Source organism: Acetobacteraceae bacterium, assembly GCA_039613835.1.
Classification (GTDB): Bacteria; Pseudomonadota; Alphaproteobacteria; order Acetobacterales; family Acetobacteraceae; genus Sorlinia.
This window is the reverse complement of sequence record CP154827.1, coordinates 629226-686896: the sequence shown is the minus strand read 5'-3', so window position 1 is coordinate 686896 and position 57671 is coordinate 629226. Positions and strand designations below refer to the sequence as shown.

Sequence of the window (57671 nt, the reverse complement as noted above, 5' to 3'; positions counted from 1 at the left end):
CAAGGCACGTCGCCCAGATGGCCGAACATCAGATTGCGCCGATTGATCTCGTCTGCGTCAATCTTTATCCCTTCGCCGCAACAGTGCGCGCGGGTGCTTCGCCGGAAGATTGCATTGAAAATATCGATATTGGCGGGCCTGCCCTTATTCGAGCGTCCGCGAAAAACCATGCTCACGTGGCCGTTCTGACGGACCCGGCGCAGTATCACGCCCTGATCGACGCCTTGGCGACCGGTGGGACGACAATGGCGCAGCGCCGTCATTGGGCCCAGGCCGCTTACGCGCACACGGCTTCTTACGATGCCATGATCGCCGATTGGTTTGCGGGGCAGGAGGGCACACGCTTCCCGGAGACGCTCACCATCACCGCCTCATTGCAGGAAAGCTTGCGCTACGGGGAAAATCCGCATCAGCAAGCCGCGTTTTACACCACGGCAGAACAACGCAATGGGGTTGCCACGGCCAAACAGGTTCAGGGCAAAGCGCTGAGCTATAATAATCTGAATGACACAGATGCGGCTTTCGAGGCCGTCAGTGAGTTTGATGGCCCCGCCGTCGTGATTGTCAAACATGCCAATCCCTGCGGTGTCGCCATGGCGGAAACCCTTTCCGAAGCCTGGGACCTGGCATTGCGCTGCGACCCGGTTTCAGCTTTCGGCGGGATTGTTGCTGTCAACCGCCCCCTTGATGCCGCCACCGCTGAGAAGATCGCGGGTATTTTCACGGAGGTGATTGTCGCACCTGATGCTGATGCGGCGGCGCGCGACATTCTGCGGGCCAAAAAGAATCTGCATCTCCTCATCACGGGCGGCATGGCCGCGCCCGAAGCGCAGAGCCGCGCGGTCAAATCCGTCGCGGGCGGGTATCTCGTGCAGGATCGCGATGCGGGCCGCGTATCGCTCGATCAGCTCAAAGTAGTGACGCGCAGAAAACCGACAGAGGCGGAGCTTCGGGATCTTCTCTTCGCCTTCAGAGTTGCTAAACATGTTAAGTCAAATGCCATCGTCTTTGCGAAAGAGGGTGCGACGGTGGGGATTGGGGCAGGGCAGATGTCCCGCTTGGACTCGGCACGTATCGCAGGCCGGAAAAGCCAGGATGCGGCGTCCCTGAGTCGTGCCGAAGCGGCATTGACCGTCGGATCCGTGGCCGCCTCTGATGCGTTCTTCCCATTCGCCGATGGGTTGGAGGCGATTATTGATGCGGGTGCCGTCGCCGTCATCCAGCCGGGCGGCTCCATTCGTGATGATGAGGTGATCGCTGCGGCAGATAAAGCGGGGATCGCGATGGTGCTGACCGGGGTGCGTCATTTCAGGCACTGAAATCGTTTAATATCAACGTGATCGTGATGGGTTTATGGGTAGGGACAAGCAAATCAGTGCGCGTATGATAAGTGGCATCGTCGGACTGACGCTGCTGAGTATTGTGCCTGTCGTCTAGGCAGCGCCTGAACGTTTGTTGCCCTCATGTATTTTCGATATCAGCGTCCTCACAACCGTCACGGCCAGGATTAAAGATGTTTATCCCAATATTTCCGGCGGGACGGGTAATGTCATATTGACGGATGGCAGGGAGGTTATCCTTCCCGGTGGTTTCGATATTCTCGGTGTTTCCCTGACGCCGGGGCAGAATTTAACCGTTAAAGGGCTCGTTTCCGACAAAAGCAAAATGATCGCCGCCTTCGCCGTTTCATCGGGCGCGGGCTGGGTCTGCGCTTCAGGGCACATGCCCTCTCTGGCCCTCACACAAAGGCAGCATCGTAACGGACTCATCGCGCGCCTTCTCCATACGGGCCAGGGTGATGTCGGTGGTGTCGTGCTGGATGATGGCGTTACAATCCGCTTCCCCGCTGCTTTTTCGAGGCGGCAACAAATTCCGCGTTGGCGACGCGCTGAGCGTCTCCGGCCGTGGCTTTAATGCGCGCTCCGGGCCGCTCATCATCGCCGAAAAAATCGGGGAAAAAGGCGCGATCCTCTACCAGATCGAAACCGAGTCCTCCGTGCCATCCGGCGCACCGCCCAGCTCAACTGGCTATGACCGGATTGAGAGCGACGAGATCGATCATCTTCTGCCCTGAACAGAAACCCAATCACGCCGCGCCCGCTACGCTTTAGAAAGCCAGATCGCCTCAGCGAGGCTCGCTGCAACGGGCAGGAGGGGACTCAGCGTGCATTGAAAGGCGTGGTAAAGATCAGCCTTTCCCGGGTAAATCTCGCCCGATACCACCCCTTCAGCATCAACTTCGTTGAACCAACTCCCATGGTTGGGGTCAATCATCGTCAGATCAATATAATCCCAAAGTTTCTGATACCATTCGCGGTAATATTCATGGCCCGTCCGGCGGTAAAGGATGTCCGCTGCCACGATCGTTTCCGCCTGCACCCAGTGCGCGCGTGAGGTGATACAGGGTCAGCGCTCCCAATCAAGCGTATAGACGATGCCGCCTCTCCCTTCATGGCACCAGCCCTTCTCCACCGCGCTGCGGAAAAGACCCTCCGCGTCAGGGCACATCCATGCAGGCGTATGCCCCATTTTCGCGATCGCATGGGCTTCAGCCTTGAGCGTCAGATGTGCCCATTCCGGAAAATGGCCCGGTGTCAGGCCGTAAGGCCGCAGCGGATCGGATTTGCGGTCAATATTACAGTCGGGCAGCAGATTCCAATCGGCGTCAAAATGCTCAGCCATGCAATATTCATGCTGGCGCGATAGGTGATGCACGAAACGCTCAAGGATGCGCATGGCGCGATACAGCCATTTGATGTCTCCTGTTGCGGCGGAGAGGGCGAGCATGGCCTCCGTCGTATGCATGTTGGCGTTGGCCCCGCGATAATCCTCCCGATCCTGCCAATCTGCTGAAAAGCTTTCATAGACAACGCCCCCGCTTCGCTCCAGAAATGCGTCTCCAACACGTGTGACGCAGATTTATGGAGGAGATCACCGCCTTCAATGCGCGCTTCCTTGCAGGTCACCCCGGCAAGTGCGATGAAGGCGTGGTAATAGGCCTGTTTCCGGCCCGTGATCTCGGCGCGTTTCTCCCGCCACCCTCAATGCTCGAGGTCATTCAGGCGGTGCAGAAGGCAGTCCACACCATGCGCGCTCATGGCATGACATCCTGGAATGCCGAGAAGAGCGCCGAGCGCGAAGCTGTGAGTCATGCGTGCGGTTAATATTCCGTCCGCTTCGGCTTTCCGCGGTTTTTCTCCCATTCCGTCCAATGCGCAAAAACCGTCCGCGACGCGCGCATTTTTGGAAAAATCCAGAAAGCGCTGCCCTTGATTGAGGGGCCAGAGACGATGCACTTCCGTCGCGATTTGCATTCAAGTCAGTCCTGTTACCGGCACAAGGCCCCATGTGACGGATGCGTCACGGATTCAACAGAGACTTTGAAGGGCAGTTCCCCAGTAAAATCCTGCATGTTGGCGGAAGGAAACGGGTCGGCTGATGACCGACCCGCTTCAATCTATGACGATGAGGGCCGCTTTTTAAACGTCGCTGGCATCCACAATGCGTGTGTGGCCCTTACGGGGCGTGAAACGTTTTTTGCGCAGCGCATACTCAATGTCCTCAAGCGACGCACCTGAAAGCTCTGGCACGAAGCGGAACACAAAGAGGACTGTCAGAACATTGACCGCCGCATAGACCCACATCGCGCCGCCCAATGTCACGAGTTGAACAAGTGTCAGAGCTGTGATGGTCACGAGAAAGTCCGAACCCCATAATGTCGCCGCAAACAGGCTTGTCGCCTGGCCGCGCATACAGAGCGGAAACATCTCCGCGCCCGTCAGCCAGCCGCAGATCTGAATACCGATCGAGTTGCTGGCCATGAAGCTGAGCAGGAAGAAAATCACAAGCCATGCCCCGAAGCTGCCTTCTGCCGGATGCATGGAGAAGACAACACCAAGCCCGATAATGCTTAATACGGAAATCGGCCCCGTAATCAGCATGAGGCGGCGCCGACCAATCTTGTCAACTGTGAGACATCCTAGAAATGTCATGACGCAATAAGTGATGGCTACACCCAGCGAGGCGAGCAGGGCGGAGTTTTTACCAAACCCGGCATCGTGCAGAAATGTCGGCGCGTAATAAATCATCATCTCCAGCCCGCCCACTTGCGTGAAGAAGGCCACACCCAAGGCAGCGATGACGGCAGGGCGCACCCAGGGCTGGGCCAGGCCGCGCCAGCCTTTATCGAGCGGGTCCGTGCTTTCCGCGATTTCATGCATTTCACGGATTTCGCGCAGGATCGCTTTTTTTGACGTGCGGATACGGCTCAATTCAGCAATCGCGGATTTGAGGCCCTCATTTTCAGCCGTCCAGCGGGGACTGCGCGGCAAGAAGAGCAAGCAGAGAAAGACGAAAGCCGCCGGGATCGCCGCGAGTCCAATCATCGGCCGCCAACCCCACGCATCGCGCGCGGCGAAACCGATGATGTTGGCAAGCAGGATACCAATGCCGATCGCGACATTGAACATCGTCACAAGATTGCCGCGCCGTCCCGCCGGTGCGAGTTCCGAAATATACATCGGCACAACCTGCGTTGACCCACCGACCGCGAGACCGAGAAAGACGCGGAAGATAATCAGCTGCGTGACGCTCTGCACGAAACTACAGGCGATGGCGCCCAGTACGAAGACGGCACTGACAATGGTCGCGGTAAAACGACGCCCATATTTCTCGGACATGGACCCAGCAACAAGGGCACCCACCACCGCGCCGATCAGGATGGACGATGCCACCAGCTCCTGCATACCGCTATTGAGATGGAAGTCGGACGTGATGAGAAGCAGCGCGCCGGAGATGATGCCGGTGTCGTAACCGTAAAGGCCCCCACAAATTGCCGCGACGAAGGCCGTCAGGCCCAGCATGATCTTCGCGTTTGAAGAGATTTCAACATGATGCACCGCCGCCTCAGCAGCTTTCAAAGCCTGCTCCGGCGTAACATCCTGAGATTCCTGAATTTCGGCATTGTCTTTATTCACAGACATCGTGGCGCGGCATCCTTCTGCAATTATCGATTTTGCATATCATAACCTGAAAATTTGTTTAAAAGTAAAAACGATGGTTGCATCTTTTATAAATCAAGAAAAGATGATCGGAAATTCGCTATTTAGAAAGCTCAGGAAAATAAAAAACGGAAACGGAATGATGATGCGAGATGTTCCCTAAAAAGCACCAAATCGCGCCTGAAGACTTGAAGAGACGCCATGAGGACGCCACATTGAAACCCGGCTTCGCCGCTGACGGGATGCCGGGCTTGAACCATGCTGTCGCTTAAGGGGCAAAAGAGAAGATCATGAATATCGAAAAACTGACAGAAAGATGTCGCGGGTTTCTGCAGGCGGCGCAGACGATTGCGCTGCGGGAATATCATCAGCAACTCACCACGGAACATCTCCTTAAAGCCATGCTGGATGACCCGGAGGGCGCGGCATCCGGGCTTATCCGCGCTGCGGGAGGTGACCCGACAAAAGCGCTGGCCGGTATCGATGAGGTCGTTGCAAAATTCCCTAAAGTGCAGGGCGAGGGGGCCAGCCAGCCCCAATTAACGCCGGACCTCGCACGCGTGATCGACCAGGCGGAACAGGATGCGCAGCGCGCTGGCGATAGTTTTGTCGCGCAGGATCGCCTTCTTGTCGCGATCGCCAAATCCGCCTCACCTTCGGCGAAGGTCCTGAAAGCTGCCAATGTCACAGCGGCGGCGTTGGAAGGCGCTGTGGCGCGGCTGCGCAACGGGCGTGTCGTGGATGGCGCCAATGCGGAGGCGGGTTTCGACGCGCTGAAAAAATATGCGCGCGATGTCACCGCGGTGGCGCAGTCCGGCAAGCTTGACCCGGTCATTGGCCGGGATGAGGAAATCCGCCGCACCATTCAGGTTCTGGCGCGCCGCACTAAAAACAACCCGGTTCTGATCGGAGAGCCCGGCGTCGGTAAAACGGCGATCGTAGAAGGGCTCGCGCTGCGGATCGTGAATGGAGACGTGCCGGAAGCTTTGCGGAATAAAAAGCTCCTCTCCCTCGATATGGGCGCCCTCGTCGCCGGTGCGAAATATCGCGGCGAATTTGAGGAGCGCCTCAAAGCTGTTCTGAAAGAAATTGAGAGCGCCGAGGGGCAGGTCATTCTCTTCATCGATGAAATGCACACACTTGTTGGCGCGGGTCGCTCAGACGGTGCCATGGATGCCTCCAACCTGATCAAGCCTGAACTGGCACGCGGCGTGCTGCATTGTGTCGGCGCGACGACATTGGATGAATACCGGAAATATATCGAGAAAGACGCGGCTCTTGCCCGACGTTTCCAACCCGTCTTCGTAGGGGAACCGTCCGTCGCGGACACGATATCGATTCTGCGCGGCATTAAAGAAAAATATGAACTGCATCATGGCGTGCGCATCACGGATAACGCGCTCGTCGCGGCGGCCACCCTCTCTAACCGTTACATCACGGACCGTTTTCTGCCCGATAAGGCGATTGACCTTGTCGATGAAGCGGCGAGCCGCTTGCGGATGCAAATTGACAGCAAACCGGAAGCTTTGGATGAGCTTGACCGCCGCATTATCCAGCTGAAGATTGAGCGTGAAGCGATCCGGAAGGAAGATGACAATGCCAGCCGGGAGCGTCTCGAAAAGCTGGAGCTTGAACTCGCTGATCTTCAGGAGCAGTCGGACCAGCTCAGCGCGACCTGGCACGCTGAAAAAAACCGCGTCAATGAAGTGCAGAAATTGCAGGAGCAGCTGGACCAGGCACGTTCGGAAATTGAAGTGGCCCAACGTAAGGGGGATCTCGGTCGCGCCTCTGAGCTGATGTATGCCGTCATTCCGGGGCTGGAGCAGCAGATCAACAAGACACGGGAGGAAAATGAGTCCTCATCAGCGCAGAGCGGTATGGTCAGTGAGGCCGTGACCGACCAGGGAATTGCTTCCATCGTTTCTCGCTGGACGGGGGTGCCGGTTGACAGAATGCTGGAAGGCGAGCGTGCCAAACTTCTGCGTATGGAAGACGCGCTGCGCCATCGCGTCGTCGGGCAAGAGCCCGCTTTGAAAACCGTCGCCAACGCCGTACGCCGTGCCCGCGCGGGATTGCAGGACCCGCATCGCCCGATCGGTTCTTTTCTCTTCCTCGGCCCGACCGGCGTCGGTAAGACGGAATTGACGAAAGCGCTGGCGGAATTTCTTTTTGATGATGACCGCGCCATGTTCCGCATTGATATGAGCGAATATATGGAGAAGCACGCCGTCGCCCGACTGGTCGGCGCGCCCCCCGGCTATGTCGGTTATGAGGAAGGCGGTACCTTGACGGAGGCCGTACGGCGCCGCCCCTATCAGGTGATCCTCTTCGATGAGGTAGAGAAAGCGCATGAGGATGTTTTTAATATCCTCCTTCAGGTCCTTGATGACGGCCGCCTGACGGACGGGCAGGGGCGGCTTGTCGATTTCCGCAATACGATCATCGTCCTGACGTCCAATCTCGGTTCCGACATTCTGGCAAAGCAGGATGAGGGCGAGGCATCTGACCTTGTCGAAGCCCAGGTCATGGCGGTTGTGCGCAATCATTTCCGGCCGGAATTTCTGAATCGTCTTGATGAGATCGTGCTCTTCGCCCGTCTGCAACGCCCGGATATGCGGCAGATTGTCGATATCCAGCTCTCACGCCTGCGGCAATTACTGGCAGAGCGTCATGTCTCACTTGATCTGTCAGAGGCCGCGATGGAATGGCTGGCGGATGCGGGTTACGACCCGATTTACGGCGCGCGCCCTCTCAAGCGTGTCATCCAGCGCACCTTGCAGAACTCGCTTGCTGGTTTGTTACTTGAAGGCCGCATATTGGATGGCGAGACCGTGCAGGTTGATGCTGACGAGAAGGGCCTGACCGTTGCGGGCGTGCCTGTTTCCGAGCTGTAAGGGCCCTGGTGGGACGATTTTGACGGCCGCAATGTGAGAGGTTGCGGCCGCCTGGGCGAAGAGGTTGCTTGAAGATCTCACTGTCATATATTTTCGTTTCCGTTTGAATTTCGACAATTCTCTTCACAAACCGGGTCAGAATCGTTTATGAGGACGCGTCAACGGTGGGGAGCCGCTGGCTTCCCGGGAATTGATGCGGGAGAGTCAGCTATTATGGAAAATAAATCGTCGAGATCGGGGCATGACAAACTCGCTGGCCGCATCCGTGAGGCCCTCGCTTTTGACGATGTCCTTATCGAACCCGCCGAATCCAATGTCCTCCCCACCCAGACTTCTACCCGAACAAAGCTGACGCCGGAAATTGAACTGCAAATTCCGTTACTTTCCTCCGCAATGGATACAGTGACGGAAGATCTCATGGCCATCGCAATGGCGCAGCAGGGCGGCATGGGCGTCGTCCATAAAAATCTCAGGAATGAAGACCATGCAGAGCATGTTCGCCGCGTCAAGCGCTTTGAATCGGGGATGGTCGTCAATCCGATGACTGTCTGCCCGGAACAGACCCTGGCAGATGTGCTCGCCATCACAAAACGCCATGGCATTAGCGGCCTGCCGGTTGTGCAGGAAAAAACAGGGAAACTGGTCGGAATCCTGACCAATCGCGATATGCGCTTCACCTCCGATCCGACCACACCGGTCAAAAACATGATGACACATAAAAACCTTGTCACGGTGCGTCATGGGACGGATGCGGCGACAGCGCGAGAGCTCCTCCATCAACATCGGATAGAAAAACTGCTTGTGGTGGATGATCATGATCGCTGCATCGGGCTGATCACCGTTAAGGATATGGACAAGTCGGAGGCGCATCCGCTCGCGATCAAGGACGGGTTGGGCCGCCTGCGTTGCGCCGCCGCGATCGGGGTTGGAGATGACGGCCTTGAGCGTGCCGCGGCTTTGATTGAGGCTGGCGTTGATGTCATGGTCGTGGATACGGCGCACGGCCATTCTGCTGGCGTTCTGCGTACCGTGGCCGCATTGCGTGACCGCTATCCTGAAGTGCAGATTATCGGTGGGAATGTCGCAACGCCTGAAGCGGCGATCGCCCTAGCCAAAGCCGGAGCGAAATGCGTTAAAATCGGGATCGGTCCCGGCTCCATCTGCACAACGCGCGTTGTGGCCGGTGTCGGCGTGCCGCAATTCTCCGCCGTGATGGAAACCGCTTTGGCCTGCCATGAAAGTGGGATTTCCGCCATTGCGGATGGTGGCGTCCGCACTTCGGGCGATATTGTCAAGGCGATCGGCGCCGGGGCAGATGCTGTCATGGTGGGCTCCCTCCTCGCGGGATGTGAGGAGAGCCCGGGAGAGGTCTTCCTTTACCAGGGACGGTCTTATAAAAGTTATCGCGGCATGGGCTCGCTGGGCGCGATGGCGCGTGGATCGGCCGACCGTTACTTCCAGCAGGAGGTCAAAGACGCTTTGAAGCTCGTGCCGGAGGGGATCGAAGGGCAGGTGCCTTATAAGGGGGGTATGGCCGCCGTTGTACATCAGCTCGTCGGTGGTTTGCGGGCCGGTATGGGGTATACGGGTGCGGCGACAATTGCTGATTTGCAGAAAAACACCAAATTTCGGCGGATCACCAATGCCGGCTTGCGGGAAAGCCACGTCCATGACGTCAAGATCACCCGTGAGGCGCCGAACTATCGCCAGGATTAAGAAAAAAGGTTAGGGGTAGCGAGCGTCATGACCCCTAAAGCACGTTTATCTTCTGCCATTGATCTCCTCTGCGCGATCGAAAATCACCCGCGCCGCCCGGCTGACGCCACGGCCAATCAGTTCTTTCGTGACCGTCGCGCAGTTTCCGGCATTGTGTGGGACGTCCTGCGCAAGTGGAAGCGTCTGCATTGGCATCTGGCACCCATATTGATGGTGGCGCGTCTTTTCGATGGGGATCGCTTCGCGCAATCTCCCTTATCCATGCGGGAGGCGAGAGGGCTGGAAGCCTTGGCCGGGCGCACATTGGATGATGCCGCCATGCCGCAGGATGTGCGGCTGGAATACCCGAAATTCCTGGAAGCCACGCTGGTCGCGCGCTTCGGTGACAGGCTGGAGGAGGAGATGCGCGCAATGGATGCGCCCGTACCGCTTGACCTTCTGGTGAACCTCCTGAAATCAGATCGTACTTCAGCAAAGAAAAATCTGGCGGAAGAGCAGATCCACGTCTCTGAAACGTTCTTATCGCCCTGGGGCCTGCGCGCGCCGTCGCATCTGTCCGTTACCGGGACGACCGCCTTTAAGGATGGATGGATTGAAATCCACGATGAGGGCAGCCAGCTCATCGCAGCCTGTGTCGACCCACAAGCCGGGGGGGGGGGGGGGGGATCGTTGATTTCTGCGCAGGGGCGAGCGGCAAGACGCTGGCCCTCGCCATGTTCATGGAAAATCGCGGTCATATCACCGCCTGCGACGTCTCCGCGCCACGATTGGAAGATGCTATCAAAAGGCTGAGGCGAGCAGGCGTTCATAATGTTGAGCGTCATGTTTTCAAGTCCGATGATAAATGGATCAAAAGGCGGGAAGGGCGATTTGATCGCGTGCTGGTGGACGCACCCTGCTCCGGCTCCGGCATATGGCGGTGTAATCCCGGTGTACGGATTCACCTTTCCAAAAATGACATTGATGAACTTGTCGCCAAACAGACCCAGATCCTCGACACGGCCGCGCGGCTCGTCCGTCCGGGCGGGCCGCCTTTGTTTATGCCACATGCTCTCTCCTGCCGGCGGAGAATGAGGATCAGATGGCTGCATTCTGCCAGCGCCATGACTCCTTCTCACTGATCGCGCCGGAGAGGCTGCGCACCTTCCGCCCCATCTTCGCGGAGAGAAGCAATTCAGCCTGACGCCCGCGATAAACCATACGGACGGTTTTTTCGCCGCGACTTTGGTAAGGAAAGACGCGTAAATTTGGGGCGGGCACGTGGGACCAGTGCCGTGGTGACGGATTTTTACATTTAAAATCAAACTCTTGACGCTATTAACGTGTCATTGAAGGACGGGAGAATTCATGGCCACTGCAATTCTGATAGGATTATGCCTGACACTCGGCGCCAGTGTCGCGGCGCAATGGGTGGCATGGCGCTTTAAACTGCCCGCCATCGTCATACTTTTCTGCCTCGGACTGGCTTTCGGGCCGGGGCTGGGCGTATTGCATCCGTCAGAATCGCTGGGATGGCTCTTCCGGCCGCTCGTCTCGTCTCTGGTCGCCATCATCGTTTTCGAGGATGGCCTGCTTCTTGATTTCCGCCAATTACAGAAAGCGGGTGACGGCGTCAAACGCTTGATCTTCCTGGCCCTGCCCCTCAGTTGGGGCCTTGGCTGGGCTGCCGCCTATGAAGTCGGGAAAATGGATTGGGAGGTGGCCGCTCTTTTCGGTGCGATCATTACCGTAACGGGCCCCACCGTCGTATTGCCGCTTTTGCGCGTGAACAAACTCAGCACGCGGGTCGCCGCTTTCCTCAGATGGGAGGCGATCATCAATGACCCGATCGGCGCCATCCTTGTCGCCGTCGTGTTGCAGATTGTCGTCGCGCCCGTGCCGATCGGGACACAGGGGTTTTTTACGCCTGACCCTCCCGGACCTGCTGGTTTCCTCCGCCCTTTCCGTCGCGGCCGGAATCTTGCCCGCCTATGGCGTGCGCGCGCTCTTCGTGCGGGACCTGATGCCGGAGACACTCAAAACCCCCGCTCCTATTGACGCTGGCATTGCTGATCTTTGCCCTGTGCACAACTTTCATGGAAGGTGCCGGACTGATTGGCGCAACCGTTTTCGGCATGGCGCTGACCAATCTGCATGTGCCCGGTATGGCGCAATTAAGGCGGGTCAAGGAGGCGCTCGTCTCTCTCGTCGTGGCCGTGCTGTTCATCCTCATGACGGCGGATCTGCAACGGGACGTGCTAACGCGCCTGTCATTCTCCATCGTTGCGCTGATGTTGACGGTGTTGTTTGTTGTGCGGCCCGTCGCCATTCTGCTTTCCACCATTCGCTTCGACCTGACCTGGCAGGAGCGCCTCTTTGTCGCCGCTGCGGTCGCTGGCGCGCGTCCTCGGCCTGATATTATCAAATGAGCCCGTCCTCATGCTGGTCGGCGCTTCACCCTGGATGAGCAATCTCGCCGCCACGGTGCATCGGGAAAAGCTCCCCGTCCTGCTCGTTGATTACCGCTCAACCGCCCTGATGCCTGCCGCGAGGAATGGCGTGCCCACGTTGCGGGCCGAAGTCCTGTCTCCCTTCGGGCAGGAGGCGTTGGAGGAGCGGCCCGGTGATTACCTGATCGCCGCCACGCCGGATGCTATTTATAATGGTTTGATTTGCGCCCATCTCGCCCCCGATATGGGGCGGCAACGTGTCTTCCAGATCAGTCCGGGCGTATCACGTATGGATTTCCATCACGGACTCTCCCGCGATGCGCGGGGTCGCCTGATGGGTGAACCGTCATGGAATTACAGTCTTTTCGAAATGCTTTATAAGAAGAGTTGGCGTTTCAGATGTTTTATCGTGGATGAGGCTCTTTTGCCTTCCATTGGGGTCAATACAGCGCAGCTGGACCTGTTTTACGTTAAAAAGGGTGTGTCGATCACCATTTACTCAACAGAAGACGGCCCGAAGCTGAAACCGGGAACAGGCGATCTGCTTTTCAGTTTTGTTCCGCAAAGTCCGCCGGCCACGCAAGAGATCGCGGGCCTATCATCCGCGTCAGAAGAAACGCCGGAGGAAAGAGGCGCGCCGGATGAGGACACGTCATCTTGAAGGATGGACGATGATCCCCCTCGGATTGAGGCTAAGGAAATAACGCAGGTCACGTGGTGAAAGGGCGATACACCCGGCTGTCACACCGCTTTGCGGTTTTTGATGCAGGAAAATCGCTGAGCCCTGTCTCGGCTTGGACGGGTCGTCATTCCAGCCCAGCGCGGCCACGATGTCGTAAGCGTGGTCATCCCGCATGAGCGTCTCATGACGCGCCGCATGGGGGCGCTGGATGAGACGGTTATAGGTTAAGCTTTCAGGATCATCAGACCAGCCATCATCCGGCCTGATGGCGCGGCAGGGCAGATCCATCTCGGAGGGATGGATCCGATCTGCACGGTAAAATACGCGCCGGAGTGAAAGGACTTCTACTGGAGTCGCGAGATCACCCTCGCCTTTGCAGCACGTCAAACCATTTTCCCCAATGGAAGCCGGAAAAAAAATACCCCCTATAGAATAGGCGAGACCGGCAATACCGAGTCCGTAAATGCGCGTAATTGTCGTGAAAAAATCGAAAACTTTGTCGTGTTGTCATTTTTTATCCTCATCTGCAATGTGCTTGATAGGGCATGAACAGGATGTAACATGAGGAGAATATTAAACTTCCTAGTCAAATCTCATTATTGAAGTTAACATAAGGTGCAAAGTGGCGCTGATCATTTTGTTATGCCGCCTGAAATGGTTGAGAAGGTTTTTAATGCCTGGTTTACGCTCCGTTTTGCTTGTCGACGACGATGACTCGCTCCGCTCACTCCTTATCGAACAGCTTCGGCAGGAGGGGGAGTTCGAATTTTCTCAAGCATCGACAATTGCTCAGGCAAGTGCGTTCATCTCATCAGAAAGCGCGCGTGTCGAGATTATCCTCCTGAACGTCACATTGCCGGACGGCGATGGACGTGACTTTTGTAAGCAACTTCGGCAGGACGGGGTCCGAGTCCCGATCTTGATGCTGACAGGATCCGATGAAGAGGGGGACGTGATCCGCGGCCTCGATTCGGGCGCGAATGATTACATCACAAAGCCCTTCCGCGTGGCGGAACTCCTTGCACGAATCCGCGCCCAGCTTCGCTTGTTTGAAAGCAGTGAGGATGCTGTCTTCAGTATCGAGCCGTACTTATTCCGCCCCTCAACGAAACTCCTCCATGATGAGCGGAGTGGCCGCCGCATCCGCCTGACTGAAAAGGAGGCAGCGATTCTCAAATTTCTTTACCGTGCCGGGGCGCGGCCGATCGCGCGACAGATCCTGCTGAATGAAGTGTGGGGTTATAATGCGGCTGTGACGACCCACACACTTGAGACGCATATTTATCGCCTGCGCCAGAAAATCGAACCCGACCCCGCTCAGGCATCGATCCTGGTGACGGAAACAGGCGGGTATCGCCTCGTCACAGCACCATCGGCGCGCCCCCCGCGCGTCTCCTGATGCTGGGAGACGAAAGAGGGTTGAGGTAACGGCTGCGCCCCTTAAAAGAGGCGCGGCACCCTTCCTTACAGGGCGATATCCGCGAAGACGGGCACATGGTCGGACGGACCTGCCGCACCTCTGATATCGCGCAGGACGCACATGGTCTCGAATTGGGCTGCGATGTCATCAGAAACCCAGATATGGTCAAGGCGACGACCACGGTCAGACGCGGCCCAATCACGATTACGGTAAGACCACCATGTGTAGAGTTTCTGATCAGCGGGGACCATGACGCGCATCACGTCGGTGAAACCAGTATTCTGCCAGGCCACGTGGCGTCTGACTTCCGACTCTGTATGGCAGACCACATTCAATAATTGCTTGTGGCTCCATACATCCTGTTCAAGCGGCGCGGTATTGAGGTCCCCAACGAGAATGGCGCGCTCAGGACGGTGGGCTGCGAACCACGCCTTTACTTCATCAAGAAATCTCAGCTTATGGGCAAATTTAGGGTTTTCGACCGGGTCGGGGATATCACCGCCCGCGGGCACGTAGAAATTATGGATCGTGATCGGCTTTTGGGGATCGCCGATTTCAACCGCATTATGGCGACAATCGGATTTCTCGCACCAAATGGGCGTCTCTAATGCACGGATGAAGAGCGTCTTGGAAAGAATTGCAACGCCATTATAGCTCTTCATCCCGGTAAAATGCTGATATTCAAAGCTGAGCGCCGCCAAAGATTCTGCCGGAAAGAGGTCATCAGGGACTTTCGTCTCCTGCAGGCAGAGAATATCCGGCTGATCGCGCATGACGATCTGTTGGAGGAGCGGTAATCTCAGCCGAAGGGAATTGATGTTCCAGGTCATGATGCGCATCGGCCCTGATTGGCGTAAATAAACCATTCACGCAAGGGGGAAGTTGGCCGGGTGCATTCGCCTTGCGCAGGATGCGACATGAACGCCCCGGCCATGCAACATGGCGCCCCCAGATCTCAACCGTGCGCCATGACGGTAATCAGGATAAATGAGGCCGATTTTTCGGGAAGCATCCTGGCCGGGCCAGGGCAATGCACATGTACAGAGGTATGAATATTGCCCTTCCTCACGACTCAAAGCGATTATTATTGAGAATTGTCCACGCCCAATGCGCAACATGATGAGAGAGGTCCTGAAACGTTCATTCTACGTAAGGCAAATTTTTACCTTTGTCTATTTTGTTTAAAAATCAATATGTTAGTAGAGTGTGATTAATTTTTAGGCAAATCGATGCAAAACCTGCTAGGAAGCGCTTTCGGTCAATCTACCAAGTTTTATCCCACAGAGTTTTCCACAGGATCGGTGGATGAAGTTTTGGAGAGGGCGATGGAACGTTCACAGCACTTCGTGCGCTTGCTTCAATTGAAGGTCCGACCAGGTCGATGAGCATTAGCGGCGTCAAAATAACAGCGGCGGAACTGGAAAGCGGTGTCGCCACCGTCCGCGCGGCGTTAAAAACGATCCCGACATCGCCCGGCGTTTACCGGATGCTCGATGCAAAAGGCGCCGTTCTTTATGTCGGGAAGGCGCTCAACCTCAAAAACCGCGTAACATCCTACACGCGTGCGACGCAATTGCGGGAGAGGCTGATGCGCATGGTCTCCATGACGCGACAGATGGAGATCGTCACGACGGCGTCTGAAGCGGACGCTTTGTTGCTCGAGGCGAATTACATCAAGCGGATGAAGCCACGCTTCAATATCCTGCTGAGGGACGATAAATCCTATCCATGGATCATGTTGTCAGGAAATCATCCGTTCCCGCAGGTCAGTAAGCAACGGGGCAAGCCTAAAAAGGACGTGACTTACTGGGGGCCTTTCGCCTCGGCCTGGTCTGTCAACCAGACTTTGAACCTGATCCAGAAGAGTTTTCTGCTGCGCCCATGCAGCGATAGTGAGATGGCGACGCGGACGCGCCCCTGTCTGCTTTATCAAATCAAGCGCTGTTCGGCCCCCTGCGTTGACCGCATCGCGCAGGATGATTATCGCGCCCTGGTTGACGAGGTGCGCCAGTTTCTGTCAGGTAAAAGCACCCATCTGCGAGAAACCCTCGCGACGGAAATGGCTGAAGCGGCCGAGGCGCAGGATTATGAGCGCGCGGCGATGATCCGCGACCGCATACGGGCCTTCTCCGGCTTGCAGGATTCGAGCGTCATCAACCCGGCTTCCCTCCATGATGCGGATATCTTTGCGATCTGGCAGGATGCGGACCAATGCTGCGTCGAGGTGTTCTTCATCCGGGCCGGTCGTAATAACGGCAATCGCGCCCTTTTCCCCGCTCAGACGGATGAGGAAAGTGGGGAAGACATTCTTTCCGCGTTTCTGCTGCAATTTTACGATAGCAAGCCTCCGCCCGAGCTCATCCTTCTGAATCAGCCGCTCAGTGAACCGGCCCTTGTGGCCAGTGCCCTGTCGAAAGCGGCGGGGCACCGTGTGGAGATCATGGTGCCGCAGCGCGGCGAAAAGCGCAGTGTCGTCCTCCATGCAGAGCAGAATGCGCGTGAGGCTCTCGGGCGGCGTCTGGCTGAAAGTGCGGGCACACAGCATCTCTTAAGTGAGACGGCGCGGGTCTTTCATTTAGAGACGCCGCCTGAACGGATTGAGGTCTATGATAACTCCCACATTTCCGGTCGCCACGCTTATGGGGTGATGATTGTCGGCGGCCCGGAGGGATTCCACCGGCGCGATTATCGGAAATTCTCCATCAAATCGGTCCTGACGCCCGGCGATGATTACGCCATGATGCGGGAGGTCATGGAACGTCGCTTCCGAAAAACCAATGACGCGGAGGCCAATCGCAAATATGCGCGGATGCCGGATATTCTGCTGATTGATGGCGGGCAGGGACAATATAATATCGTCAAAAAAGTGCTGGACGAGCTCGGTGTTGAGGGGGTCAAACTCGTGTCGATCGCGAAGGGGCCGAATCGGGATGCCGGGCGCGAATGGTTTTTCACGGATGACCAGCCCCCCTTCCAGCTTCCGGAGAAGGACCCGGTTCTTTATTATCTCCAGCGCCTGCGTGATGAAGCGCACCGTTTCGCGATCACGACTCATCGCGCCAGCCGCTCCGGCGCGATCCGTAAATCTGAGCTGGATCGCATTGAGGGGATCGGCCCCGTTCGGAAGAAGGCGCTTCTGGCGCATTTCGGCTCAGCACGCGCGGTGAAGCAGGCCGGTCTGACGGAACTGACTCAGGCCAAGGGCATTAATATGGAGATGGCGCGCTTGGTTTTCAGCCATTTCCATCCCGACACTGAAATATGAGTCAAAAAAAATCGCGTTGGCCCTGTCTCGAGGTGGCTTTACAGCGTTTTCATGGTATCAGCGAAACTCCAACGTCGAGGGCCTGTGATGCTGACTGACCTTCCGAACCTTTTGACTTTAACGCGAATCGCGACAATCCCATTCCTGGTTGTCAGCATCGCGTTGCAGAACAATGTGGCCAGTGCTGTCGGATGTGTCATTTATATTATCGCCTGTGTGACGGATTACTTTGACGGGATGCTGGCGCGGCGTTGGAAGCAGAATTCCGAAATCGGCCGAATGATGGATCCGATCGCGGACAAGCTTCTTGTCGGCGCGCTGCTGATGGCGCTGGCCGGATATGGCCGGTTGGTGGAGGGCTCCATCTTCGCGGCCATTATCATCCTGATACGTGAAATCCTGATCAGTGGATTGCGGGAATATATGGCCAGCCAGGACCAGACACTCCCTTCCTCTCGCCTCGCGAAATGGAAAACCGGCATTCAAATGATCGCCATTGGGTTTCTCATGGCCGGGAGCGCCAATGGCGCGTGGCAGGTCACCTCATTCGGCTCCGCCCTGCAATTGGGGGCATTCATGTTGTGGCTCTCCGTCATCCCGACGGTTCTCAGCGGGTGGCGCTATCTGACAACCGGTGTGACATATATGCTCGGCGTGACAAACCGGGACCGACTGAGCCGTTGAGGGTGATTGGACAAAAATTCGACATCTGATAAACGGATTGAAGTGATCATTCCCTTGATGGGCCGAGGATTTCGTTAATGAGAAAACTGCTCTTCGTCATCACGCCGCTTTTCTTCAGCGGCTGTTCAGGCCTCGGCACGTTTTTTCATGATACGGTCTCTCTCCCGGGTGCCAACCCCAACCTCCACGCCGGTCGATCAGAGACCATGGCGAAAGTGACCGAAGCACCGGTTTCGGAACTTCCCCTTATGTCGGAAGGAGGAGATATCTGGCCCGGCGCGCCCGACCCGCTTCCCTCGCTTCGGGATGTCTCTCGCTCCTCCCAGTCAATTGCGAAAACCCTTGATGACCCGAACAGCTATTTTGGCCGCATGGCCTCGGGGCGCAAGGAAAATGAAGCTTTGTTTGAAGAGGGAAGTCGCGTCAGTATCGGCGAGGAATTTGCAGTGAAACACGGCGTGATGCGCACGCCGGAAGCCATCACGAGGCAGCCTGTCATTGATCCGTCGAAAAAATATATTGAGCAGGAAAGCGGTATTGTCGAGATCCCGAACGGCGATGGCACATCCACCCTGATTGCGCCTGACGGCACAGTGACGATCCGGAAAAGCAAGAAGAAATGAGCACCTCCGTCGGTTGCGCGGACTAATATTTCCGCAGCAGCGACGTCAATACACCTTGTATCGTGACTCGCTCCGCCGGAAGAATGCGCGTCTCTTAGCGAGGATTGGCAGCCTCCAGCGCGATGGATGGGCCGCGCTTGCGCAGACGCTTTAGTGTCACTTCCTCACCATCAATCAGCGCGACAACAATCTGACCGTTTTCCGCATTCGGTGTTTCCTGGATAATCACCGTGTCCGCATCCATGATCCCGGCACCCTCCATCGAATCCCCGGCGACGATGAGGGCATAATATTGCCCTCTACCCAACATGCTGGCGGGTACCATCGCTGTCTCGCCCGTATCTTTCACCGCTTCAATCAGGACACCGGTAGCGATCCGCCCGAAAACCGGGATCTCAACGGACCCGCCCGATGGGAAATTTTTTGAGGTTTTAAGCGGCGATACGTCCGCTTTACCTTGAAGACCATGCGACGACAGCGGGACGATCTTATCAGCGGGCCCAGGAGGGGGCTTCAGGACTTCAAGCGCCCGGGCACGTTGATGATGGCGCCTGATGAAACCGCGCTCCTCCAAAGCTGTCACAAGGCGATGAATGCCGGATTTAGAATGGAGACCGATCGCAACCTTCATCTCATCGAATGAGGGGGAGAATCCCGTCCGATGAAGATAATCATCGATGAAAGTGAGAAGCTGGTGTTGTTTCCGTGTAAGCATCGTGATCCTCGCTGGGATGGAAACGTAACGCGGCGCTTCTGTTTCCATTTTGTTCTTTTTAAAATTTGTGGCCGTGATACGCAAGCATGCGAGGAATATTTTTGTTTTCACGCTAAAGCTTACGTTAAAGCTTGACGTCGGGCCCACTTCAAGGCAGTTATGCACGCAATCTGACGATGCCACCATGTTTGACCATGGGGCACACCGACACTGTGTTGAGGATCACATGGCTAAGACAAACGTCATCCAGATTCGTCTCGTTTCGACAGCGGATACCGGATATTTCTACGTGACGAAGAAGAATGCGCGCTCCGCCGTTGGCAAGATGGAAGTGCGGAAATATGACCCGGTCGTCCGCAAGCACGTCACATTCCGGGAAGCAAAAATCAAGTAAGCGGGTTGGCACACCGCCCGATCCGGGTTCGCTCAGGTCGGATCTGTGCTGCTTGACGTTCGGCCCTGTTAATAGAGTCGGTCGTTTTTGCCGTAAGGGATCACGAGTTCGTTTTTCTCCGTGAGATTCAACATCACACGGGAGCACTCATCAAGAAGATCCGCATCCAAGGCACGTTCACTCAAACTATTAATACGCTGCTGCCACAACACATACTCATCCTCAGCAGCCTTCTGAGAGGCGATGGCTTTTTGCTTGAGGCCGAGGCGCGCCTCATAAGCGCGCATTCCATGATCGCCCTGCAGCGCATTCCAACAAAAATACGCCGTAAGTCCCAAAAAAACGGTCGGCGGGATGACCAACCGAAAAAACCGACGTATGTGTCGTTGTGCCTGCATATTCTGACCAGTTGGAGAGGCAGCGTTAAGCCGATACTTCGCTGCTCAAAGTTTTAACTCGCAACCTGGGCTTTATTTCGCAATAAGGCCAAAGTTGCACTCTTTACATTATTTAAAGATGGACCGACCTGCGTAAAAACCAGCCGTATCGAGCTCACTCTCAATGCGGATCAACTGGTTATATTTGGCGATACGATCCGAGCGGGAGAGAGAACCTGTTTTGATCTGGCCGCAATTTGTCGCGACGGCGAGGTCAGCAATTGTCGTGTCTTCCGTCTCGCCTGAGCGATGGCTCATGACGCATTTATAACCGTTTCGGTGCGCCAGCTCCATGGCATCGAGCGTTTCCGTCAACGTGCCGATCTGGTTGGGTTTAATCAGGACAGCATTTGTCGTTTTGCCTTCAATGCCTTTGGCAAGGCGCTCTGTATTGGTGACGAAAAGATCATCCCCGACGAGCTGGATTTTATTACCGAGGCGGCGTGTCATTTCAGCCCAACCTGCCCAGTCATCCTCAGCAAGTCCGTCCTCAATCGACCGAATTGCCGGGAATTTGGCGACAAAATCCGCTAGATAACTGATCATGCCGTCAGCATCCAGAACCTTGCCTTCGCCCTGCAGATGATAATGATTGTCCTTGTAAAACTCTGTTGCCGCGCAATCGAGAGCAATCGTGACTTCCTGACCCAGGCGGTAACCCGCAGCCTCGACAGACTGACTGATGAATGTCAGCGCCTCCTCAGCGGATTTGAGGTTCGGCGCAAAACCACCCTCATCTCCCACGTTAGTGTTATGCCCGGATTTGGCCAGATTTTTGCGAAGACAGGTGAAGATTTCGGCACCCATACGCACAGCATCGGACATGGACTTCGCACCGATCGGCTGAATCATGAATTCCTGAATATCGATCGGGTTGTCAGCGTGCTGACCGCCATTGATGATATTCATCATCGGGACGGGAAGCGTGCGGGCGTTTACGCCGCCCAGATAACGATAAAGCGGAACCTCAAGCTCAATCGCGGTGGCCTTCGCTACGGCCAGGGAGACGGCCAATATGGCGTTGGCACCAAAACGGGCTTTGTTTTTTGTGCCGTCAAGGTCATTGATGGCATTGTCGATCGCGATCTGGTCAGACGATTCAGCACCCTGAAGCAACTCGCGGATCTCATTATTTGCAAAGGCAACGGCTTTCGTGACGCCTTTACCGTAATGCCGTGACGGGTCTCCATCTCTCAATTCAACGGCCTCATGCGCACCGGTCGACGCGCCTGAGGGAACAGCCGCTCGACCTTTCGCGCCGGAGGAGAGTTCGACGTCAACTTCAACCGTCGGGTTACCGCGGCTATCTAAAATTTCCCGCGCAACGATATCGATAATGGCGCTCACGATGATGCTCCCTTTGAGTTTGAAATCTTTGCGCAACACAAGTGCGCCTGTTGGCCCTCATGTCAACCAATTAAGAGATATTTAGAGAATAATGACATGGAAAAATATACGGTGCGTCGCCACTATTATCACAACTTGCCGTTTCTTGACATTTGCGCTCTTTACGATTGCGATACAAGTCACGTCGACGCCACTTCTTGGCGCCAAAAGTTTTTGCACCGCGTGGGGTTTTCAGCCGTGCCTGTCAGCCCCGTCCATCTGATGCTGCGTTTTAACGAGGCGATCAATGCGGCTCAGTTTTTCAAGCAGGGTTTGCATCTCAGAAAGCGGCACCATGGTCGGCCCATCGCTGGGGGCGAAATCGGGATTTTCATGTGTTTCGATAAACACGGCCGCCACGCCGATCGCCACCGATGCGGCGGCAAGCGGTGCGACAAATTCCTGCTGTCCGCCTGACGCGCCGCCAAGCCCGCCCGGCTGCTGAACGGAATGGGTGGCGTCAAACACGACCGGATAGCCTGTCTGCGCCATAATGGGCAAACCTCGCATGTCATTTATCAGCGTGTTATATCCAAAACTCGTGCCGCGCTCACACAGCATCAGGCGCTCATTGCCCGTTGAGGCAATTTTGACCGCAACATTTTCCATGTCCCAAGGTGCAAGAAACTGCCCTTTTTTAATGTTGATCGCGGCACCCGTCTCACCCGCCGCCAGGAGGAGGTCCGTCTGACGACATAAAAAAGCGGGTATTTGCAGCACATCCACATAATCGGCGGCGCGTGCGCATTGTTCCGGCGCATGGACATCGGTCAGGACAGGACACCCGAAACGGGCTTTCACATCCGCGAGGATCTGCAACCCCTTCTCCATCCCGACACCGCGCTTACTATTGAGCGACGTACGATTCGCTTTGTCGTAGGAGCTTTTATAGATCAGCCCGATTGAGAGGCTTTTGCAGATTTCCGTCAATTTTTCTGCGACCATCATGGCGTGGTCAGCTGATTCAATCTGACACGGCCCAGCAATTAGCGCGAAAGGGAGCTGATTACCGATTTTGAGGCCCTTAACGTCGATGTTACGCATCGGCTTTCATCCTTTTAACGGCCGCCTCAATAAAGCCAGCGAAGAGCGGGTGAGGGGCAAAGGGTTTGGAGAGATATTCCGGATGATATTGCACACCGATAAACCATGGATGATCAGGATATTCGATCGTCTCCGGCAACACGCCATCGGGTGACATTCCGGCAAAACGGAGCCCCGTCGCCTCAAGGGCGTCGCGATAATGCACATTTACCTCATAGCGATGACGATGACGCTCCCGCACGGTGGTTTCCCCGTAGATCTCCGCGATGCGGGATTTCGGCGTGAGGTTTGCCGGGTAGGCGCCGAGGCGCATTGTGCCACCCAGGTCACCCTGTTCACGCCTTTTCAAGATTTCGTCACCGCGCGCCCACTCCGTCATCAACCCGACAACAGGCTCAGACGACGCGCCAAATTCGGTGGAGGACGCATCCGATATGCCGGCCAGGGTGCGGGCGCATTCAATAACCGCCATTTGCATTCCGAAGCAGATCCCGAAATAAGGGACAGATTTTTCACGCGCATAGCGCACGGCGGCAATTTTCCCTTCAGAACCGCGCAGCCCGAACCCACCGGGCACAAGAATACCATGTGACTGGCTTAACTGCGCCTCGGTCGCGCCGGATTTTTCAAGGTTCTCGGCCTCAATCCACTCCAGTTGGACGCGCACATTATGAGCGATGCCACCATGGAGGAGGGCTTCGATCAGAGACTTATAACTATCAAGTAACGTGGTATATTTGCCCACGATACCGATGCGCACCGTGGCGGAGGGGTTTCGGATCGCGTCAACGACCTTCTCCCATTTACGCAGGTCAGGCGCCTGATCAGCTGGGAGCCCGAAATAGCGCAGAACCTCATCATCCATCCCTTCCGCATGATAGGAAAGCGGACAGGCATAGATCGTGTCGATATCCAGCGCGGCAATCACGGCTTCCGGCTTGACGTTACAGAAATTCGCGATCTTGTGCCGTTCCTGCGATGGGATGGGCCGGTCGGAACGGCAGATCAGCATTTGCGGCTGGATGCCGACATTCTGGAGTTCCTTCACCGAATGCTGGGTGGGCTTTGTTTTTAGTTCACCTGCCGCGGGGATATAAGGCAGAAGCGTGAGATGCACGCACATGGTCTGCGCATGTCCCAGGTCATTCCGCAACTGACGTATGGCTTCCAGAAATGGCAGGCTCTCAATATCACCCACTGTGCCGCCAATTTCGACGAGGACGAAGTCATAATCCTCCGTCCCGGAAACGATGGCGGATTTGATGGCATCGGTAATATGCGGGATCACCTCCACGGTCGCGCCGAGATAGTCACCCCGACGCTCCCGCGCGATCACGTCGGAATAAATCCGCCCGGTTGTCGCATTATCCGCACATGCTGCGTGCACGCCCGTGAAACGCTCATAATGCCCCAGATCAAGATCCGTCTCAGCGCCATCATCCGTGACGAAGACTTCACCATGCTGATAGGGGCTCATCGTCCCCGGATCAACATTAAGATACGGATCCAGCTTGCGCATTCGGACCGAATAGCCTCGGGATTGCAGAAGAGCCGCCAGGGCCGCTGAAGCGATGCCCTTGCCAAGAGAGGAAACAACACCACCGGTGATAAAAACAAATTTTGTCATGGAGGGCTGTCCTACAACGCTTTGGTGTTGAATAGAAGATGGAAGCCCCTGACCATGCTTTAAAAATACCTCACTCTATCTCGAAGGCTTTCCGGCGGGGAAATCCGGCGCGGGATTTTCGGGCAGGGCTGTCGAGGCGGAAGGGCTGGTCGCCAAAATCGAATCGCTGGCATGATGCCCGGCCGCGCCCTGATTAAGGTAGGCGAGTGCAAGGCAGAGCACCATGAACAAACCGGCGAGAATCGCGGTTGCGCGCGTCAGAAGATTGGCGGTGCCCCTGCCGGACATGAAGGAGCCTATACCCTGACCACTCCCGATCCCGAGACCCCCTCCCTCACTCCGCTGGATAAGGATCACCCCGATCAGGGCGATGGTCACAAACACATTTATGATAAGCAGAATGGTCGTCATCAGTAAGTTTCTTTACCTAAATGTCAGTGTCAGGAATTCGGCAAGGCTTGCGACCACCGCCTGAAGCGCCGCCCGTCCGACGCTCTGCCCCGTAATATACGATGAGATCATGATATTGTCATCCGCCAGCGGCGGAAGGTCGTTGCGCCTGCACGTTCAACGATCGCACCGGGCTAGGAGGGTGATCGGTTGATATGGTATCATGACGGGCGATCGTGAGGTGCTGAAGGGGTCCCTGCGGCCTTTAAGTCTGGTCTAATATCTTTTCGCCCTTTATAGGGAGCGCCTTAAGGCTTTCAGTTTCAGCGGGATAATCGATAGAATGATCACCACGCTTAGACACCTCATTGTTGACTCATGGATAGGCCGCATCATCGCGTTGCTTATTTTTGTCGCATTTATCGGATGGGGCGCCAATGACGTGTTCCTGAAACCAGCTTATGATAACCCGAACGTCCTCGCCATGGCGGGCCCATCGAAAATCTCACTTCAGGATTATGAGGCGCACGTGCGGTTAATGGGGGACCGCATCGCCCAGGCCATGGGCCACCACCCCGGAGATAATCTCTCAACGCCGGAAAAACGGCAATTAAGACAGGTTGTCTTCCAGTCCATGCTGAATGAACTGCCAATGCAGGCCCAGGCGCACGCGCAAGGGATGGTCGTGCCGGATAAGATCATCCGGAATAAGGTTTTTTCCATCCCCGCTTTTCAGGATGAGCAACATCATTTCAACCCCGACCGCTTTCATAACTGGCTGCGTAACGCGCAAATGACGGAGCCCGCCTTCATCGATATTGTCCGCCGGGAAGTGGAAAATCTGACGCTGGCCATGGCCATGGCCCGCAACATCACGGCGCCCCATGCCATCGTCGCGCGGTTCGCGGATTATATGACGCAGCGTCATGTTTATGACGTGGCGACTTTCCGCAAACCGGAGGGCGGCAGCCCCCAACCTGCCGCCGATGAGGCCAGTTTTCAGAGATATTACGACAACCACCCCTGGGATTACACAACGCAGGAATACCGCCATGCACGGATCATCCTGCTGGATGCTTCCACATTGCAAAGCGCCGTCACCGCGTCCGCTGCGCAGATCAAGGCACTCTATGACGGTCGGGAAGCCCTATATGACTGGCCCGAGGGGCGTGATATCGCCTATGTCATGGCGAAAGATCACGCACAGATTGAATCCGTCGCCAAAGCCTGGCGGGATGGTGCCTCATGGCAGGACGTGTTGAAACAGTCGAAAGGCGCCATAGCCGACGTGCTGTCCCAGATACCCCAGAGCGCGATCCCCGCGCCGGAGCTTGCCAAGGCCGCTTTCGCCGCCGCGCCGGACATTGTTACGGGCCCGATTTCCTCACCAGGTGGATGGATTGTATTTCGCGTCTCGAAAGTCACGCCCGCACATCATGTCAGCCTTGACGAAGCCAGGGGGGGTCTAGCCAGCGAGATCCGCACGCAGGAGGCCGTTAATCAGCTTCCTGATAAAGTGGCGAAGCTTCAGGATATTGTCGCGGGTGACACGAGCCTTGACCATATCCCCGCTGAACTCGGCGCGCGCCTCGTGGAAGGTGCGCTGACGCGGGAAGGTAGAACAAAGTCGGGCGATGATGCGCTCATCCCGGGGAATGAGGCAGAACGCAAAGCCATCATCGACGCGATTTTCAGCCAGAAACTCAACGCCCCGCCGCGTTTCGTCGCCCTGCCTGACGGGGGTGCCTTCGTCGTCAAGCTCGACCAGGTCGAGCCGGGGCGGCAATTATCTTTTAAGGAATCGCGCGATGCCGTGCTGAAAGCCTGTAACAAAGACGTTTCAAACCGCGCCCTCAACGTCGCGGCCACAGAGTTTTTCACGCAGGCGAAAGAGAAGGGCGGCGTGTCGCACGTGACGGTGCCCGGCCAGGGCGGCCCGCAGATTGAAGCCGGACAGTATGTGACCGTCCAATCGGCTGAGCAGAGTCACGGAGCGTTGCCCTACGCTGTCCTCCAGACCAAAATCGGCGAGACGGCGATGATCGACGTCGATGGGACTTACAAAGTGTTCACGGTAACGTCGCTTCCCGCCGATCCGGTGGCCGCGCACGAGGCCCGTAAGGCATTGCAGAAGATGGCCGATCGGGGTTTGCAGGAGGACGTCATCAATACATTCCGGCAGCGAGCTGCTGAACGGGCGAAGATGCACATCAACCAGCGTCTGCTTAATCAAGTCCTGAGCCGTGAAGGTTCGTAGCGGATCATGGTGAAATGAGTCGCCTTTTCCATGCCGTGATCTCCGCAGACCTGCTCACGCCCGTCGCCGCCTATATGCGTCTCGGACGGCTGTTCCCCGAGCGTTCGGGTGCGGCACCTTATCGCCTGCTTTTCGAAAGCGTCGAAGGCGGCAAGGCGCGTGGGCGCTATTCCGTCATTGCTATGCATCCTGACCTCATCTGGCGATATGAAAAAACTGTCGTCGCGATGAACAAAACGGTTCTTTCCGACGCGAACCGTTTTGAAACCTCAACGCAGAGAGCTTTGCCGTCACTTCGGCAACTCATATGCGATTCCAAAATAGCCCTGCCGGAAGATTTTCCGCCCATGATTGCCGGTCTCTTCGGTTATCTTGGCTATGATTTCGTGCGTGAGATTGAGGACGTGCCCGATACCGGCCTTGATGACCTCCAGGTGCCGGACGGTATATTGATGCGGCCGACCACCTTTGCCGTGTTCGACTCTCTGAGCGACGAGGTTTTTGTCACGGTCATTTCACGGCAGGGTGGTCTGACGGCGGTGGCGGCTGAGGGGCTCTTGGCGCGAGTCCTGACCGCACTGCGCACAAGGCCTGATGATGCGGATGAGCATCTTGAAGCCCCCCCTTCATTGCCCCTCAAGCCGGAACCATCGATCCCAGATGCCGCGTTTGAAGCCAAGGTGCGGGCGGCGCAGGCCCATATCAGCGCCGGTGATGCCTTCCAGATCGTGCCCAGCCGCCGCTTCTCCGTCGATTTCCCCCTCAGTCCGCTGACATTTTACCGTTCGCTCCGGCGCGTCAACCCGGCGCCATTCCTTTTTATAATGGAGCTTGACGGCTACGCACTCGTCGGATCATCGCCCGAGATCCTTGTGCGATTGCGGGATGGCGAGGTCACGTTGCGCCCGCTCGCGGGCACGCGCCCCCGCGGCGCCTCGACGAAAGCGGATCTCATACTTGAGAAAGACCTGCTCGCTGACGAGAAAGAGCGCGCGGAACATCTGATGCTGATTGACCTTGGGCGTAATGACGTCGCACGTGTCTCCCAAATGGGGACAGTGACGGTGCCGCAGCAATTTGTCGTTGAGCGCTATAGTCACGTCATGCATATCTCCTCAACCGTGCACGGCATGATCCGCCCTGAATGTGATGCCGTTGATGCGCTTTGCGCCGCCTTCCCCGCAGGCACGCTGACAGGCGCACCGAAGATCCGCGCGATGGAAATCATCGACGCGTTTGAACCGACCCGACGCGGCCCCTATGCCGGATGCCTCGGTTATTTCGGCGTGAATGGTGAGATGGACACCTGTATCGCCCTGCGCATGGCGGTCATGAAAGATGGGAAGCTGCATGTGCAGGCCGGTTGCGGTGTGGTCTCTGACAGTGTTCCCGCGTTGGAGGAGGAAGAGACGCGGCATAAATCCCGCGCCTTGTTCCGCGCGGCTGAAAAAGCAATGGAAGATGCCTGGGCACGTAACCGATCCTGACAATTGACACCACGAGATAAAGGCACCATGTGCCTATCATGATTCTCCTCATCGATAATTACGATAGTTTCACCTATAATCTCGTCCATTATCTGGGCGAATTGGGCGCGACGTGTGAGGTCAGGCGAAATGATGCCATCACCGTCTATGAGGCACGTGCGCTCGCGCCGGAAGCCATCGTGATTTCCCCCGGCCCCGGCACGCCGGATGATTCCGGTATCTGTTGTGCGCTCGTTGCGGAAATGGGACCTGAAGTGCCGGTGCTGGGCGTGTGTCTCGGGCATCAGGTCATTGGTCAGGTCTATGGTGCGCACGTCGTCCGCGCGCCGCATCCCGTGCATGGCAAGGTGGATCAGATGCATCATGATAGCACGGGCATCTTCACTGATCTCGCCAACCCGACGCGCGCGACGCGTTATCACAGTCTGGTTCTCGACCCGGCAACGATCCCGGCGGATCTCATCGTCAACGCACGCACGAAAGATGGCATCATCATGGGTGTTCACCATCGACATCATCCCGTTCATGGCGTGCAGTTTCATCCAGAGAGCATCGCCTCTTCAGAGGGGAAGTGCCTGTTGGGTAATTTTCTGGCCATGGCGCATCGGGGTCGGGAAGCGCGGCCCTGACACATGATGACGGGATTTATACAAACCTGCCTCATCCAGCTGGCTGAAGGCACACCCTTGACAACCGATCAGGCCCATGACCTCTTCCGCCAGATCCTCTCAGGCGCGGTTGACCCGACGTCACTCGCCGCCATCCTCACGGCCCTGCATCTGCGGCAGGAAACGACGGAGGAGCTGGTTGGCGCGGTGCAGGCCATGCGGGAGGCGGCCATTCCACTTCGCCATCACGCGCCGGAAGCCGTAGATGTATGCGGCACGGGGGGTGACCGGCTGAACACGCTGAACGTGTCAACAGCCGTTGCTTTCGTGCTGGCAGCGATGCAGATCCCCGTGGCCAAACATGGCAACCGCGCCGTCTCATCAAATTCCGGCGCGATGGATGTGCTGTCGGAGCTCGGCATCCATCCCGATGGCAATCTTGATCGCCAGCGTCAGAAGTTGGAGACCCAGAATCTGGCTTTCCTCGCCGCACCCCTGCACATACCGGCCCTGAGTGACATTGCGGAGACGCGCCGCAAACTGGGCTTCCGCACGATTTTCAATATGATCGGCCCGGCCTGCAACCCCGCCAACGTTAAACGCCAGATAATCGGCGTCAGTGACCCGCGATGGATGGTGAAACTGGCGGAAACGACAGGCCGCCTGGGGGGGGTGCGCGTCACCGTCATTTATGGCGAGACGGATCGCGGCATTTCGGATGAAATGACTCTTTCGGGCAAATCCCATCTGGCTGTCTGGCGCGATGGCGGCGTCACGGAATATGAGCTTGACCCCGCCGCGTTATTCGGCCCCCATCAAAAGATCGCGACCCTGGCGGGCGGAACACCGGCGCAGAATGCGCGCGCGCTGATAGAGATGCTGGAGGGCAAAAAGGGTGTCTATCGCGATACGGTCTGCCTGAACGTAGCTATCGCCCTAGACGTTGCAGGCCATGGGGACGTCTTTATTGAGGGGCGCATCTGTCTTGACGCCCTGTCTGAAAATATAGCGCGTGTGGCAAAAGTCATTGACGAAGGCCACGCTCTTGCCGTTATGGAACGAGCGCGCGATATAAATATGTTAATAGCGTAATCACGATGGCTTCATCATCATGGTAGAGGTTATTAAAGCGAGAATGTCGAATAGTTCATCCCATCATCCTGAGTCGGAGCAGGGCGCGGCGTCGCAACATCACGCGCATGAGCCCGACGCGATGGATGTCGGTGACCCCGCAAATACCACGCTTGATCTGGACGCGCCGGCGGAAGTCCCCGATGTGCTCGCGCGGATCTGCGCGCGGATGCGCATTGATGTTGAGCAACGCTCCCAGATCATGCCGCTGAAGGAAATCTCGGCACGCGCGCGGGAGATCGATACGCCAACCCGTGGCTTCGGGCATGCCCTCAAGCAGATGGCGGCCAATTGCCAGGTGGGGCTGATTGCTGAAATCAAGAAGGCGTCCCCCTCCGCCGGTGTCATCCGCCCGAATTACGACCCAGCAATGATCGCGCAATCCTATCAGGCGGCCGGGGCGACATGTCTTTCCGTCCTGACGGAGTCAGCATGTTTTCATGGTGATACGGAGGATCTTGAGCAGGTGCGGGAGGCGTCGACCCTGCCCATCCTGCGTAAGGATTTCATTGTTGACCCGTGGCAGGTCCATGAAAGTCGCATCATCGGCGCCGACTGCATCCTGATCATCTTCGCGGCTTTGACGGATAGTGAGGCGTCGGATCTGATCGCTCTGGCGCGCGGCCTTGACATGGATGTGCTTTGCGAGGTCCACAGTGAGGTGGAACTCACCCGCGCGCTCTCTCTGGACACCGTCCTGATAGGGATCAATAATCGGAACCTGCGCACGCTTAAAACGGACATCCGCACGACATTTGATCTCGCCCCTCTCGTGCCGCCTGACCGTATCGTGATTTCCGAGAGCGGCATCAAGACGCATGAGGATGTGCTGCGGATCGGTGAAGCCGGTGCGTCCGGCCTGCTGGTGGGTGAAAGTCTACTCCGGGAGGAAGACCCTGGCCTTGCGGCGCGACGCCTCATGGGCACGTTGTAAAGTTGACGACGCCATGATGATTTTACTTGGTCAAAACGGCATCGGACATGTCAGCGACCGATGCATATTCAGGAGACGGCCAGCTTGACCCGAACTGCAAAGAAATTGGCGCCTGTTCTGCGCGCCGATGACAATGGTTCACCTCTGAGCCAGGAAGAGACAATCAAAGCCTACCAGCGCATGGTGCTTCTGCGACGATTTGAGGAAAAAGCCGGGCAGCTTTACGGGATGGGCCTGATTGGCGGTTTCTGTCATCTTTATATCGGGCAGGAGGCCGTTGTGACAGGGATTGGCCTTCTCATGAAAGAGGGCGACAAGATCATCACATCCTATCGTGACCACGCGCATATGCTTTCCGTTGGGATGACGGCGCGCGGCGTGATGGCGGAGCTGACAGGGCGGCAGGATGGCTATTCCCGCGGGAAGGGTGGCTCCATGCACATGTTCTCCCGTGAGAAGCATTTTTACGGGGGGCACGGCATTGTTGGGGCGCAGGTCGCGATCGGCACCGGACTGGCCTTCGCCAATAAATATCGCGGCACGCAGGAAGTCGGGATCGCCTATTTCGGCGAGGGTGCAGCGCAGCAGGGACAGGTTTTTGAGAGCTTCAATTTCGCCGCCCTGCATAAGCTTCCCTGCATCTATGTGATCGAAAATAATCGCTACGGTATGGGCACCAGTGTTGAGCGCTCTTCCGCGGCGAAAGACCTCTCACAGCTTGGTCGTCCGTGGCAGATCCTGAGCCTTAAGGTGGATGGGATGGATCTGTTCGCCGTCCATCAGGCGGCCGGGGAGGCCATGGCCCATTGCCGCGCAGGTAAGGGTCCCTTCCTGCTGGAGATGGAGACATATCGTTATCGCGGCCATTCCATGTCCGACCCGGCACGCTACCGTGATCGGGCGGAGGTGGATGAAATGCGCAAGACGCGTGACCCGATTGAGCATATTAGGAAATATCTCTCCAAACAGGGCGTGGCGGATAGCGTGTTTAAAAAGATAGAGGATGACGTCAAGGCGGAGGTCAATGACGCCGCGCAATTTGCGCAGCAAAGCCCCGAACCGGGAATTGACTCATTATGGACCGACGTGTTGGTGGAGTACTGAAGAATGGCGACGACAATTACCATGCCGGCGCTTTCCCCCACCATGACGGAAGGCAGATTGGCCCGTTGGGTCAAGCAATTGGGAGACCGCGTCCAATCCGGCGATGTCATTGCTGAAATTGAGACAGATAAGGCGACGATGGAAGTTGAAGCCGTGGAAGACGGCATTCTGTCGCGGCTTCTGGTGAAAGAAGGGACGAAAAACGTCGCCGTCAACGCCCCGATCGCGATCCTCTCCCAGGATGGCGAGTCTGTGGACGATGCGCTTCCCGTAAATGCTCCACCCGTCACAGAAAGCGCGACTATTTCCTCACCTCCTGCGCCGCCTGTCACTCAAGGGGGTGCCGAGGCTGACAGGGATTGGGGGGCGACTGAACTCATCACGGTGCGTGAGGCTTTGCGTGACGCCATAGCGGCGGAGATGACGCGGGATGGTGATGTCTTCCTGATGGGGGAAGAGGTCGCACAATATCAGGGGGCTTATAAAGTCTCTCAAGGGCTGCTTGAGCGCTTCGGTGAGAAACGGATGATCGACACCCCGATCACCGAACATGGTTTCACAGGCATGGCGGTGGGCGCGGCCTATACGGGTCTCAAACCGATCGTCGAGTTCATGACAATGAACTTCTCGATGCAAGCCATTGATCATATTATAAATTCAGCCGCTAAAACGCTTTATATGTCAGGCGGACAGCTCAATTGTCCGATTGTCTTCCGGGGGCCGAATGGCGCGGCGTCGCGCGTGGCGGCCCAGCACTCGCAATGTTACGCAAGCTGGTATGCGCATGTGCCGGGCCTCAAAGTTGTGGCACCATGGTCAGCCGCCGATGCGAAAGGGCTTCTGCGCGCCGCCATACGCGACCCTAACCCTGTCGTTTTCCTTGAGAATGAGATTCTTTACGGCCAGAAATTTCCGTGCCCCGTCGATGAGGATTTCATTCTGCCCATCGGCAAGGCTAAAATTGAGCGTGAGGGCAAGAATGTCACCCTTGTCGCCTATTCCATCATGGTGGGCGCCGCGCTTGAAGCGGCTGAAAAACTCGCTGAGCAGGGCATTGAGGCGGAGGTTATCAATCTACGCAGTCTCAGGCCGCTCGATACGGCGACAATCATTGAGAGCGTCAGCAAAACCCATCATGTCGTCTCCGTTGAGGAAGGCTGGCCTGTCGCAGGCATTGGTGCTGAAATCTGCGCCGTGATCTGTGAAAAGGCGTTTGACGAGCTTGATGCACCGCCCGCTCGCGTTTGCGGGCTTGACATCCCGCTGCCATATGCGAGCAATCTGGAGAAGCTGGCGCTTCCCCAACCGGATTGGGTTGTTGAAGCCGTGCGTAAACTTTTTTAAGGCGTTTCGATTATGGTGACCTCTATCCTGATGCCGGCCCTCTCTCCCACTATGACGGAGGGGACACTCGCCAAATGGCACGTCAAAACCGGCGACCGCGTGCAAAGCGGTGACCTGATTGCTGAAATTGAAACGGACAAGGCCACGATGGAAGTCGAGGCCATTGACGATGGCATTATCGGTCGCATCCTTATTGCGGAAAAGACGGAGAACGTTGCGGTAAACACTGCCATTGCCGTTCTCCTGGCTGAGGGAGAAGACCCGTCAGCGACCCCCAAAGCCGATGCGCGCGCCCCGGAAGCGGCAAAACAAGCCGGTAAACCTGCCGCTGAAGCACCCGAAAAACCTGCGGCGTCGCAGGCCGAAGCGACCGCCCCGCGTGTCAAAGCCTCCCCTTTGGCGCGACGCATCGCGAAAGCGGGGCAGGTTGATCTCAGCTCCGTCAAAGGCACGGGTCCGCACGGGCGCATCGTCAAACGGGACGTTGAAAGCCACACAGGGGATGCCCACCCCGCCACGCGGCAGGGTGAGCACCCGATCGCGACGGGTCGCAAAGGCATGTTTGAGAGGAAGCCATCCACGTCGGTCCCCCATTCCGGTATGCGGAAGGTCATTGCGCATCGCCTGACTGAATCTAAACAATCCGTGCCGCATTTTTATGTGTCGATGGATGTTGAGCTGGATGCGCTGTTGAAACTTCGCACAGAGCTCAACGCCGTCATGCCCGATGAAAAAGGTGCGGCTGTCAAGATTTCCGTCAATGATATGGTGATCAAGGCCGCGGCCCTGGCGCTCCGGAAAGTGCCCGGCGTCAATGTCAGTTTCACTGAAAATGAGATGATTCAACATCATGTCGTCGACATTTCCATCGCGGTGTCCGTGCCGGGTGGGCTGATCACCCCTATTTTGAGGGACGCAGATCGGCTGAGCCTTCGGGAAATCAGTATTGAGATGAAGCAACTCGCGCAGAAGGCACGCGGCGCGAAGCTTCAGCCTGAAGAATATCAGGGTGGCACCTTCTCAATCTCTAATATGGGAATGCGTGGCGTCAAAGAATTTGCCACCATCATCAATCCGCCCCAATCCGCGATATTGGCGGTTTCCGCCGGAGAGAAACGGGCTATCGTGCGTGACGACGCGCTCGCCATCTCGACGGTTATGACCGTGACATTATCTGTCGATCACCGCGCCGTTGACGGTATTCTCGGCGCGGAATGGCTCGAAGCCTTCCGCCATATTGTGCAAAATCCTTATCTCCTGGTGGTCTAGGCTTATGGATAAATTTGACATTGTGATTATCGGTGGCGGCCCGGGCGGGTATGTCGCCGCCCTGCGGGCTGCACAGTTGAAACTGAAAGTGGCGGTGGTCGAGGAGACACATCTCGGCGGCATCTGCCTCAATTGGGGCTGCATCCCCACGAAAGCTTTGCTTCGCGCTTCCGAGATCCATCATCAGCTTCATAATCTGACAGGCTTCGGATTTTCAGCGGATAACATCCAGTTTGACATTAAAAAGATTGTTGAGCGCTCCCGTTCCGTTTCACGGCAGCTCTCCAAAGGCGTTGCGCATCTTCTGAAAAAAGCAAAAGTCACCGTCTATGAAGGCAGGGGCGCGCTTGATGTTCAGAATGGTGGTGATCACATCGTCGCAGTGACGCAACAGGGCAAGGTGGCGGGTCAAATCGCTGCCCGCCACGTCATCCTCGCGACGGGCGCGCGCGCGCGGCAGCTTCCGGGGCTGGAGACGGGCAGCAAAACAATCTGGTCCTATCGTGAGGCCCTCGCGCCCGATGCGGTGCCGAAGCGCCTTCTTGTCATCGGCACGGGCGCGATTGGCGTGGAGTTCGCGTCATTTTACCGTCAGATGGGCGCGGAGGTGACACTTATTGACGTCGCTTCGCGCATTCTCCCCGTTGAAGATGAGGAAATCAGCGCGCTGGCTGAGAAAGCCTTCACCAAGCAGGGGATCAAGATCATCACATCGACGCAGGTTGGTGCGCTGAAGCAGCAGGGTGATCATGTCACGGCCCATATTGAGGTGAAAGATCAGGCTACCGACATCACGGTGGACCGCGTCATTGTGGCGGTCGGCATTGTTGGTAATGTTGAAAATCTCGGCCTTGAGAAGACGAAAGTTAAACTCGAGAAGACGCACATCGTCACGGATGGCTATGGCAGGACGGCTGAAGAAAATATCTGGGCCATTGGCGACGTTGCCGGCGCACCCTGGCTGGCGCACAAGGCGTCTCATGAGGGCATTATTGCTGTCGAGAAAATCGCGGGCCTCCATCCGGAAAAACTGCATCCCCTCAACATCCCTGGCTGCACTTTCAGCTACCCGCAAATTGCCTCTGTGGGCCTGACGGAGGCGAAAGCGAAAGAGGCTGGTCGTGCACTAAAGGTCGGGCGCTTCCCCTTTATCGGGAATGGCAAAGCGCTGGCGATGAGGGAGACGGAGGGACTCGTCAAAACCATCTTCGACGCGGAGACGGGGGAACTCCTCGGCGCGCATATGATTGGCGCGGAAGTCAACGAGATGATTCAGGGTTACGTCATCGCCAAAACCGGTGAATTGACGGAGGCCGAGCTAAAGGAAACGGTTTTCCCGCATCCAACCATCTCGGAATCAATGCATGAAGCCGTCCTTGCAGCCTGGGGAGGCGCACTCCATTTCTGACTCCGTCATGCAACGCATTGTCATTGACCACCGAAAGGGCAGGCCCCCCGCAGAGCGCCATCCAGAGAAAGCGCATCGGCCGGATAACGCTGTGCAGCGTAAACCGGACTGGATCCGCGTGCGCGCGCCGAGCAGCCCTGTTTATCAGGAGACGCGCAAGCTCATCCGCGACAAATCACTTGTCACAGTGTGCGAGGAGGCGGCTTGCCCCAATATTGGTGAATGCTGGTCGCAACGTCACGCCACCATGATGATTATGGGCGATATCTGCACGCGCGCCTGCGCTTTCTGCAATGTCGCGACCGGACAGCCAGCCGAATTGGACCATGATGAGCCTCGTCGGGTTGCCGATGCTGTGGCGAGTCTGGCGCTGCGGCATGTCGTCATCACCTCCGTTGATCGGGACGATCTTGCAGAAGGGGGCGCTGCCCACTTCGCCGCCACCATCCGTCATATTCGCGCCGCCTCCCCGGCGACCACGATCGAGATTTTAACTCCTGATTTTTTGCGTAAAAACAACGCTTTGGATGTTGTCATTGGCGCAAAGCCGGACGTTTTCAATCACAATATCGAGACTGTTCCACGCCTTTATCCGTCCATCCGTCCCGGCGCGCGTTACTACCAATCCCTGAAATTGCTCGACCGTGTCAAACAGCGTGATCCGGAAATCTTCACGAAATCCGGCCTGATGCTGGGGCTGGGTGAAGACAGGATGGAGGTGTCGCAGGTCATGGACGATTTCCGCATCGCTGATGTCGATTTCCTGACGTTGGGACAATATCTCCAACCGACACCGAAACACACTTCGGTCGCGCGCTTTATCCCGCCGGATGAATTCGACTCCTACGCGGCGGTCGCGCGCAGCAAGGGCTTTTTGCAGGTCAGCGCCAGCCCGTTGACGCGTTCCTCTTACCATGCTGACTCCGATTTCGCCGCTCTCAGAACGGCGCGGCAGCAAATTCTCCAGCGTGACGCGAAAGCCTGATCCATGCCCACTCATGCCGAACAGCAGATCGTCGCCTACACGCCTGAACAACTTTTTGACCTCGTTGCGGATGTCGGTAAATATCCGGCCTTCCTGCCATGGTGCCTGCGTTCGGTCGTCAAATCCTCGACGGAGCAGGAGCTTGTCTCCGATCTCACTGTGGGTTTCGGGCCGTTTCAGGAGACATTTACCAGTCGCGTGACGCTGGACCGCCCCTCCCGTATCCGGGTTCGATATGAAAAAGGGCCGTTTCGATATCTCAATAATGTCTGGCAGTTCATCCCCGATGCGCGCGGGACACGCGTCGATTTTTTCGTGGATTTCGAATTCCGCTCACGCCTGTTGCAAAATGCCATCGGCGTCGTCTTCAATGCGGGCGTGCGATTGATGGTCTCGGCCTTCATACGCCGGGCGCGGGAGATTTACGGCCCCCCGATGATCCCTGTGCGGGATGACGTTTCTAAATAAAGGGCCGCACGCGCATCATGACGGCAATTTCAGGCATCGCCTTGAACTTGCACGAAACTTTAACGTTTCCTTCAACGACCTAGACTAGAACGGAACATGCTTCCGCGATCCTCTCATCCAGTCTCAGAAGGATTTCATGATGAAAAACCTCTATCTTTTCGCGGCTGTCGCTGCTTTCGCGCTGCCGGTTCAGGCTTTTGCAGCACATCATATGAACCATCATAGTAATTGGAAATCTGCGCATCACTGCAAACATAATGCACGCCATTGCATGACGCGTCACGGTGCCACTCGTGGAAGCGACTCCACTGAAGCCCTCAATGCACGCAGCCTTGACCAGGCGCGTATGGGTGCACCCGTCAATCAAACGCCGCCCGGCGCGCCGATGGTAAAGCCGACCCTGCCATCCGTGAACACGAATGACCCGGCTTATGGCACACCCCCGTCAGCCATGGGCCCTTCCGCTTCTGTGCCTCGGTAAATAACGGAATGCGGGCGCGAGCCTGCTGACCCTGTCTTAAAAGGCGGTCCAAACGGGCCGCCTTTTTTATTGGCTGTAAAATTCAGGCTGATTGCGCATCACGCGCTTCGGCCCCGCGGATCAGCAACTCAAGCGCATGTTGGGCGGCCGCCTTACGGACGGCTGTGCGATCTCCCTCAAAATGACGTGTCTCACAAATCGGGCGGGTACCGTCATCATCCGCGAGGCAGAAGCACACCGTGCCCACCGGCTTCTCATCCGTTCCACCGTCAGGCCCTGCAATGCCGCTGATGGCAATCGCGAGATTGGCCTCGACGGCGCAATCCAGCGCGCCAATGGCCATCTCGACGACAACCGTCTCACTGACGGCGCCATCCCTGTCCAATGTGCGGCGATCCACCTCAACAAGATCCTGCTTGAACGTGTTGGAGTAAGTAATCAGCCCCCCCTCCACGACGTCAGACGCACCCGCATGTGCGGTCAGGAGGGACACGACCATGCCGCCTGTGCAACTCTCAACTGCCACGACCCTCAAACCCCTTTTTCGCAATACCTCAATTGTCGTGTCGGCAAGCTTGAGGAGTTCGCGATCATTGACCATTTTCAGCCTCCACTTCGAGAATTTTGAAGTTTTCCATCACACGTTGAATATAGGCGCGCGTTTCCGCAAAAGGCACGTTCTCCACCCAGTCAATCACATCCCCATTACGCGACTCCGGGTTGATCGCCCGGGCCTGCAACCAGCGTTTGGCGCGGGTCGGGCCGGCATTATAGGCAGCGAGAACAATCGGCGGCATCTCCTTCAGCTGGCCGAGCAGGTAACTGAGATAGGCCGTTCCGAGCTGCATATTGAGCTTGGGGGTTTTAAGAGCTTCCGTCGTCAGCTTCCTGGCGTTGGGCACACCAACCTGATGCGCCATGTCGCGCGCCGTGCCCGGTAGCAACTGCATCAGTCCGACCGCCTGGGCAGGGCTGATGATATCAGCGTCGAAACTGCTTTCCTGACGCGCGACAGCCCAGGAGAAAGCCGCCGGAAACGCACCGGGAGGCACGGTAACGTCAGGATGCTGCCACCCTTCCGGATAGAGCGCCACACCCTGCGCACCCGCCCTTCGAGCGGCAAAAACGGCGGGCCGGTAAATCTTCATCCTGACGGACGTCCGGGCAATAGCCACCATCTCAGCCGGGCTTTCAGCATTGACCCATGCTGCGAGGAGAAACACATCCGCATCATCAATACGTCCCTCCGAAGCCAGATAGCGTGCCGCCTGGATCAGATCCGGTCGGGAAGGGGCCGTAGCGGCCACTGGGGGCAAAGCTCTCAAAGCCTTGCACAAGTCGGGGAAAGATGTTTCCGTCAGGCGGAAGTAACCTTCCTCATGATTAAGCGCGGCAATCGCCAACTGGCCATAATAAGTCGTCGGAAAGCGCGCCGCCTTCTGAAGCATCTGCGTTCCGACCCCTTTATCACCTTGCGCCAGCTTGGCCTGCGCCATCCAGTAATCGCCCCGTGCGCGCTGGATGATATTGGTCTGACGCGTGAGGAGGGCGAATTCATGCTCAGCTTCGGTGTAATCATGCGTTTGTTTCAGGGCCATCCATCCGGCGAGAAAATGCGCGTCCAGATTTGCCGTCGTCGCGCCGCCCGGCCGGGGGGCACTCACCATCGCAAGGGCGGAAGGTACATCCTGCGCCGCGAGGAGGTCATAGGCCAAGCGCAGCCTCTCCTGCATCCAGCCATGAGAGGGATGCGCTGCCTGCACGGTGAAAGCCGTTTTTTTCCATAATCGCACGGCTTCATCCTGTCGCCCCGCCAGGCGTAACCATCGCAAGTAGGGAAGAAGCACGCGTGACCGATGCTGGAGGGCCGGGGGAAGGGCGTTAAATTGCGCCTCAACCGTCGCATCCTTGGTCGCGAAAGCCAGTTCAACCGGGGCCGCCCGGCGATTCACACCCGATAAACGCGCGATCTGCCGTCGGGCCGCCACATAGCGACTGCGCGACATCAGCGCATGAAAACGCCTTACTTGCGCGGTTTGATCCGGGATTGAACCGATGAGGTTGAGTAGCATCGTCTCCTCACCCTCACGCTCCCGCCCGGATTCCCATATTCTGATTGCCTGATCATGCGTGTCAGTAAGATAGGGACCGCAGCGATTAAGTGCCGGCACGTCGGAAAGAGGGAAGAGGGGACAATAGCGCGAGAGATCGTTCGTCCTATTTGTGACCGATATTTTCGCCTGAAAACGCGCCAACAGGGCCGGGCGCCGTGGCCAGAAGGGGCGTTTACTCAGAAATGCAGCATATTCTGACAAGGTCGGGTTGTTGCGCGTATCCATCAACGCGACCCATTGATCCACCCGGACTTTGACCGATGAGGTCGGCGCATTTTGGGCGGCGGCCGTAACAGCCGGTTGGGAGAGCGATAATATCACGCCCAGTAAGGCGCCCATCGAAGTGCGGCACGCGGTGGGCATCCTGGCAGATCGTCTCATATTTTCCTCTTTTCCGCACAATTACTGGCCTATAAATTGCCTGATAACCACGCTGACTTTAAACCCACCAGTGATGATCAGCCTGATCGCGACATAAAAAACCACGATGAGTCCGATCCAGGCAATCCAGCGATAACGCTCAAGCAACTTCGCCATCGCCGCCGCGCAAAATCCCATGAGAAGAATGGATAAGAGCAGGCCGAGAGCCAGGAGATAGGGATGCCCGATGGCGGCCCCGGCAACGGCAAGCACATTATCGAGGCTCATTGAGAGATCCGCGATGACGATTTTCAGGATGACCGATGAAAGTTTTTTGGACGGGGCGATTATCTCCATTTCCAACTCAGAAACCCGTAACTCCCGGAACATTTTCCAGCAGACCCAGAGCAGCAGAAGCCCACCCGCCAGTGTCAGCCCGATCACCGTCAGGAGTTTGGTCGCCACCAGCGCCAGAATGATGCGGATGAGCGCGGCTAGCCCCACCCCGACAGCAATGGCCCGTCTCTTCTGGCCTGCCGCGAGGCCCTGCACGGCGAGACCAATGACAATGGCATTGTCACCCGCCAGTGAGACATCAATCAAAAGAATTTGAATGAGGGACACCGCCTCTGCCCACGTCACTGCCATGAGATGCTCCTTGTCCCGTAATGAACCTGCGATGATCGGGCATTTGTTCGCTGTTATCTGAAAAGGATCAAGCCCCTGGCGGTTTTGAACGCGACTTGTGATATTTGTAACGTTATTTGCCCGGACCTATGTTCGAATGCTGGTAAATCCCCTATGTAGGGCGCGATTAAAGTCAAGGAGCGAAATCTATGGTGCCCCGTTACAGCCGTCCGGCCATGATAGCTATCTGGTCTGCCGAGAACCGGTATAAAATCTGGTTCGAGATCGAGGCGCTCGCCTGTGAGGCCATGGCGAATCTGGGCACGATCCCGCGTGAAGCCGCTGAAACCATTCGCAGGCGCGGTGATGAGGCCATGGCGGCGTTTTCCGATGCGGATCTCGCCCGCATTAATGAGATTGAAGCGGCGACACGCCATGATGTCATCGCCTTTCTGACCTGGTTGGCTGAAAAAATCGGCCCTGACAGCCGCTTCGTTCATCTCGGCATGACATCTTCCGACGTGCTGGATACCTGCCTTTCCGTGCAGCTTCAGCAGGCGACTGATCTCCTGTTACAAGACATGGATGCGGTTCTCGCAGCCCTGAAGAAACAGGCTTTTACGCATAAAAACACGGTCACGATCGGCCGCAGTCACGGCATCCATGCGGAGCCAACGAGTTTCGGCCTTAAAATGGCCGGGCATTACGCTGAATTTGCGCGTAACCGGAAGCGACTCGAGACGGCGCGTTCAGAAATCGCTGTCTGCGCCATCTCCGGCGCGGTTGGCACTTTTGCGCATCTCGACCCCAGGGTTGAGGCTTATGTCGCCGAGAAACTTGGTTTAAGTTGTGAAGAAGTTTCCACCCAGGTCATCCCACGTGACCGTCATGCTGCTTATTTCTGCGCTCTCGCCGTGACAGCCAGCGCTATTGAGCGCCTGGCGACCGAAGTGCGCCACCTGCAACGTTCGGAATTGCGGGAAGCTGAGGAATTTTTCTATCCGGGGCAGAAAGGCAGCTCCGCGATGCCGCATAAGCGCAATCCGGTTTTGTCGGAAAATCTTACCGGCCTCGCACGCCTCGTCCGCGGCGCGGCCGTCCCGGCGCTTGAGAACGTGGCTTTGTGGCATGAGCGGGATATCAGTCATTCCTCCGTGGAGCGGAATATTGCCCCTGACGCCACAATCGGACTCGATTTTGCGCTGATGCGGCTTGCCGGTATGATGGACAAGCTTCTTATCTACCCGGAGCGTATGGAGGCCAATCTCAACGCGTTGGGCGGCGTGGTGCATTCCGGTGAGGTTCTTCTGGCGCTGGCCAAATCAGGCTTCTCACGGGAGGATGCTTATCGCCTCGTGCAGAAACATGCGATGGCGACATGGACCATGCTCGGCAAGCCGGAGGGACGGAGCTTCCGTGAAAATCTCCTCTCCGATCCGGAAGTGACGCAGCACATTACCCTCTCAGCCCTTGACGCGGCGATGCGAAGCGAGAATCACCTCGTCGCCGTGGACGACATCTTCAAAAAAGTTTTTGGCGCGTAAGGACTTTTTGCAAATTCGCCGGATCATCCGGCAGAAAATCATGATCAGCGCGGGGCCGTCATCATTCTGATATCCCGCGCTGAGTTCAAAGAAAGGTCAGCCGTTATGGACGCGCAAAAACCTGTCAGAGGACGAGCCCTCACAAATTTCATCGCCATCATTGCCGCAACGGGTGGATTGCTCTTCGGCTATGATACCGGCATCATTTCCGGTGCGTTGCTTCAACTGAAGACGGATTTCCATCTCTCAACCTTCGCGCAGGAGGTCGTGACCTCCGCCATCATTGCCGGCGCGCTGGTGGGCTGTATCACGGCCGGACCCTTATCGGACCGAATGGGCCGTCGGCGCACAATCATGGCGGCGTCAATCCTGTTCCTGATCGGCACGGTGATCGTCACATTCGCGCATTCAACAGCTCTACTGATCGCATCGCGCTTGATTCTCGGCCTTGCCATCGGCGCGGCCTCCCAGATTGTGCCGATCTATATCGCTGAAATCTCACCGCCGGAAAGACGCGGCGCGCTTGTCGTGGCGTTTCAGCTCGCGGTTGTGTTCGGCATGACCATCTCATTCATTACCGGTTATGTGCTGCGGGAGGAAAGCTGGCGCCTCATGTTCGGCCTCGGCTTTGCCCCTGCCTCCATCCTCTTTATCGGCATGTTGTTTGTGCCGAACAGCCCGCGCTGGCTCGCCATGAAAGGGGAGACGGAGCGCGCGTGTGAAGTTCTGCGCCGTGTCCGCCCGACCGACGCGCAGGCCGATCAGGAGCTCGAGGAAATCATCGACGCGCATGATCAGAAAGGGCCCTTCCGGCAGATTTTTGAGCCTTGGGTGCGCCCTGCGCTTCTGGCCTCTGTCGGGATCGGGCTGCTCTGTCAGCTCACCGGCACAAATGCCGTCATGTACTATGCACCGACGATCTTCTCTGAAGCCGGGTTTGGTCATCAATATGCGTTGCTTATGTCGGTTGCGGTGGGTGTGGCCATGACATTGGCGACCATGTTCGGCGGTTGGGCCGTTGATCACTGGGGGCGTCGCACCCTGATGCTGCGTATGCTTCCCGGCGCGGTCATTTCTCTCATCATCCTCGGTGCGATGTTCTCCCTTCACCTGACCGGTGGCGTCGGCGCGTGGATCACGCTTCTGTCCCTCATCGGTTATGTCATTTTCAATGTCGGCAGTCTGTCCGTCACTGTATGGCTTGTGGGGGCCGAGGTGTTTCCCCTTTCCTGCCGGGGGAGTGGCATGAGCGTGGTGGCCGCTAGTCACTGGGGCGCGGATCTGGTGATTTCCTTGACAACATTAAGCCTCGTCACCCTCCTTGGGCCAGGGGCGACCTTCTGGCTTTTCGCGGCGGTTAATGCATTTTCCTTTAATTTCGTGATGCGCTATGTCCCGGAAACAAAGGGGCAGAGCCTCGAGGCCCTTGAAAAATCGCTTCGGGACGGCACATTCCTGCCAGCTTCCCGCAACTGAAGCGCGATGGCGACGTGATGTCCTTCAGGACGGGGGGTCTTTTAGGTCTGTCGCGTCGCCCTGCGCACTGCTATATGTCTGTTTTCTCACCTTGCTTTTGCTGAAAGTCCATGATGGCCCGCCGCCGAAAACTCTATGAGGGTAAAGCCAAAATCCTTTTCGAAGGTCCGGAACCCGGATCAATCGTCCAGTATTTCAAGGATGACGCCACCGCCGGAAATGGTGCCAAAAAAGGCATTATTACCGGCAAGGGCGTGCTGAATAACCGCATCAGTGAACATCTCATGCTGCGCTTGCAGTCGATCGGCATCCCGACCCATTTCATGAAGCGCATCAATATGCGTGAGCAGTTGGTCCGTGAGGTGGAGATCATCCCGCTTGAAATCGTGGTTCGTAATGTTGCGGCGGGGTCAATCGCGAGTCGCCTCGGGCTTGAGGAAGGGACGCGCCTGCCGCGAACCATCATCGAATATTACCTGAAGAATGATGCGCTCAATGACCCGATGGTATCGGAGGAGCATATTGCCGCCTTTGAGTGGGCCACCGCTCAGGATATGGAGGAAATCAACAGCCACGCCCTGCGCATCAATAATTTCCTCTGCGGGACATTCCAGGCCATCGGCATCCAGCTTGTAGATTTCAAACTTGAGTTCGGACGTCTCTGGGAGCAGGACGAGATGTGCGTCGTGCTGGCGGATGAGATTTCTCCCGATAATTGCCGCCTCCGGGACATGAATACCAGTGAGAAGCTGGATAAGGACCGCTTCCGCCGGGATCTTGGCCGCGTCGAGGAAGCCTATCAGGAGGTCGCGCGGCGGCTCGGTATCCTTCCAGAATCGGGAAATCACGAAATTAACGGGTCAGAGGGGTAGTCGATGAAAATCCGCGTAGATGTTGTGTTACGGGAAGGCGTCCTCGACCCTCAGGGTAAAGCGATTGGTCACGCCCTCGAGACGCTTGACTTCAAAAATGTAAGCGACGTGCGTGTTGGTAAGACGATTTTGCTGGACGTGGATTGCCATGACACGAAATCCGCAGCCGATCAGGGTCGGAAAATGGCGGAGGCGTTGCTCGCCAATCTCGTCATTGAGGATTACACGGTGGAGGTTGTGAAATAATGCGCAAAGCACTGTTGACCTTTTTCGCCATAGGGTGTTTCGCCGCCCATCCGGCCTTCGCTTCTGAGCACCGACTCTCAAAAATGAGCGTCGGGGGATTTCTCCGCATCTGTAATGATTCGGGCAAGAGCGCCCTGTGCGACGCTTATCTCGCCGGTGTCGCGGATGGCGGCGCGCTGACCTATCTCAGTTCAATCAACAGAACAGGTGAGGGTGAAGCCGCTTTCTGCATCCCTTTCGATGAAAAAACGAGCGCGATGCGCAGCAAGGTCGTTCGCTGGATTTTGAATCAGCAACGTCAGAAATCCGACCTATCCGGCCCAGTGGGCAAGACGGTCGTCGCGGCTCTGCATGGTGCCTATCCCTGCAATGACGCCCGTAACGGGGCAACGCCGTAATGAAGGCAGGTATTGTTCTTTTTCCCGGCACGAACCGGGAGCGGGACATGGCCCAGGCGCTGCAAATCGTCTCGGGACAGGCGCCGCAGATTTTGTGGCATCGTGACAACGTGCTGCCCTCTCTGGACTTCATCGTCATCCCCGGTGGTTTCAGCTTCGGGGATTATCTTCGCTCCGGCGCGATGGGGGCCCATGCACCTATCATGCGTGAGGTGCGGGACTTCGCGTCACGGGGCGGGTACGTGCTTGGCGTGTGCAATGGTTTCCAGATTCTGACGGAGGCGCATATCCTACCCGGTGCGCTGCTGCGCAATGCCGGAATGCGCTTCCTCTCGCAGGATGCCTATCTTCGCGTTGAAAATAACCAGTCAGCTTTCACCGCAGGATGGAGAAGCGGCGATGTTTTCCGCGCCCCGCTTGCGCATGGGGATGGCAATTACACCGCGTCACCCTCCGAGCTTGACGCGCTTGAAGGCGAGGGGCGGGTCGCGTTCCGATACGCAAAGGCAGATGGCACCCTTGATGAGACGTGCCTCATCGCGAACCCGAATGGCAGTACACGCGCGATTGCGGGGATTTTAAGTGAGAATAGCCGGGTCTGCGGATTAATGCCGCACCCGGAAAATATGGTTGACCCGCAGCTTGGCCCGACAGATGGGGTTCCGCTTTTTACCAGTCTCGTTGAAAGCTTGGTTAAATGACCGCTAACGTTGACGCTGCACTCGCGCAGCGTTTCGGCCTGACAGATGTCGAATATCAAAAACTCCTCGATATTATGGGGCGGATGCCCAGCCTGACCGAACTCGGCATTTTTTCCGTCATGTGGTCAGAGCATTGCTCCTATAAGTCGTCTCTCGCCCACCTGAAAACATTGCCAACAAAAGCGCCCTGGGTCATTCACGGCCCAGGGGAAAATGCGGGTGTCGTGGATATCGGGGACGGGCTGGCAGCGGTTTTCAAAATGGAAAGCCACAACCACCCCTCATTCATAGAACCTTATCAAGGTGCGGCCACCGGGGTCGGCGGCATATTGCGCGACGTTTTCACGATGGGTGCGCGCCCGGTCGCCAATCTCAACGCCTTGCGCTTCGGTGATCCATCCCTGCCCGTTACACGCCATGTCATTGATGGTGTCGTGCGCGGTATCGGGGGTTACGGAAATTGCGTCGGTGTCGCAACGGTGGGCGGGGAAGTCAATTTCCATCCTTCCTACAACAGTAATCCGCTCGTCAATGCGATGACAGTAGGCATCGCGGCGCAGGATCGGATCTTCCTTTCCGCGGCAGCCGGGGTCGGGAACCCGGTCGTTTATGTCGGCTCCAAAACGGGGCGAGACGGCATCCATGGCGCGACCATGTCGTCAGCCGAATTTGATGAGCACGTTCTCAAAAAGCGGGCCACGGTGCAGGTTGGGGATCCTTTTACCGAGAAGCTGCTGATTGAAGCCTGTCTCGAACTCATGGCAACAGACGCCATCGTGGCCATCCAGGATATGGGGGCTGCAGGGCTGACATCTTCCGCCGTTGAAATGGCGGGGAAGGGACGTGTCGGGATTGAGCTGGATCTCGACCAGGTGCCGCAACGCAAGACCGGAATGACCGCCTATGAAATGATGCTCTCCGAAAGTCAGGAGCGCATGTTGATGGTCCTCAAGCCGGAGCGGACGGACGTTGCCCGCGCGATTTTTGAAAAATGGGAGCTCGATTTTTCAATTATCGGTGTGCTGACAGATACGGGACGCATCACCATCCGGCATAAGGGACAGGTCGAGGCGGATATCCCGCTGGCGCCCCTTGCGGATGAAGCACCTCTTTATCATCGTCCCCTCATCAGCGGCAAACCGCCAGCACGTCTCGGCGGGGTGAGAGACCCGGAAGGGGTGGAGCACGCCCTGCTGCATCTTCTGGCCTGCCCGGACCTGGCCTCCCGCGCCTGGATCTGGAATCAATATGATAGCGGCGTTGGCGGCCAGACAAAGCGACGCCCCGGCACGGCCGATGCCGCGGTAATCCGAATTGAAGGCACGTCCAAAGGACTTGCCATGACGATGGATTGCACGCCGCGTTACTGCCAGGCCGATGCCAAAACGGGCGGCGCACAGGCCGTGGTTGAAGCGTGGCGCAACATCACTGCAACCGGGGCGCAACCCCTCGCGGTGACGGATAATCTCAATTTCGGCAATCCTGAAGTGCCGGAAATCATGGGGCAATTTGCCGATGCCGTTGCCGGTATCAAGGAAGCCTGCACCGCGCTTGATTTCCCCGTCGTCAGTGGTAATGTGTCGCTTTATAACCAGACGACGCACCCGAGTGGGCTGCGCGTGCCAATCCTGCCAACACCGGCGATCGGGGCGATTGGCGTCATTGCAGATATTGACCGGTCCGTCGGTTACGCGATGCCCGATGAAGCGGAGCTTGTCCTTGTCGGTGAAAGCCGGGGCGATCTCGGTCAGTCACTCTGGTTGCGGGAGATATGTGGGCGAGAGGACGGCGCGCCTCCGGTTATTGACCTCGTGGCAGAGCGTCGCAATGGTGATTTCGTCCGTGAAAGGATTTTATCTGGGGAAATTTCTGCTTGCCACGATGTCTCAGATGGTGGCCTTCTGATTGCACTGGCGGAAATGGTGATGGCGAGCGGCGTCGGTTGCGTCGTGGAGCATCCGCCATCGAATATGGCACCGCACGCTTTCTATTTCGGGGAGGATCAAGCCGCCTATGTCGTTGCGGCCCCTGATGCGGTCGCGTTTATCGCCCGCGCTGAAGCCGCCCATGTCCCCGTGCGCCGCCTTGGGCGCAGTGGCGGCACGCATCTCACCCTGGCTGAAGGCATCTCGCTTTCAGCTGATCGCCTGAGGGAAGTCAACGCCGCGTTCTTCCCCAATTTGATGGAGCAATGACGCAGATGGCCATGCAGGAGGAAGAAATCCGCGCGCATATCCTGGAAGCGCTCCCCGATGCGGTGGTGGAAATCACCGATCTCGCCGGGGATGGCGACCATTATGCCTGTCGCGTTGTCAGTAAAGCGTTCGAGGGCTTGAATCGCGTGAGACAGCACCAACTTGTCTACGAGGCTCTCGGCGGGAAAATGAGGTCAACCCTCCACGCACTTGCACTCAAAACTGAAACGCCTTGACGCGCGTCGTCGCGCAAGACCCTTATTTAAGGAGAAATCCGCTATGTCTCAGGACATTTTTCAGCGCATCCAGCGCGAAATCGACACGCATCCCGTCATATTATTCATGAAAGGGGAGAAATTATTTCCTCAATGCGGGTTTTCTGCGCGCGTTGTGCAAGTATTAAATCGTATGGGTGTTGAATATCAGACGGTCAACGTCCTTGAGGATGCTGAAATCCGTGAAGGCATTAAAGCCTTTTCCCAATGGCCGACAATTCCGCAACTTTACATTAAGGGCGAGTTTGTTGGCGGATGCGACATCGTCGTCGATATGTATCAAAATGGTGAGCTTGACTCCCTGCTGGATGAGAAAAAATCGAGCGCGCGAAGGCCTGATCATCCGTGATGGCGTGCCCCAGCTTCTAACCGGGCGCGCCGCCGCGCGATCAAGAAAAATCCTTAGATGAAGCAGGTTTTTACTTGCAAAACTGAACTTAATGCCGTGGTTTAGCGTAAAGCTTCCAGTTTCATCGGATGGGGAAAGACATGCGACGTTTCGCTTCAATCTTATCGACGGGATTTTTTGCTGTTGGGCTTGTGCTTTCCCCTTCGACGTCAAAAGCTTCCGGCTGGACGATCTCAAACGTTGAAGCCAGTCGCCTGACACTTGCGACGCTCACCGCCCCCCCACGTCCTGTCGTGCACACGACGCGGCATCGCAAGCGTGGTTACGGCCGCAAAATGGTTGCGTTTCGAGGCAGAATGTCGCGGCCTGGAGGATGCGTTGTGCCTGGCGGGTTGAGAGGCTCTGTGCAGCGTCAGTCAGGCGGTGACGCGCTTTGATCTCGACGAAAACGAGGTGTTGCGGATCGGCGACAATCAGGTCAATTTCACCAAATGGTGTGCGTTGACGCCGTGCAAGAATATCGCAGTCTTCTTCTTAAAACAGGCGTGCGACGCGATTTTCCGCCGCGAGGCCACGCCGGTAGGCATCAGCACCACGCAGCGCTCGGTGCAACGTTACTTTTGCTGCTGCAAAATCCGCGCTGCTTCAACCGCGAAGTATGTCAGCACGCCGTGACACCCCGCGCGACGAAAAGCGATCAGACTTTCCAGGATTGTTTTTTCCCGATCCAGCAGACCAGCTTCGAAGGCATTTGCCAGCATCGCGTACTCGCCTGAGACCTGATAGGCGAAAAGCGGCACTTTGAATGCGGTGCGGACACGATGGATAATATCGAGATACGGCATACCGGGTTTAACCATCACCATATCCGCGCCTTCTTCAAAGTCGAGAGCAACCTCCCTCAAGGCTTCGTCCGTATTGGACGGGTCCATCTGATAGGTCTTCTTATCCTCTTTCAGACGGCCGCCGGATTGCACCGCTTCCCGGAACGGACCGTAAAAGGCGCTGGCATATTTTGCGGCGTAGGACATAATGCGGGTGTTTTGAAAACCCTCTTGATCAAGGGCGCGCCGGATCGTTCCCACCCGTCCATCCATCATGTCTGACGGCGCGATGATGTCGATGCCAGCCCGGGCCTGATTGACAGCCTGCCGCGCCAGAACCTTAAGCGTCGCGTCATTCACGATCTCATCACCGGATATAAGGCCGTCATGGCCGTGATCTGTATAAGGGTCGAGCGCGACGTCACCGATTATGCCGAGCTGCGGGTAATGTTTCTTGATTTCTCGCGCGGCGCGGCAGATCAGACTTTCCGGATTCAGAGCCTCACGACCCGACTCATCACGCAGATGATCCGGCGTCACGGGGAAAATTGCGATCGCCGGGATGCCCAATTCGACCGCTTCAGCAAGATGTCCCTTCAGGCGATCCACACTGACGCGCGTGACACCGGGCATCGCCTTGATGGCGAAATGCTGATTTTGCCCGTCACAGACGAAGATCGGCCAGATCAGATGATCCACCGTCAAACATGTCTCGCGCACAAGGCGTCGCGTAAAATCATCGACGCGGTTCCGTCGCATCCGGGTCGCGGGGAAAGCCATCGCGTTTAATCCTCCCGGAGGCGCGCATTGGCCAGACGGCTATGCCGTCGACCATAGAGAACATAGACGAGTATACCGAGTGCAAGCCATACTGCCAGACGAAGCCAGGTCATGATGTCAAGCGTGACGATCATACCGACACAGACGATTATACCCAGTATCGGCACAGTAAGCCTGCCCGGCACGGTGAAGGCCCGGGGGCGATGGGGCTCATGGATACGCAGATAGATCACACCGGCACAGACCAGAACAAACGCAAAAAGCGTGCCAATCGACACCATCACCCCAAGCACCCAAATGGGGAAGAGCGCGGCAAGAAACGCCGCCAGCAGCCATGTAATGACATGCCCCATGACGGGCGCGCCTGTTTTGGGACTGACATACCCGACCTCTTTTGGCAGAAGCCCATCACGACTCATCGCATAAAAGACGCGGGCCTGGCCGAGCATGACGCCGATCAGCGTTGCCGCGTAACCGAAGAGGAGGCTGATTTTCACGACAGTCTGCAACCAGTCGAGATGGGTGACGTCGATCGCGGTCGCTACCGGGCTGGCATCACCGGCCAATAATTTGTAATTAATGACCCCTGTAAGCACAAAGGCGAAAACAACAAAGAGGATCGTGCAGACAATCAAACTGCCGAGAATCCCGATCGGCATGGTTTTTTCAGGATCGCGTGTTTCCTGCGCGGTCGTGGCGATGATGTCGAAGCCGAGATAAGCGAAGAACATCATCCCGGAGGCCTGCAACACGCCCGAGAAACCAAAATTCCCGAAGTGACCGTCATTTTCAGGCAGGAAGGGACGGAAGTTCGCAAAATTGACGTGCGGGGCACAGAAAATGACGAGCAAAACAATCACGCCGATTTTAAGAAACACGACAAAATTATTGAAAAGCAGCGAGCCCGATATACCGCGGACAAGAAGGAGGCTGATGAGGGTGAGGGCAATGATCGCGGGCAGGTTGACCCAACCATGGACAGATGTCCCGTCCGCCAGTTTTGTCATCAGAAAAGGCGAGGTCAGAAGGCGCGGGTCAATGGAGATGCCCCATTGATGCACGAGCGAGGCAAAATAACTCGACCAACTGACGGACACGGTCGCGCCGCCGACTGTATATTCCAGGATCAGATCCCAGCCGATAATCCACGCAATCAGCTCACCGAGGGTCGCGTACGTATAGGAATAGGCTGAACCCGCACTCGGGATCATGCTCGCCAATTCCGCATAACATAACCCGACCAGCGCGCAGGCGAAGGACGCGATCAGAAATGAGAGAACCACGGCAGGGCCCGCATGTTGTCCCGCTGCGACACCTGTCAGGGAAAAGAGACCAGCGCCCACAATCGTGCCCACACCCAGCGCGATCAGGCCGGACGGGCCGATGACGCGATGCATTGCAGAGTGACGCGAATCGTAGATATCCTGGTCGATCGATTTACGGCGCAGTAACGATTTCGCCTTAACGGGCATAAAACTATCCTTAACGAACGCCATCCCGTCTCGTCAGGATGGCGATGACTCATAATATGGGATATGAAGTCAAAGTCCATAACGCCATCATTTTCAAGCGCTCTGATGAGGGAAAATTCTTATGTGTTCCGCCGCGCATCCTGATCTTTCAAAATTTTATTTAGGCAATCTTGCCCAATCCGACAGAGAAGTCGCGGATATCCTCCATCAGGAGCTTGTGCGTCAGCAGGACGGGATTGAACTGATCGCTTCGGAAAACATTGTCTCCCTCGCCGTGCTGGAGAGTCAGGGCTCCGTCCTCACCAATAAGTATGCAGAAGGTTTGTCGGGAAAACGCTATTATGGTGGCTGCGTCGAAGTTGATAAGGTCGAGACACTCGCGATTGACCGGCTGACCCGGATCTTCGGTGCGAAATTTGCCAATGTGCAGCCACATTCCGGCGCTAATGCCAATATGGCCGCCTTCATGGCCATGGCCGCACCCGGTGACACCATCATGGGGATGAGCCTGGCCACCGGGGGGCATCTGACGCATGGCGCCGCACCGAATTATTCAGGCAAATGGTTCAAGCCCGTGCAATATGGCGTGCGGGCTGAAGATGGGCGGATTGATATGGAGAAGGTGACGCGTCTCGCGCACAAGCATAAGCCCAAAATTATCATTGCCGGGGGCTCCGCCTATCCGCGGGTCATTGACTTCGCGCATTTCCGTCAGATCGTGGATGAGGTCGGCGCCTACCTCATAGTCGATATGGCACATTTTGCAGGGCTGGTCGCGGCTGGGCTCTTCCCCAATCCGGTGCCCCATGCGCACATCGTGACCAGCACAACACACAAAACATTGCGCGGCCCGCGCGGCGGTGTCGTGCTGACAAATGACGAGGAACTCGCCAAAAAAATCAATTCCGCTGTGTTTCCCGGGCTTCAGGGTGGTCCGCTGATGCATGTCATCGCCGCCAAGGCCGTCGCATTTGGTGAGGCGTTTCAACCCGCCTTCAAGTCTTATCAGCAGGCGGTTCTGGCCAATGCGCAGGCGCTCGCGGATGAGCTGAAAAAACGCGGTTTTGATATTGTGACAGGTGGCACGGATTGTCACCTCGCCCTCGTGGATCTACGCCCGAAGAAAGTCACCGGCAAAGTGGCGGAATCTGCTTTAGAGAGGGCAGGCATGACGGCCAATAAAAACGTCGTGCCTTTTGACCCTGAAAAACCCTTTGTCACTTCCGGCATTCGCCTGGGCAGCCCGGCCGCAACCTCACGCGGGTTTGGCGTTGCGGAATTCCGAGACATCGGACGTATGATTGATGAAGTGCTCTCCGCACATGGCAGTGCATCGCAGGATACCCTTGAATCCCGCGTGCATGAGGAGGTCAAGGCGCTCTGCCGTCGTTTCCCGATCTATAAGGGCGCTTATCCCTCTGCCTGAGGCGCGCATCCGGGCGGCGTGCCTGGCCCGCCCGACCTGGGGTCACGTCGAGATCACACTTTTTCAGGCGATGACTTTGAGCCGGATTTTCGTTGCTTTTTCCACCTCGCGCACAAGGTGCCGCTTTTCCGGCCCGCAGAAACTGACGGCGAGACCGCGCGACCCGGCCCGGGCCGTGCGACCCGCGCGGTGGATGTAACTTTCGACATTAGGTGGAAAATCGTAATTCACCACGAGCCCGACATCATCAATATCCAGTCCGCGCGCCGCGACATCAGTTGTGACGAGAATATGATCACGCCCCTCACTGAAATGTCGTAATGCTTTTGTGCGCGCCGCCTGGCGCATATCCCCGTGCAGAATGTCGGCCATGAGGCTCGCCTGACGCAAAAAGCGCGTCACCGCATCGATCTCGGCCTTCACATTGACAAAGATGATGGACCTCCCGCGGCGCGCTATGAGACTTGCCAGAAGCAGATCGCACTTTGCCTGACCGCTGATAAAGGCGAGTTGATGGTGCATCTGACGCGGCATGGCGGCTTCAGGCTTGACCTCGACCCGTATGAAGCCTTTCAGGCGTATTTGTTGTGTCAGATCTTTGAGCGCCGCCGGTAACGTTGCTGAACACATGATAAGTTGCGCCTCATCGGCACAGCTTGACGCGATTTCCAACACATCCGCGGCGAAACCCTCATCCAGAAGGCGATCGACCTCATCAATAATCAGCGTCCTGATCTGAGACAAAGTGACAACGCCATCATGCAGCAGGTCGCGCAGCCTCCCCGGTGTGGCGACCATGATCTGCGCCCCGCCTTCCAACTTCCTGATCTGTCGCGCGCGGTCGTCACCTCCCATCACGATGACCGATGAGATCCCGAAAGGGCGGGCCAGATTGCGCAAAATGCCGGCAATCTGCATCGCCAGCTCCCTTGTCGGGGACAGGATTAGCGCTTGAGGTGCCGGGGAGGGGGTGGCAGCGGTTTGCGTCACGAGCCTTTGTAATAAGGCGGCGAGATAGGTGATGGTCTTCCCCGAGCCTGTCTGGGCCGTCAGAATAACATCCCGCCCGGAGAGGAAATGCGGCCATGCTTTGACCTGCACCTCATTCGGATGCACAACACCCTCACGCGCCATGACGGCGCAAAGTCGGGCATCGAAACGGAAATCTGCAATGTTTGTGTCGGGCGTCATATTCACTTCTTGCCAAAAATGAGCGTCTGGCGCAAAGAGCGAACATGTCAGTCGCGGTTATAAGTGAAAATTTTGCCGGGATGCGTGCGCAGGCTGAAGGCCTGCTGCACCGGCTGGATGTTGAACCATGTTTCCAAACAGTCCGGCTTGAAGGTATGTGGCGTCACCTGCCAACGCGCTTTTGCCCCGACCCTCTTAAAGCGGCCGCGCCGATCCAACTTGCACCGGAGACGCAATGGCTCCTCAGTGTCGGAGGGCGCGGCGGCGCGGTGGGCGCGGCCCTTCGCCGGAAGACGGGACTGAAACTCGTCCAGGTGCAAAATCCGCGCATGGGCTTCAGTCAGTTTGACCTCATTATCGCCAATCATCACGACAACATTTCAGGGCCCAATGTCATCTCCATCCGCACCGCCCTGCACAATGTCACGTCCGACCGCCTCGCCTCGGCGCGGGCTGCATGGGCGGTACGTTTGCAGCGGGCGGGCCGCCCCCTCCTCTGCGTCATGCTTGGCGGGTCAAACGGGCGCTTCCGTCTCGGGCATGAAGACGGCCGCCTGATCGGCCAAAGCCTGGCACAGATGGTGCGGCAACAGAATATCGCGCTCGCCATCACGCCATCACGCCGCACCGACAGGCAGGCTCTTGCCGCTTTAGAGAAAGAACTTGAGGGTCTTGACGCCCATATCTGGCGTGGCGAGGGCGATAACCCTTATCTCGGCATGTTGGCATCGGCGGATATGATCGCGGTCACGACGGATAGCGTGTCCATGATTTCGGAAGCGTTGGCCACGAAGGCGCCCGTGCAGATCATCCCCCTGCCCGGACGGTCCCGTCGGATTTCGGCTTTTGTGCAAGGCCTGACGGCTTTGGATCGCGTCCGACCCTTTATGCCGGATTGGCACCCCTGGGGCGTTTCCCCGCTTGACGACACGGAAATTGCGGTCGAAGAAGTAAGAAAGCGCCTGCTGGGCTAGCTTCCCCGCCGGTTTGACACGGATTTGAGGATGATATGCTCAAGATCAGCACCTTCACGCCTCAGCGCGGTGGTAATGTCTTTTATAAGGCCATCGCCCATCCTCTTGCCGCGTCCCTTATCCAAAACTTAGCTTCTGATCTCGGCAGCGAGGCGCGCCTCGCAGTTTATGACCCTGATCATGAGGTTTCCAATTTCTTCGCGCTCTACCCGACCCTTCAGCCGGATTGCGGTCTCTTCACTCATCAGTCTGAAGAAGTCGGGAGGGATGATGGCAGAGGCGGCGTTATGCAGCCTCTGATCAAAATTGCGCAGAGTGACGCCACCCACATTCTCGCCCTCTCGTTTGATGACGCGAAAACGCGGTCTCGCCTCTCCCGCGTGACACGGGAAGATCAGCAGATCATCACGCTCGGTGGGGCCCGTTTGCCGGAGGCCATGCTCAGCAATAAGCGGAATTATCTCGATAAACTCAATTTCGCGACAAATTTCGCTTTCTTTCGCGATGATGATCAACTGTCCACGCGTCTTGTCGCCGCAAATTACTGGAGCCATTACGGCGCGACAAATGTGCGATATTGGTTTCGGCTTTATGACGGGGTTGGGCGTGTCATTGCCGAATGGGAAGAGCATATCACCTCCCCTGGCGCGGGTATTATTATTGACAGCCAAGAGGTCAGAAAACGCTTCGCGCTCCCGGCTTTCTGCGGCCAGTTATTTCTGCATGTTCTGGGCGCGCGGGGGCATGACACCGTAAAATACGCACTCGACATTTACGGACGGGGGCGTGATGCGAGTCTCTCCGTCACACATGACGCTAATGCGTGGCCGTCACCTCGCTTCGCAACCTTACCTGCGCCGGATGATGATGAGCAGATCATTCTCTGGATCCAGAACAGTCATGCCTCTCCCATCAGTCCGGGTGAGATCACGTTAAACCGCATGGGTGATAAGCGGGAATACCCTGTCGCCGTCGAAATCCCGGCTTTCGGGACATATCGGCTGGATGTGGGGGAGCTCATGCCGGGCGCCAAATGGCCCGCACAGCTCGAGTTGCGCGCGGGCAATCATATCGTGCGGCCGCGATATGAAATTGTGCAACGCGGCCTGACGCGCATCGCGCACCTCAATATTGAGCGACAGGACCTCAAGCCCGACCACACAATTGCGAAAATGCCTTTATGGATGGGGCGCGGATTTATCTTGCCGTTCCCCGTGCTGGACCCTGCGAGATACACGACCTTCCTCCAGCCTAACCCCATGTCGGAACAAGTGACACATCTGCCCGTGCGGGTGGATTTGTTTGATCGACAGGGAAGGCAGGTCCGGCAAGAATTTCTGGGGAATCTCCCACGTCATCACGCGGCGGCTTTCGCGATGCATGATCTCATGCCGCATGAGGGGCATGGGGAGCTGGTTTATGATTTTCATGATGGTGGCGAGGCGGATGGCTGGCTCCACGCCATGTTGCGCTATCGTGACCGCGCCAATGGACATGCGGCGGAAACAAGCTTCGGCGCACACATCTTCAATACACTCATGACGTGGCGTAATGAGCCGCAATCCTATACCGGGCCGCCACCGGGTTTGACGACACGACTCTTCTTCAAATTAAGTCAGGCGGGGATGCGGAGCTTCAGTCACCTCATTTACCCGACATCCCTTG

54 protein-coding genes and 3 pseudogenes (2 of these 57 cut by a window edge) are annotated in these 57671 nt (G+C 56.9%); 40 read left to right on the top strand and 17 right to left on the bottom strand.

Annotation, left to right across the window (positions count from 1 at the left end):
* The 3 genes from purH to AAYR33_03820 form a co-directional block, all read left to right on the top strand.
* On the top strand, positions 1-1319 hold the 3' portion of the coding sequence (gene purH / locus AAYR33_03830; protein XAO72053.1) for a bifunctional phosphoribosylaminoimidazolecarboxamide formyltransferase/IMP cyclohydrolase. It extends 262 nt beyond the left edge of the window; 1319 of the gene's 1581 nt are visible here — the last part of the coding sequence; the start codon falls outside the window, past its left edge; the stop codon is at positions 1317-1319.
* A gap of 136 nt (positions 1320-1455) precedes the next feature.
* Positions 1456-1914: a hypothetical protein gene (locus AAYR33_03825; GenBank protein XAO72052.1), complete on the top strand. Its 459-nt coding sequence runs from the start codon at positions 1456-1458 to the stop codon at positions 1912-1914.
* Positions 1820-2074, top strand: coding sequence for a hypothetical protein (locus tag AAYR33_03820; GenBank protein XAO72051.1), 255 nt, complete (start codon positions 1820-1822; stop codon positions 2072-2074). The genes AAYR33_03825 and AAYR33_03820 overlap by 95 nt, the downstream gene beginning before the upstream one ends.
* Positions 2075-2100: 26 nt before the next feature.
* On the opposite strand, the pseudogene AAYR33_03815 reads toward AAYR33_03820, so the two are convergent.
* The 3 genes and pseudogenes from AAYR33_03815 to AAYR33_03805 all read right to left on the bottom strand — a co-directional run bounded on the left by AAYR33_03815 (position 2101) and on the right by AAYR33_03805 (position 4982).
* A pseudogene (locus AAYR33_03815) lies at positions 2101-2889 on the bottom strand (AGE family epimerase/isomerase).
* Positions 2890-3041: 152 nt separating this feature from the next.
* Positions 3042-3314 (bottom strand): AGE family epimerase/isomerase, encoded by a 273-nt coding sequence (locus tag AAYR33_03810; GenBank protein XAO72050.1) that lies wholly within the window; start codon positions 3312-3314, stop codon positions 3042-3044.
* Between the two features lie 165 nt (positions 3315-3479).
* Positions 3480-4982: a sugar porter family MFS transporter gene (locus AAYR33_03805; GenBank protein XAO72049.1), complete on the bottom strand. Its 1503-nt coding sequence runs from the start codon at positions 4980-4982 to the stop codon at positions 3480-3482.
* A 308-nt stretch (positions 4983-5290) separates the two neighbouring features.
* Between AAYR33_03805 and clpB the strand changes: the two genes are divergently transcribed.
* From clpB to AAYR33_03775, 6 genes and pseudogenes are all read left to right on the top strand, one after another.
* Positions 5291-7894 carry an ATP-dependent chaperone ClpB gene (clpB, locus tag AAYR33_03800; protein ID XAO72048.1) on the top strand — a complete coding sequence of 868 codons (2604 nt, stop codon included), beginning with the start codon at positions 5291-5293 and terminating at the stop codon, positions 7892-7894.
* A 213-nt stretch (positions 7895-8107) separates the two neighbouring features.
* A complete protein-coding gene (guaB, locus tag AAYR33_03795; GenBank protein ID XAO72047.1) occupies positions 8108-9610 on the top strand; it encodes an IMP dehydrogenase in 1503 nt (500 codons plus the stop codon).
* A gap of 27 nt (positions 9611-9637) precedes the next feature.
* Positions 9638-10855, top strand: a pseudogene (locus tag AAYR33_03790) (RsmB/NOP family class I SAM-dependent RNA methyltransferase).
* A 102-nt stretch (positions 10856-10957) separates the two neighbouring features.
* Complete coding sequence (locus AAYR33_03785) at positions 10958-11647, top strand: cation:proton antiporter (protein XAO72046.1); 690 nt, start codon at positions 10958-10960, stop codon at positions 11645-11647.
* 8 nt (positions 11648-11655) lie between these two features.
* Positions 11656-12018, top strand: coding sequence for a cation:proton antiporter (locus tag AAYR33_03780; protein XAO72045.1), 363 nt, complete (start codon positions 11656-11658; stop codon positions 12016-12018).
* Complete coding sequence (locus tag AAYR33_03775) at positions 11966-12700, top strand: hypothetical protein (GenBank protein XAO72044.1); 735 nt, start codon at positions 11966-11968, stop codon at positions 12698-12700. The genes AAYR33_03780 and AAYR33_03775 overlap by 53 nt, the downstream gene beginning before the upstream one ends.
* Here the strand turns inward: AAYR33_03775 and AAYR33_03770 are convergent.
* Positions 12692-13123 (bottom strand): L,D-transpeptidase family protein, encoded by a 432-nt coding sequence (locus AAYR33_03770; protein ID XAO72370.1) that lies wholly within the window; start codon positions 13121-13123, stop codon positions 12692-12694. The two genes, AAYR33_03775 and AAYR33_03770, sit on opposite strands and share 9 nt — an antisense overlap.
* Positions 13124-13394: 271 nt before the next feature.
* Here AAYR33_03770 and AAYR33_03765 point away from each other — a divergent pair, with 271 nt between their 5' ends.
* On the top strand, positions 13395-14120 hold the full coding sequence (locus tag AAYR33_03765) for a response regulator transcription factor (protein ID XAO72043.1): 726 nt from the start codon (positions 13395-13397) through the stop codon (positions 14118-14120).
* 65 nt (positions 14121-14185) lie between these two features.
* Here AAYR33_03765 and AAYR33_03760 read toward each other — a convergent pair whose 3' ends face one another.
* Positions 14186-15007 carry an exodeoxyribonuclease III gene (locus AAYR33_03760; GenBank protein XAO72042.1) on the bottom strand — a complete coding sequence of 274 codons (822 nt, stop codon included), beginning with the start codon at positions 15005-15007 and terminating at the stop codon, positions 14186-14188.
* A 515-nt stretch (positions 15008-15522) separates the two neighbouring features.
* On the opposite strand from AAYR33_03760, the gene uvrC reads away from it, so the two are divergent.
* The 3 genes from uvrC (at position 15523) to AAYR33_03745 (ending at position 18713) form a co-directional block, all read left to right on the top strand.
* The gene (gene uvrC / locus AAYR33_03755; GenBank protein ID XAO72041.1) at positions 15523-17406 is read left to right on the top strand and encodes an excinuclease ABC subunit UvrC; all 1884 of its coding nucleotides are present in this window, start codon (positions 15523-15525) and stop codon (positions 17404-17406) included.
* An 87-nt stretch (positions 17407-17493) separates the two neighbouring features.
* On the top strand, positions 17494-18090 hold the full coding sequence (pgsA, locus tag AAYR33_03750) for a CDP-diacylglycerol--glycerol-3-phosphate 3-phosphatidyltransferase (GenBank protein XAO72040.1): 597 nt from the start codon (positions 17494-17496) through the stop codon (positions 18088-18090).
* 77 nt (positions 18091-18167) lie between these two features.
* Entirely contained in the window at positions 18168-18713 is a 546-nt protein-coding gene (locus AAYR33_03745) for a hypothetical protein (GenBank protein ID XAO72039.1), read from the top strand.
* A 22-nt stretch (positions 18714-18735) separates the two neighbouring features.
* Here AAYR33_03745 and lexA read toward each other — a convergent pair.
* Positions 18736-19428, bottom strand: a pseudogene (gene lexA, locus AAYR33_03740) (transcriptional repressor LexA).
* A 226-nt stretch (positions 19429-19654) separates the two neighbouring features.
* On the opposite strand from lexA, the gene rpmG reads away from it, so the two are divergent.
* Positions 19655-19822, top strand: a complete 168-nt coding sequence (rpmG, locus tag AAYR33_03735; GenBank protein ID XAO72038.1) for a 50S ribosomal protein L33 — start codon at positions 19655-19657, stop codon at positions 19820-19822.
* Between the two features lie 68 nt (positions 19823-19890).
* Here the strand turns inward: rpmG and AAYR33_03730 are convergent, their stop codons facing one another.
* From AAYR33_03730 to secG, 5 genes are all read right to left on the bottom strand, one after another.
* Positions 19891-20109, bottom strand: a complete 219-nt coding sequence (locus tag AAYR33_03730) for a septation inhibitor protein (protein XAO72037.1) — start codon at positions 20107-20109, stop codon at positions 19891-19893.
* A 219-nt stretch (positions 20110-20328) separates the two neighbouring features.
* Complete coding sequence (gene eno / locus AAYR33_03725) at positions 20329-21606, bottom strand: phosphopyruvate hydratase (protein XAO72036.1); 1278 nt, start codon at positions 21604-21606, stop codon at positions 20329-20331.
* 231 nt (positions 21607-21837) lie between these two features.
* Positions 21838-22689, bottom strand: a complete 852-nt coding sequence (kdsA, locus tag AAYR33_03720) for a 3-deoxy-8-phosphooctulonate synthase (protein XAO72035.1) — start codon at positions 22687-22689, stop codon at positions 21838-21840.
* On the bottom strand, positions 22682-24316 hold the full coding sequence (locus AAYR33_03715; protein ID XAO72034.1) for a CTP synthase: 1635 nt from the start codon (positions 24314-24316) through the stop codon (positions 22682-22684). Before AAYR33_03715 ends, kdsA begins: the two co-directional genes overlap by 8 nt.
* Before the next feature lie 75 nt (positions 24317-24391).
* Entirely contained in the window at positions 24392-24727 is a 336-nt protein-coding gene (secG, locus tag AAYR33_03710; GenBank protein ID XAO72033.1) for a preprotein translocase subunit SecG, read from the bottom strand.
* A 322-nt stretch (positions 24728-25049) separates the two neighbouring features.
* On the opposite strand from secG, the gene AAYR33_03705 reads away from it, so the two are divergent.
* The 12 genes from AAYR33_03705 to AAYR33_03650 all read left to right on the top strand — a co-directional run bounded on the left by AAYR33_03705 (position 25050) and on the right by AAYR33_03650 (position 38182).
* Positions 25050-26963 carry a SurA N-terminal domain-containing protein gene (locus AAYR33_03705; protein XAO72032.1) on the top strand — a complete coding sequence of 638 codons (1914 nt, stop codon included), beginning with the start codon at positions 25050-25052 and terminating at the stop codon, positions 26961-26963.
* A 14-nt stretch (positions 26964-26977) separates the two neighbouring features.
* Positions 26978-28450 carry a chorismate-binding protein gene (locus tag AAYR33_03700; GenBank protein XAO72031.1) on the top strand — a complete coding sequence of 491 codons (1473 nt, stop codon included), beginning with the start codon at positions 26978-26980 and terminating at the stop codon, positions 28448-28450.
* A gap of 38 nt (positions 28451-28488) precedes the next feature.
* Positions 28489-29079, top strand: a complete 591-nt coding sequence (locus AAYR33_03695) for an aminodeoxychorismate/anthranilate synthase component II (GenBank protein ID XAO72369.1) — start codon at positions 28489-28491, stop codon at positions 29077-29079.
* Between the two features lie 6 nt (positions 29080-29085).
* Positions 29086-30150, top strand: coding sequence for an anthranilate phosphoribosyltransferase (gene trpD / locus AAYR33_03690; GenBank protein ID XAO72030.1), 1065 nt, complete (start codon positions 29086-29088; stop codon positions 30148-30150).
* 121 nt (positions 30151-30271) lie between these two features.
* Positions 30272-31123: an indole-3-glycerol phosphate synthase TrpC gene (trpC, locus tag AAYR33_03685; protein ID XAO72368.1), complete on the top strand. Its 852-nt coding sequence runs from the start codon at positions 30272-30274 to the stop codon at positions 31121-31123.
* Positions 31124-31207: 84 nt separating this feature from the next.
* Entirely contained in the window at positions 31208-32227 is a 1020-nt protein-coding gene (gene pdhA, locus AAYR33_03680) for a pyruvate dehydrogenase (acetyl-transferring) E1 component subunit alpha (GenBank protein XAO72029.1), read from the top strand.
* 3 nt (positions 32228-32230) lie between these two features.
* Positions 32231-33571, top strand: coding sequence for a pyruvate dehydrogenase complex E1 component subunit beta (locus tag AAYR33_03675; GenBank protein XAO72028.1), 1341 nt, complete (start codon positions 32231-32233; stop codon positions 33569-33571).
* A 12-nt stretch (positions 33572-33583) separates the two neighbouring features.
* On the top strand, positions 33584-34840 hold the full coding sequence (locus AAYR33_03670; protein XAO72027.1) for a pyruvate dehydrogenase complex dihydrolipoamide acetyltransferase: 1257 nt from the start codon (positions 33584-33586) through the stop codon (positions 34838-34840).
* 4 nt (positions 34841-34844) lie between these two features.
* Positions 34845-36248 (top strand): dihydrolipoyl dehydrogenase, encoded by a 1404-nt coding sequence (gene lpdA / locus AAYR33_03665; GenBank protein ID XAO72026.1) that lies wholly within the window; start codon positions 34845-34847, stop codon positions 36246-36248.
* On the top strand, positions 36205-37233 hold the full coding sequence (gene lipA / locus AAYR33_03660; GenBank protein XAO72025.1) for a lipoyl synthase: 1029 nt from the start codon (positions 36205-36207) through the stop codon (positions 37231-37233). Before lpdA ends, lipA begins: the two co-directional genes overlap by 44 nt.
* Positions 37234-37236: 3 nt before the next feature.
* Positions 37237-37701: a type II toxin-antitoxin system RatA family toxin gene (locus AAYR33_03655; protein ID XAO72024.1), complete on the top strand. Its 465-nt coding sequence runs from the start codon at positions 37237-37239 to the stop codon at positions 37699-37701.
* 136 nt (positions 37702-37837) lie between these two features.
* Positions 37838-38182 carry a hypothetical protein gene (locus AAYR33_03650; GenBank protein ID XAO72023.1) on the top strand — a complete coding sequence of 115 codons (345 nt, stop codon included), beginning with the start codon at positions 37838-37840 and terminating at the stop codon, positions 38180-38182.
* An 82-nt stretch (positions 38183-38264) separates the two neighbouring features.
* Here AAYR33_03650 and AAYR33_03645 read toward each other — a convergent pair whose 3' ends face one another.
* From AAYR33_03645 to AAYR33_03635, 3 genes are read right to left on the bottom strand one after another with little or no spacing between them, the layout of a single operon-like run.
* Positions 38265-38783, bottom strand: a complete 519-nt coding sequence (locus AAYR33_03645; protein ID XAO72022.1) for a CinA family protein — start codon at positions 38781-38783, stop codon at positions 38265-38267.
* Complete coding sequence (locus AAYR33_03640) at positions 38773-40677, bottom strand: lytic transglycosylase domain-containing protein (GenBank protein ID XAO72021.1); 1905 nt, start codon at positions 40675-40677, stop codon at positions 38773-38775. The genes AAYR33_03645 and AAYR33_03640 overlap by 11 nt, the downstream gene beginning before the upstream one ends.
* A 21-nt stretch (positions 40678-40698) precedes the next feature.
* Positions 40699-41304 (bottom strand): YjbE family putative metal transport protein, encoded by a 606-nt coding sequence (locus tag AAYR33_03635; protein XAO72020.1) that lies wholly within the window; start codon positions 41302-41304, stop codon positions 40699-40701.
* Between the two features lie 188 nt (positions 41305-41492).
* On the opposite strand from AAYR33_03635, the gene purB reads away from it, so the two are divergent.
* The 11 genes from purB to AAYR33_03580 all read left to right on the top strand — a co-directional run bounded on the left by purB (position 41493) and on the right by AAYR33_03580 (position 50014).
* The gene (gene purB, locus AAYR33_03630; protein ID XAO72019.1) at positions 41493-42827 is read left to right on the top strand and encodes an adenylosuccinate lyase; all 1335 of its coding nucleotides are present in this window, start codon (positions 41493-41495) and stop codon (positions 42825-42827) included.
* 105 nt (positions 42828-42932) lie between these two features.
* Positions 42933-44303 carry a sugar porter family MFS transporter gene (locus AAYR33_03625; protein XAO72018.1) on the top strand — a complete coding sequence of 457 codons (1371 nt, stop codon included), beginning with the start codon at positions 42933-42935 and terminating at the stop codon, positions 44301-44303.
* 113 nt (positions 44304-44416) lie between these two features.
* Positions 44417-45175: a phosphoribosylaminoimidazolesuccinocarboxamide synthase gene (gene purC, locus AAYR33_03620; GenBank protein XAO72367.1), complete on the top strand. Its 759-nt coding sequence runs from the start codon at positions 44417-44419 to the stop codon at positions 45173-45175.
* A gap of 3 nt (positions 45176-45178) precedes the next feature.
* Positions 45179-45421, top strand: coding sequence for a phosphoribosylformylglycinamidine synthase subunit PurS (purS, locus tag AAYR33_03615; protein XAO72017.1), 243 nt, complete (start codon positions 45179-45181; stop codon positions 45419-45421).
* Positions 45421-45819 (top strand): Rap1a/Tai family immunity protein, encoded by a 399-nt coding sequence (locus AAYR33_03610; protein XAO72016.1) that lies wholly within the window; start codon positions 45421-45423, stop codon positions 45817-45819. Before purS ends, AAYR33_03610 begins: the two co-directional genes overlap by 1 nt.
* Positions 45819-46520: a phosphoribosylformylglycinamidine synthase subunit PurQ gene (gene purQ / locus AAYR33_03605; protein XAO72015.1), complete on the top strand. Its 702-nt coding sequence runs from the start codon at positions 45819-45821 to the stop codon at positions 46518-46520. The genes AAYR33_03610 and purQ overlap by 1 nt, the downstream gene beginning before the upstream one ends.
* Positions 46517-48715, top strand: coding sequence for a phosphoribosylformylglycinamidine synthase subunit PurL (gene purL, locus AAYR33_03600; GenBank protein ID XAO72014.1), 2199 nt, complete (start codon positions 46517-46519; stop codon positions 48713-48715). Before purQ ends, purL begins: the two co-directional genes overlap by 4 nt.
* A 5-nt stretch (positions 48716-48720) precedes the next feature.
* On the top strand, positions 48721-48951 hold the full coding sequence (locus AAYR33_03595; GenBank protein ID XAO72366.1) for a BolA family transcriptional regulator: 231 nt from the start codon (positions 48721-48723) through the stop codon (positions 48949-48951).
* A gap of 43 nt (positions 48952-48994) precedes the next feature.
* Positions 48995-49339: a Grx4 family monothiol glutaredoxin gene (gene grxD / locus AAYR33_03590; protein XAO72013.1), complete on the top strand. Its 345-nt coding sequence runs from the start codon at positions 48995-48997 to the stop codon at positions 49337-49339.
* A 191-nt stretch (positions 49340-49530) separates the two neighbouring features.
* Entirely contained in the window at positions 49531-49776 is a 246-nt protein-coding gene (locus tag AAYR33_03585) for a hypothetical protein (protein XAO72012.1), read from the top strand.
* Positions 49763-50014 carry a hypothetical protein gene (locus tag AAYR33_03580; GenBank protein ID XAO72011.1) on the top strand — a complete coding sequence of 84 codons (252 nt, stop codon included), beginning with the start codon at positions 49763-49765 and terminating at the stop codon, positions 50012-50014. The genes AAYR33_03585 and AAYR33_03580 overlap by 14 nt, the downstream gene beginning before the upstream one ends.
* On the opposite strand, the gene hemB is transcribed toward AAYR33_03580, so the two are convergent.
* Positions 49954-50943: a porphobilinogen synthase gene (hemB, locus tag AAYR33_03575; GenBank protein XAO72010.1), complete on the bottom strand. Its 990-nt coding sequence runs from the start codon at positions 50941-50943 to the stop codon at positions 49954-49956. The genes AAYR33_03580 and hemB overlap by 61 nt on opposite strands.
* Before the next feature lie 5 nt (positions 50944-50948).
* Positions 50949-52439: an amino acid permease gene (locus AAYR33_03570; protein XAO72009.1), complete on the bottom strand. Its 1491-nt coding sequence runs from the start codon at positions 52437-52439 to the stop codon at positions 50949-50951.
* 97 nt (positions 52440-52536) lie between these two features.
* Between AAYR33_03570 and glyA the strand changes: the two genes are divergently transcribed.
* Entirely contained in the window at positions 52537-53841 is a 1305-nt protein-coding gene (glyA, locus tag AAYR33_03565; protein ID XAO72008.1) for a serine hydroxymethyltransferase, read from the top strand.
* 63 nt (positions 53842-53904) lie between these two features.
* On the opposite strand, the gene AAYR33_03560 is transcribed toward glyA, so the two are convergent.
* Entirely contained in the window at positions 53905-55032 is a 1128-nt protein-coding gene (locus AAYR33_03560) for a DEAD/DEAH box helicase (GenBank protein XAO72007.1), read from the bottom strand.
* Positions 55033-55076: 44 nt separating this feature from the next.
* On the opposite strand from AAYR33_03560, the gene AAYR33_03555 reads away from it, so the two are divergent.
* Positions 55077-56006, top strand: coding sequence for a mitochondrial fission ELM1 family protein (locus AAYR33_03555; GenBank protein ID XAO72006.1), 930 nt, complete (start codon positions 55077-55079; stop codon positions 56004-56006).
* 35 nt (positions 56007-56041) lie between these two features.
* Positions 56042-57671: the 5' portion of a hypothetical protein gene (locus AAYR33_03550; protein ID XAO72005.1), read on the top strand. 257 nt of this gene lie beyond the right edge of the window; only the first 1630 of its 1887 coding nucleotides appear in the window; it begins with the start codon at positions 56042-56044; its stop codon lies beyond the right edge, outside the window.

Coding starts and splice junctions, on each gene's coding strand:
- AAYR33_03820 (XAO72051.1), top strand. CDS start 1,820: ATGATGGCGTTACAATCCGCTTCCCCGCTGCTTTTTCGAGGCGGCAAC.
- AAYR33_03810 (XAO72050.1), bottom strand. CDS start 3,314: ATGCAAATCGCGACGGAAGTGCATCGTCTCTGGCCCCTCAATCAAGGG.
- AAYR33_03805 (XAO72049.1), bottom strand. CDS start 4,982: ATGTCTGTGAATAAAGACAATGCCGAAATTCAGGAATCTCAGGATGTT.
- clpB (XAO72048.1), top strand. CDS start 5,291: ATGAATATCGAAAAACTGACAGAAAGATGTCGCGGGTTTCTGCAGGCG.
- guaB (XAO72047.1), top strand. CDS start 8,108: ATGGAAAATAAATCGTCGAGATCGGGGCATGACAAACTCGCTGGCCGC.
- AAYR33_03785 (XAO72046.1), top strand. CDS start 10,958: ATGGCCACTGCAATTCTGATAGGATTATGCCTGACACTCGGCGCCAGT.
- AAYR33_03765 (XAO72043.1), top strand. CDS start 13,395: ATGCCTGGTTTACGCTCCGTTTTGCTTGTCGACGACGATGACTCGCTC.
- AAYR33_03760 (XAO72042.1), bottom strand. CDS start 15,007: ATGGTTTATTTACGCCAATCAGGGCCGATGCGCATCATGACCTGGAAC.
- uvrC (XAO72041.1), top strand. CDS start 15,523: ATGAGCATTAGCGGCGTCAAAATAACAGCGGCGGAACTGGAAAGCGGT.
- pgsA (XAO72040.1), top strand. CDS start 17,494: ATGCTGACTGACCTTCCGAACCTTTTGACTTTAACGCGAATCGCGACA.
- AAYR33_03745 (XAO72039.1), top strand. CDS start 18,168: ATGAGAAAACTGCTCTTCGTCATCACGCCGCTTTTCTTCAGCGGCTGT.
- rpmG (XAO72038.1), top strand. CDS start 19,655: ATGGCTAAGACAAACGTCATCCAGATTCGTCTCGTTTCGACAGCGGAT.
- AAYR33_03730 (XAO72037.1), bottom strand. CDS start 20,109: ATGCGCGCTTATGAGGCGCGCCTCGGCCTCAAGCAAAAAGCCATCGCC.
- kdsA (XAO72035.1), bottom strand. CDS start 22,689: ATGCGTAACATCGACGTTAAGGGCCTCAAAATCGGTAATCAGCTCCCT.
- AAYR33_03715 (XAO72034.1), bottom strand. CDS start 24,316: ATGACAAAATTTGTTTTTATCACCGGTGGTGTTGTTTCCTCTCTTGGC.
- secG (XAO72033.1), bottom strand. CDS start 24,727: ATGACGACCATTCTGCTTATCATAAATGTGTTTGTGACCATCGCCCTG.
- AAYR33_03705 (XAO72032.1), top strand. CDS start 25,050: ATGATCACCACGCTTAGACACCTCATTGTTGACTCATGGATAGGCCGC.
- AAYR33_03700 (XAO72031.1), top strand. CDS start 26,978: ATGAGTCGCCTTTTCCATGCCGTGATCTCCGCAGACCTGCTCACGCCC.
- AAYR33_03695 (XAO72369.1), top strand. CDS start 28,489: ATGATTCTCCTCATCGATAATTACGATAGTTTCACCTATAATCTCGTC.
- trpD (XAO72030.1), top strand. CDS start 29,086: ATGACGGGATTTATACAAACCTGCCTCATCCAGCTGGCTGAAGGCACA.
- trpC (XAO72368.1), top strand. CDS start 30,272: ATGGATGTCGGTGACCCCGCAAATACCACGCTTGATCTGGACGCGCCG.
- AAYR33_03675 (XAO72028.1), top strand. CDS start 32,231: ATGGCGACGACAATTACCATGCCGGCGCTTTCCCCCACCATGACGGAA.
- AAYR33_03670 (XAO72027.1), top strand. CDS start 33,584: ATGGTGACCTCTATCCTGATGCCGGCCCTCTCTCCCACTATGACGGAG.
- lpdA (XAO72026.1), top strand. CDS start 34,845: ATGGATAAATTTGACATTGTGATTATCGGTGGCGGCCCGGGCGGGTAT.
- lipA (XAO72025.1), top strand. CDS start 36,205: ATGAAGCCGTCCTTGCAGCCTGGGGAGGCGCACTCCATTTCTGACTCC.
- AAYR33_03655 (XAO72024.1), top strand. CDS start 37,237: ATGCCCACTCATGCCGAACAGCAGATCGTCGCCTACACGCCTGAACAA.
- AAYR33_03650 (XAO72023.1), top strand. CDS start 37,838: ATGATGAAAAACCTCTATCTTTTCGCGGCTGTCGCTGCTTTCGCGCTG.
- AAYR33_03645 (XAO72022.1), bottom strand. CDS start 38,783: ATGGTCAATGATCGCGAACTCCTCAAGCTTGCCGACACGACAATTGAG.
- AAYR33_03640 (XAO72021.1), bottom strand. CDS start 40,677: ATGAGACGATCTGCCAGGATGCCCACCGCGTGCCGCACTTCGATGGGC.
- AAYR33_03635 (XAO72020.1), bottom strand. CDS start 41,304: ATGGCAGTGACGTGGGCAGAGGCGGTGTCCCTCATTCAAATTCTTTTG.
- purB (XAO72019.1), top strand. CDS start 41,493: ATGGTGCCCCGTTACAGCCGTCCGGCCATGATAGCTATCTGGTCTGCC.
- AAYR33_03625 (XAO72018.1), top strand. CDS start 42,933: ATGGACGCGCAAAAACCTGTCAGAGGACGAGCCCTCACAAATTTCATC.
- purC (XAO72367.1), top strand. CDS start 44,417: ATGGCCCGCCGCCGAAAACTCTATGAGGGTAAAGCCAAAATCCTTTTC.
- purS (XAO72017.1), top strand. CDS start 45,179: ATGAAAATCCGCGTAGATGTTGTGTTACGGGAAGGCGTCCTCGACCCT.
- AAYR33_03610 (XAO72016.1), top strand. CDS start 45,421: ATGCGCAAAGCACTGTTGACCTTTTTCGCCATAGGGTGTTTCGCCGCC.
- purQ (XAO72015.1), top strand. CDS start 45,819: ATGAAGGCAGGTATTGTTCTTTTTCCCGGCACGAACCGGGAGCGGGAC.
- purL (XAO72014.1), top strand. CDS start 46,517: ATGACCGCTAACGTTGACGCTGCACTCGCGCAGCGTTTCGGCCTGACA.
- AAYR33_03595 (XAO72366.1), top strand. CDS start 48,721: ATGGCCATGCAGGAGGAAGAAATCCGCGCGCATATCCTGGAAGCGCTC.
- grxD (XAO72013.1), top strand. CDS start 48,995: ATGTCTCAGGACATTTTTCAGCGCATCCAGCGCGAAATCGACACGCAT.
- hemB (XAO72010.1), bottom strand. CDS start 50,943: ATGGCTTTCCCCGCGACCCGGATGCGACGGAACCGCGTCGATGATTTT.
- AAYR33_03570 (XAO72009.1), bottom strand. CDS start 52,439: ATGGCGTTCGTTAAGGATAGTTTTATGCCCGTTAAGGCGAAATCGTTA.
- glyA (XAO72008.1), top strand. CDS start 52,537: ATGTGTTCCGCCGCGCATCCTGATCTTTCAAAATTTTATTTAGGCAAT.
- AAYR33_03560 (XAO72007.1), bottom strand. CDS start 55,032: ATGACGCCCGACACAAACATTGCAGATTTCCGTTTCGATGCCCGACTT.
- AAYR33_03555 (XAO72006.1), top strand. CDS start 55,077: ATGTCAGTCGCGGTTATAAGTGAAAATTTTGCCGGGATGCGTGCGCAG.